This window comes from Bacillus sp. JJ634 (assembly GCF_036962285.1).
GTDB classification, from domain to species: domain Bacteria; phylum Bacillota; class Bacilli; order Bacillales; family DSM-1321; genus Peribacillus; species Peribacillus asahii_A.
In genome coordinates this window covers 1-48,810 of record NZ_JBALMU010000110.1, presented here as the reverse complement: position 1 = coordinate 48,810, position 48,810 = coordinate 1, and the positions used below count along the sequence as shown (strand labels likewise).

Sequence of the window (48,810 nt, the reverse complement as noted above, 5' to 3'; positions counted from 1 at the left end):
GCTCATGTTGCACTTTTTATAGTGTGTGTTCACTTTAAAAATTAACGTTGGCGCTTTGTTTTGTTCAGTTTTCAAAGAGCAATCATATCGTTTTTAGCGACTTTATCATCTTACCAAAACCAATCGTCGGTGTCAATATCTTTTTAATTTTTTTCTTAAAAAGCACTTTGCTGTAACAGCGACTTTTATAATATACCAGCCTGAAAATAATTCGTCAATGGTTTCTTTTTAAAAAATTATATTTCTTTATTACCTTTCTTTTTATTCATTGGCGTACTTCTCGTATATATCAGACATTCATGTTCTGAAGCAAATCGCTTAAATAAATTAAATAGGATTTTATATCGCTCATTCATTGCCCGCTTCACTAAATAATCGAGTCTGTCATCTTGTAAATCAAATAAAATTTCATCAAGCTCTCTTTTAATGACATATTCTAATTCTTTTTGTTCCATCTCATTTATCATTAATCCAATCATACCCTCACCTCACCTTTATCAAAGCATCTTATCCTATTTGTCAGGATTTTATAATCCAGCTGCAAGATAATTTGTGCATATCTCTTGAAACAACGAATAAGCTTGGAAGTAAGAGCTTGGGACGAGGTGATATCGATTGAAATTTTTTGTTGTATTAAATGCAAAGAACCTCAAACAATATTCTTTTATTCTAGTTATGGCCTTATGTTCAGCTTTATTTCTCTTTTTACAAAACAGCTTGCATACTCCTGTATTTTCTACTGAAGATGGACCAAAAGCGGTATATAAAGGGGAAAAAAATATTGCAATTACCTTTAATATCGGTTGGGGGGATGAAAAGGCGGGACCCATTCTTGAAACCCTAAAAGAAGAAAATATTCAATCTGCTACCTTTTTTCTCTCGGGGTCATGGGCAGAACGTCATCCAGATTTAGTAACCCAAATTGTAAAAGAAGGATATGAAATCGGATTGCTTGGTTACAATTATAAAGATTACTCCGATTTAGAGGACGAAGAAATTATACGTGACATTTCTAAAGCACAAGAAGTATTTACAAAAATGAATGTCAAAAATATCGAACTGCTTCGTGCACCTACTGGTCATTTTGATAAACGCCTATTAAAAATTAGCGAGCGATTCGGATTAACGGTTGTCCATTGGAGCGTAGACTCAAAAGACTGGACAAATCCTGGAGTTGACCAAATCGTGAAAAACGTCACGAAGAAAGCACATAAAGGAGATATTATTCTTCTTCATGCTTCTGATGCTGCAAAACAGACGAACAAAGCCCTTCCTATCATTTTGGATGAGCTGCGCCAGCGCAATTTAACCCTTGTCACGGTATCTGAAATGATTTCTAACTCTTCCGCTCAAAGTGAGGAAATTCAATGACGTGAGACTCATGAAGTGAACGTTTTCCTCCCGTTAATACACATCAAACAAAGGGTCAAAGTCTGTTGCTAACTTTGACCCTTTACTACATTTTTCATTTTTTTATCTACTTTTACCACGGTTCGCTTACTAGCCAACTCCTGCTGTGAACGATTAATTAGTCTATTTAAAATCAATAATTGATACGCATTGCAAAATAATAAAGGAAATAGCATGAAATAGAGCCAAGCCTCATCATTCCCCTTCAAAACAGGCGTCCATTCAATAATCGTTGCGACCACCATAAAGAATAAAGCTGGAATAAAGGCTTGTTTATTCGTTTGTTTCATTTTGAAATAAGCAACGATTAAGCCCGCTCCTAATAAAAATAGGGCTAATAATATGTATGGAGCTACTCCTTCACCTGATTCAAAATTCGTATAGCGTAAATAAATAAAATCTCCTAATACAAAGAGAAGTAATAAAATCTGCACCGCATTCCATAAGGAAACACTTTTAAAAATCCCCAGACCAAATCGATGAATCGTCAAATAAGCAAAGAAACCCGCTTGACTAATGACACTAAAAATTAAACCGACCCCAAACAACCAGATAAAGGTCGAAAAAATGGAGACTATTTGAAAAGAAGTAAAATAGCTTTGAAATTCATTCCATCGAACAATAAATCCAGCAAGTGCACCTGTAAAACCGCCAACAAGCAACGTTGTCATAAATAAGCGAACTACATTACGACTGTTCATAACAAACCTCCAATTTTTACTATTTTTTCTATTTAATTGTATCAATTCATTTTCTGAAAATCTAATATAATGGCGACTGTGCATAAAATTGATTGATTTAATCATATTAAAAGTAAGAAAACTGAAAGGGGCACTGCCGATGAAAAATGGAGTCGCTTTTTTGTTGATTTCGCTTTTCATCATTTGTACAGGCTGTAATCAAGAAGGTACGAATGAAAAAGTCGACTATGAAGAAACGAAGAAAATGGTTGTCGATATTTTAAAAACGGATGACGGAAAAAAGGCGTTACAGGAAGTACTCAAAGACGAAAGCATGAAAAATGAACTCATTATGAATGATGACACCGTAAAAACAACGATTGAAAGTACTCTCACTTCTGATAAAGGAAAAGAATTTTGGAAAAAAGCATTTGAAGATAATGAATTTACAAAGGCTTATGCTAAAGCTTTACGGTCTGAACATAAGAAAGTCTTAAAAGAACTTGCCAAGGATCCAGCCTATCGCACATTGATAGCCGATACGATGAAGGAACCTGATATTCAAAAAGAAATCACCAATATCCTCAAGGGAAATGAGATGCGGAAAATTTATAAACAACTCATTGTTGAAACAGGGGAAAGCCCGCTCGTGAAAGCAAAAGTTGAAGAAGCCATTAAGAAAGCTGCTACAGAAGCCGTCGAAAAACAGAAAAAAGAAGAAGGCGGCGAAGAAGGTGGCGGCGGTGGCGAAGAAGGCGGCGGCGAAGGATCATAATAAAAAAAGGGCTTGTCCTATAAGTCATTTAGTGACTATTAGGACAGCCCTTCTTTATTGTACTTAGAAAAGTCTAACTGCGCTGTAAAAACTCATCTGTTCCTTATTTCAATTTATTAATAACTTTCGTTGCGATATCTTCAAAAATCTTTCCGATTCGATGATCCGCTGCATAAATCGATGGAGCAAAATCTTCTTCATTCCAATCAGGCTGCTGTAGAGGTAACTGGCCCAGCACTTCTGTACGAAGCTCTTCTGCTAGTTTCTCTCCGCCGCCTTTTCCGAAAACATATTCTCTCTCTCCTGTCACTTTACTTTCAAAGAACGACATGTTTTCAATAACACCAATTACTTCATGTTCCGTTTTAATCGCCATGGCCCCTGCACGCGCTGCAACGAATGCAGCTGTTGGGTGTGGAGTTGTGACAATAATTTCTTTACAAGCTGGAAGCATCGTATGAACATCTAGAGCAACGTCCCCTGTGCCTGGCGGTAAATCTAATACTAAATAGTCTAAATTATCCCACTCTACTTCTTGGAAGAAGCTATTTAGCATTTTTCCAAGCATCGGTCCTCTCCAAATAATCGGAGCATTATCTTCTACAAAGAAGCCCATAGAGATAACTTGTACACCAAAGCGTTCCACAGGAATAATTTTTTCCCCGCGTACAACTGGTCGTTTTGTAATACCCATCATATCCGGTACACTAAACCCATAAATATCTGCATCGACTAACCCTACTTTTTTCCCTAAACGCGCTAACGCTGTCGCAAAGTTCACCGAAATAGTTGATTTACCAACGCCGCCTTTTCCACTCGCAATGGCAATAAATTTCGTCTTACTATTTGGAGATAATAAGCCAAGATCTTCTTCCGGCATACTTTCACGGTGTTTCGCTAGCTCTTCTTCAGAAAGTTCAGTGAATCGAATACCTACAGATGCTGCTCCAGCCTCTTTCAATAGCTCAACCACTTGCATTTGTAATTGCATTTGCTCAGATGTACCTGTTTTCGCAATAGCCAACTTCACACTTACATGATTTTTTTCAGGCTTTATTTTAATTTCTAATACACCATTTGTTTCTACTAAGCTTTTATGAAGAAAAGGGTCGTTTAACCCCTTTAATATATCCAGTACTTTCTCTTCTGTTAACAAGTTCGAGCACCCCTTCGTAAGTTGTTTTCTTTTACCAATAGTAGTATAACATACTACAGAATAAATACTTAATTGCCAAAACTCAAAACAAGAAAAAGAGCCTTTTTGCACCTTAAGGCTCTTCTTTTTCCGTTATCTTTTCCTCAGTTAAATAACGTAGTACTCCTTTATAAATCGAAGCTGCAATTTGCTCCTGATACTCCTCTTTCACTAAGCGTTCCCTCTCTTCAGCATTTGACAAAAAGCCAATCTCAACAAGTGCTCCTGGCTTCTTAGCGTAGTCCATTAAATATACTCGATTAATCGTTTTGGCATAACGGGATGTGTTCTCCAAGTTTCGAATAATTTCTGCCTGAATGAATTTTGCCAACTGTTCATTTTCTTCATAACGCTTAGTGTAAAAAGTTTGTGCCCCTTTCGAGCTTTTTGAGGGGAAAGCATTTAAATGAATACTGAGAAATAAGTCCGCTTCCGATTCATTAATTAACTCGACTCGCTTGCGTAAATCCTCACTTTTACGAAGATAAATCCCTTTCGTGTCTTTCGCTGCTAAATCCGAGTCATCTTCCCTTGTCAAAATGACTAATGCACCTTGTTCTTGCAAATAATCTCGTAGTTTTAACGTTACGTTTAGGGCAATATCCTTTTCCATTACATTGCCTATATTCGCTCCCCCGTCCATACCGCCATGACCTGCATCTAGCACGATAACTTTTCCAGATAAGGGTAAATTCCAAGCATTCCATGAATCATCTTCCACAAACTTCACTGTTACAATTAGAAAAAGAATGACTATACCTAACGCAAATCCTCCATACTTTAGCTTCCTTGTCATTTGCTCTCCTTCCATTTGCCCCTATACATTAAAAATATGGGACGAACTACGGAATTAGAACAAATTCTAGCTTCAGTGCAGTTTCATTTTATGACGCTTTTCCCCTGTTTTAAATCCATCCTTCCACCAGGCCTCTACATATCCTTCACAGCGATAATAGAGCCCTTCTTCAAAATTCTCATTTGAGCCAATCTTGCCCCAATAGCGAATAAAATGAAACAACGTATCAACCAAATACTTCTCCTCTTGAAAGCATCGTGCCCTTACCTCTTCTTCAGACTCTCCATAATAACCAAATTTGCTATAATGCGCTCCCAGTAAAAAGGCTTCTATGGCGATATCTAAGCACCCTTCCTCCACCACATCTATGTAGCCTTTATCAAAGTACTGTACAAAACGCGTTTTGACCTGTTCAAGCGATAGCTCTCGAAGGATTCTCCGCTCATACTTAATCTGCTTCTCCCTCTGCCGCTCCTGTAAATCCATAATTACATTCACAATTGTCACCCCCATTTCCCGAGATTCGGGATAAGAATAGTTTTTACTTCCGCTTCAGACACATGCTTATCAATAGTTGGCAAAGTAGCTAAAATCGTCCCACCCCTCTCTCGTTAAGGATTCAACATGTCATCCATCGCTCGAATAGCTATTTCAATAGGCAAAATAAAAAGGAAAGAAGCTAAACCTCTCCCTTTTTTTATCCTCTATCCATTCCAGTTCTCTCAATCCCTGTACAATCACTTTAAATAACTTACATAAACGGCTCTCTGTAAAAACACGACCTCTTTTTCTAGAGCGCTGGTTGTTCTTAGCAATGATTTCATTTCTCTTTTCAATGTATTGATTTCATTTTGCATATCTTTTATCAGTTTGTCTTGCTCAATTTGCTGTTGTTTGACTCGTTCTTCTTCAAATATAGCATGTTCTATTTCAATCGCTACCCCAGCGGCAGATATAAGATCCCCAATAGTGACAAGTATCGCACCTATTAAAGCAAAGGCAAAGGCAAGATCTAATTCTGATTCGGAATTGCCAGTAGTTCCTGAATTGCCGTTAGTTTTTGTATTATTAGTTCTTGAATTACTATTAGCTGCGGACCTTCTTTGGACTCCTTGATTTAATATTTCTCCATCTTCACCTAGCTCTTCTTCTACTTCTTCTACTCCTTCTAGTCCTAACATAATGCCAGTAACCGTAATAATATTCCCCAATGAAACAATCATTGCACCAAACAGGTCGAGCTTATCACCGAACTGAGGAGGAAGGGCATCAAAGAATTCTTCTTGTTTCCACTCGCTCAACGTTTAACCACCTTCTTTAGCGAAAAGAAATGGTAACACACCTCTTAATTACAATCGCAATACAAACTATTTGTTCTAAATCGATAACCTAAATCACCTTTCCCCACTATAAGGTATGAATGCCCATAAGAAACGTTCATACATTTTAACATAATTAAATTCTATGAGATAAAATAAGGTGGTACTCAACCTATAAGGCTGGTACCACCTATTTTTATCAGTGAGGTGAATAAGACTCCACAAAACGTGAAAGACCACCCGCTTTTTTTTAAATCTCAAGTCTTTCTTCAGGCTTTGTTTTCCCCCATTCCTTGTGAGCTTCTTTTGCTGTTTCAAACGCTTTATGAAGTTGATCTAAACTTGCTAAACTAAACGTTGTAATAAGCGATCAATCATATGGACCCCTATCTTCAATCGTTCTACCGGTCTTCCTTTCTGTCCATTCTCCATCTATAAAACTTTTATTAAATTGTTCAAACTTTTCCAAATGCCCACTTCCTTTGTGAATCAATTAATTTGTCATACAAGCGTAGGTTTTTCATTCCCGTTATTGAACATACATTTAAAATATCTTTTATACGTTTCTTATCAAGAACTCCTCATCCCCTGATTTCTATATAACTAGTAACAAAATGGAACATCAACGTATTACACCAACACAAAAAGGACTACCAATTTGGCAGTCCTTCAATCATCGATTACATTCCCTCAAACCTTATATACCCTACCTTACTAGTTAAGGTAATAAATATATGTCACAGTTTGGAGGCTCTTCTAGTTTTGAAGTTTTCAAACGACCTTCCTCTACAAATTCCTGCAATGCATGTTCAACTTCAACCGTAGAAATACCAAATAAATCGGCCACTTTTACAGGGGAAATAGACATATATTTTGGTTGATGCGTCGATGAAACGATCATAGATCGAACATGCTGATATAAATTTTCCTTTTCCAAAATAAGGCCCCCTTTCTATTCCGGCTTGACAAAAAAGTTCCAGAGTCTTTAATAAATTTCCCATCATGGTAAATATTAATACATGTACCAAATTGGAGGTATAGACGTGGGATTTCTAAAACCGAACTATATAGCAAAAATAGCTATGGAAGCCGGAACGAAAAAAGCAAATCTCCCTTTAAAAAATATGCTTATATTAGGATTTCTAGGGGGAGCGTTTATTTCACTAGGATATCTTTTAGATATTCGTGTAACAGCTAATCTTCCGGAAAGCTGGGGAACATTTGGTTCTTTTTTAGGTGCGGCAGTGTTCCCTCTAGGACTCATTCTAATCCTGTTAGCAGGAGGAGAGCTATTAACAGGCAATATGATGGCAGTCTCCATGGCATGTATTGCAAGAAAAGTATCAGTAGGTAAGCTCATTTATAACTGGTTTTGGATTACCATTAGCAATTTTGTAGGAGCTGTTTTTATCGCTTACGTTTTTGGCCACTTAGCAGGTCTTATAAGTGAAGGACCTTTTCTCATTAAAACCGTTGCATTTGCCGAAGGGAAATTAAGCGAAGGATTTTGGCAATCCTTTTATTCAGCAATCGGTTGTAATTGGTTAGTAGGTCTCGCTGTCTGGTTATCCTATGGTTCGGAAGAAATGAGCGGAAAAATTCTAGCAATTTGGTTTCCGATTATGGCATTTGTCGCTATTGGATTTCAGCACGTAGTAGCCAATATGTTTATTATTCCAGCTGCTATATTTGCGGGTCACTTTAGCTGGATGGACTTTCTAATAAACTTTATTCCGGTCTTTTTAGGAAATGCTGTGGGAGGAAGTATCTTTGTATCCCTTGCCTACTGGATAGCTTATAACGATGATCTAAAAGATGAAACGCTAAGTAAAACCTAAACAGTAGATACATAGCTGAAAAAGGAGGCAACAACTTGGAAGAGTCAACTTTCTCAATAGAAATTAACGGAAAAACACTCCAAGTAAAACCAGGTCAGTCTATTTTAGATGTAGCTAAAGAACAAGATGTGTTTATACCAAGCATTTGTTATCACCCAAGCTTGGGGACCATTCAAACATGTGATACATGTTATGTAAATGTTGATGGAGAACTCGTTCGTTCTTGTACAACAAAAGCAGTAGATGGAATGGTAGTGGATAGCCTTTCACCATTAGTACAGGAGGCACAACATGAAGCGATAGACCGTATCTTAAAAAATCATGAACTATACTGCACAGTTTGTGATAACAATAACGGAAATTGTACGATCCATAATACAGTGGAACTTATGGAAGTGGAACATCAAAAATATCCGTTTAAAGCAAAGCCCTATCCTCCAGATAATTCTCATCCATTTTATCGCTATGAGCCAGATCAATGTATTTTGTGCGGCCGATGTGTTGAAGCTTGTCAAGATTTACAAGTAAATGAAACGCTAACGATTGATTGGAGCAGAGAAGCCCCTCGTGTCATTTGGGATAACGATGTCCCGATTGACCAATCCTCCTGCGTATCATGCGGGCATTGTGTCAGCGTATGTCCTTGTAATGCCCTCATGGAAAAGTCAATGTTAGGCAACGCAGGCTATTTAACCAATATTCCGCCTAAAATTTTAGCGCCGATGATTGATTTAACAAAAGAAGTAGAGCCAGGCTATAGAGAGATTTTTGCTGTATCAGAAGTAGAATCTGCTATGAGAAAAGCAAGAATCAAACGCACCAAAACCGTTTGTACCTATTGCGGTGTCGGCTGCAGCTTCGAGGTTTGGACAAAGGACCGTGAAATTTTAAAAATTCAAACCCATGCTGAAGCCCCAGTTAATGGTGTTTCCACCTGCGTAAAAGGAAAATGGGGCTGGGATTTCGTCAATAGCGAAGAACGCCTCACAAAACCTCTTATTAGAAAAGGAGATGAGTTTGTTGAATCAACATGGGAAGAAGCGCTTAATCTAGTAGCTGAGAAGCTAGGAACTATTAAAGAAACATACGGTTCTGATTCAATTGGATATATTGCGTCTTCCAAATGCTCTAACGAGGAAAATTACTTATTCCAAAAATTTGCCCGGGCAGTAATGGGAACAAATAACGTGGATAATTGTTCAAGATATTGTCAATCTCCAGCCACGACTGGACTAATGAGAACAGTTGGTTTAGGCGGAGACTCAGGAACAATTGAAGATCTTATGGCCTCTGAGCTCATTATTGTAGTTGGGGCCAACCCAGCAGAATCTCACCCTGTGTTAGCTACTCGTATCAAACGTGCTCATAAATTGCATGGACAGAAATTAATTGTCGCAGACTTAAGGGAGCATGAATTAGCGCAGAGAGCTGATTTCCTTGTTCATCCAAAACCAAGCACGGATTTAATTTGGCTTTCTGCAGTGACGAAGTACATTCTTGATCAAGGCTGGGAAGATAAAGAATTTTTGAAAAATCGGGTGAACGGTTTTGATTCATACGTTGCAAGTCTTGAAAAATATACGTTACCTTACGCCGCAGAGAAAACAGGATTAACAGAGGATGAATTAATTAAACTAGCTACGATGATTCATGAAGCGAAATCCGCTTGCATTCTATGGGCAATGGGTGTCACACAGCATAAAGGTGCTACAGATACAAGCACAGCGATCTCTAATTTACTCCTGATTACAGGAAACTATGGCCGTACTGGTACGGGTGCCTATCCATTAAGAGGACATAACAATGTACAAGGAGCATGTGATTTTGGAACGATGCCAGCTTGGATGCCTGGTTATGAACCTGTTCAAGATAAAGAAGTACGAGAGCGTTATGAAAAGGCTTGGGGTGTGAAGCTTCCTGAAGAACCAGGTATGGATAATCACCATATGGTAGAGGGAATGGATAAAGGAAAACTCAAAGCCCTTTACTTATTTGGTGAAGATATGTCTCTTGTTGATGCAAATTCCAATCATGTTAATGCAGCATTTGAACGATTAGAGTTTTTTGTTGTACAAGATGTTTTCTTTAGCAAAACAGCCCAGTTTGCTGATGTAGTATTACCTGCAGCACCAAGTCTTGAAAAAGACGGAACGTTTACTAACACCGAGCGAAGAATTCAGCGCTTTCATAAAGTCTTTGAGCCGCTAGGTGATTCAAAGTCCGACTGGGAAATCTTCCAGGAAGTAGCCAACCGTCTTGGAGCCAACTGGAATTATAAACACCCTAGCGAAATAATGGCTGAGGCAGCAAGTCTTGCCCCATTGTTTGCTGGTGTCAGCTATGAACGTTTGGAAGAATGGAATAGTCAAGTTTGGCCAGTATTAAAAGATGGAACAAGCACTCCACTTTTATATAAAAGCCGCTTCGCACTACCTGATGGCAAAGCAAGATTAGTACCTGTTGAGTGGACGCCGCCATTTGTAGCAGGAGAAGAATTTGATCTACATTTAAACAACGGCCGTTTATTAGAACATTTCCATGAAGGAAACATGACCTATCGATCTGAAGGCTTAACACATAAGGTTCCACATCCTTGGTTAGAGGTTTCATTAGAACTCGCAAAAGAACGGAACTTAGAAGATGGCGCTTTAGTTGAACTCACTTCTCCATATGGACAAGTTCAAGTAAGAGTGATCGTCACAGATCGAGTAAAAGGAAACGAACTTTACTTGACTATGAATACGAGGGAAGATACAGAAGCAGTAAACAGACTGACAAGCAGTTATCACGATACAATCACCCATACTCCTGCCTATAAAGAAGCAGGTGTAAAAATGGAAGTGATTGAACCAAAAGGCGAATCTCCATTGCCGAGACATAATCATCGCTTTGGAAATAGAGTACCACAGCTAAGCGTCAGAGTAGAAGATAAATGGAGACGTTCAGATTTCACTTCAATCCCAGAACTCATTCAATTAAGGGGGGACGAATATGGCGAAAGCAATCACGCAAATTAAAAAAGAGGTACCCAATCAAGAATTCGAGCAATCACAGGCGGTTTCTGAAATCATTCAGGAACTGGCCGCTAATAAAGAAGCCATTTTACAAACCATTAGCATCATAAAAGGTCTGCATGAGACGAAGGTTTTGGAAGCTGTCACTTCTATGATTGAGCAGAGAACAGAAATCGGGGCCATTGCTATTCAACAAATTAACCAGCCTTCTATGCACAATGTTATCAAAAACGGAATGAGCGCTTTTTCCTTTTTAGGGTCATTGCAGCCAGAACAGCTGAACACTCTTCTAGATGGATTGGGCCACGGGGTCAAGAATCTTTCTAACACTGAACAAGACGCTGAAAAACAAAGTCTTTGGAAATTAAGAAAGAGACTTGGAAGTCCAGAGCTACGTATAGCTATGACAACGATGTTTGATTTTATGGATGGAATGGGAGAAGCGCTTTTACGGAACAAGCAAGGCAATTCATAAAGGAAGGATGATTATCTTGGAAACCAGTATTGTAACAGTTCAAAACATGGTTAACCAGCAAGATGCCGATAAGGTTCTTCAAGCTATCGAGGATGTATGGGGAATAAGTAAGGCTGAAATCAAACTTTCTAAGAAACAAGCCATCTTCACATATGACGAGAGGATGGCCTCACAACAAGATTTTGAACAAGCCATTAAGGATTTAGGGTTTGACATCACTCATTAACGTTTTCTTAATAAGGAGGAGCAGCTATGAAAATGTGTGAAGTATGCGGTTCAAAAGAAGAAATCGAGAATAAGGAAGAGATAGCAATGGAGTCCGTTAGCCTTCATGTCTGTGAAAGTTGTCGAGAAGACCGGAAATGGCATACATTCGACAACTTTTCATAATATCGCTTCTTACATTCAATCTCCTAACTGAGAATGAAGAGATATTGAAACCGAATAAAACAGTTTACTAAAAGCCTGATTTATCAGGCTTTCTTTCTGTTTAATAAAAATTTGATAATATACTCTTATATATGTTGGGTGGATTGGATATATGTGTCGGGGTGTATCAAACTGTATCTTACACCAGCTTGAGCTGTAAGGTGCAACACCGCATCAGGATCAAATTGTGCAAAATGACTTTCGAGTAATTCAAGGTTCTCCATTGAGCCTTTGATAAATGTAAAATGCGGATATTTGGTCAGGATTTTTAAACGGTCTTCCTTTAAGCTTTGATTGTAGTAGTTATTTAGGTTATCAATCCCCAGAACTCTAAACCCAGCGTTTAACGAATGCTTTGCCAGGTGAAAACCTATGAAGCCTGTACATCCGATGATAAATACTTTTCTTGAGGTACTTTGCATATCCTTTTCATTTTAAAATTCATAAGATTATACATTCTTGACCCACATGTCGGGTGTGTCATGTAGAATTTATATAATTATATATTTCTTTTTTGGTATGGGTATTTATATCCTTTGGCAGCTGATCAATTGGAAAAAATTGAACATCACTTCCTTCTATACCATCTGGTTTTAAGGTTCCTTCGATAATATCCTTTGTTGTATAAAAGGCGTTAACAGAATAGAATTGATCTCCATTTGGCAGGTGAATAAAATAGTCCACTCCTGACTGAATCTTTAGAAGCTGTAATCGACCAATAGTTAAACCTGTCTCTTCCCGTACCTCACGCCGTGCAGTTTCCTCTAATGATTCTCCTAGCTCCATTAGTCCCCCTGGTAATCCCCATACTTTTAAATCTGTTCGATATTGTAATAAAATATGTCCAAGTGGATTAAATACTAATACTTTTGCACCTGTTAAAATGATTGGACTTTTTCCCACAAGTTTGCGTAATTCTTCAATATAGCCCATTCAAACCTCCTTTCCATTATAATGACGGCTACTGCATGTCATATAATTAACATATTATTAAGATAAAAATCCAATCTGATTTACATTTCAGGCAGATAAGGGGTTTCACTTCCCCTTACTTCCCCGACTTATTTTTTTATACTTATTTTTTCTATACTTGGTTTTTATTCTTTAATTATCTATTAGAGAATATAATCTTTGTTGCTCAATAATTTGTTTATTGACATCAAAATTTCTTTCAATGACTTTCCGTGCTCTTCGCGTATAGTCATTCCAAACCTCTGGGTGCTCTAAGAAGAATTGTATACCTTTCGCTAACTCCATATCATTATTTTCAGGAGCAAGGTATCCTGTTATTTGGTGTTCAATCAATTCTGGTATCCCTGCATGTTGAGTGGAAACAACAGGTAGACCGCTAGCCATCGCTTCTTTTAAAGCATTTGGAATGCCTTCTATATCCCCATTTTTAGCTGTCTGACTGGCAAGGCAAAAGATATGAGCTTCTCTTAATTCGTTCGAAATTTGTTTTGAATCCATTGCTCCTTTAAGAAACACAACATTTTCAAGGTTACATTCTGTAATGAAAGATTGGATTTTTTGCTCATCTTCACCTGCCCCAATAATATGCAGTCTAGCATTTGGGTATTGTTTATGAATTCGTTTAAATGCTTTTATAAGGGTAACAAATCCCTTTTTCTCTACTAGCCTCCCTACAGATAAAACTCTTATTTCGCCTTCTTTAGGTAGAGTACGTTGAGAATAGGGGAAAAGATCTAATTCGATTCCACCATATAACACATGTATTTTTTCAGGCGGAAATCCTAACGTTTTTAATCCTTCAGCAAGATGTTGACAAACAGGTAAATAGAGTGCACCGTGTTTCAATAATGATGAATATCTTTTAACGTGTTTTTTGAAAATCGCTTGTCTAGCAGAACCATCACGTCCTCTAATACTAACAATCAAAGGGATATTATATTTAATACATACAGGCAGTATATCTATTGCGTGTTTTCCGTGATGAGCATGAATAGCTATGACATTTTGTTTTTCAAAGAAGCTTTTTAGATCGTCAATTTTGTTTAGATTATAGTAATTTTCAAAGGGAAATTCAGCATGATTTGTATGGTCGAATGGTCCAATTACTATTGAGCGATACTGACCTATTTTTATAATTTGATTATATATAAAACGTTGATGTGTTTTAATGTTTTCACGAACAAAATGAGCAATGGTTTTCATGCCAACCCACTTCCTTTTATAAGAAATTCATATTTGTTTTTTTCACGTTCTGCTAATTGAACTAATTTTTCTTCATAATTAGCTAATTTTTTTATTTTTTCTTGGTCTATAATCTGTTTCACTTGCTTGTGAAATTCATGTGGGAACATTGAATCGGTTTTATAAATATCTTTGTATGGTAGGTCTTCAGAACAAACTTTAAAGTAATTTTCAAACAGAGGATTTAACTTGGATAGAGGATCATTTTTGGCATTACGTGTTTGTGACATCATGAGAAAACGAAAGTCTTCTAATGGTGGACCAAAGTATGCTCGATCAAAATCAATAATAAGAAAGTTTTTGTTTTCCGTTGTGAAAGCATTGCGGGTATTAAAGTCCCCATGACAAATGCTATAACGTTTAGATGTTTGCTGAAGATATCCTTCTATATCATAAGTTTGTATAAGATGATAGACATCCGTTCCTGTTTGATTTATCTCATTCATTATGTCTTTTAAGTTTGAAGAACGAACGGAAGACGCCCACTTTTTTATTTCATCAAGTTTATTTGTATAACTTTTTAAAAAATTTTCCTTGCTTGGAAAACGAACTTTTTCTTTAAAGTTCATAAGTTCTGCAAATTTAGCACATGAATGAAACCCCGCTAATGCCTCAACACGTTGCTGTTCATTTATTTCTTCTAGATTATTGATGTATTCGGATACATAATAAAATCTTTTCTGTTTTTGAACATATACTTGACCCTTTGTCGTTTTAAATACTTTTGGGACAGCAAATCCAATTTCAGATAATTGATGATGAAGAAGTATCGGAAAAAGAGTCTTGTTAATATTTAAGCATTTTAATACAAGCCATCGCTCATTTTTCGTATCACGTATGACCCAGACCTTATTTTCTTTTGGTTCGCTAATAAAAACAACATCTTTTATTGACAAATTATACTCCCCAAGAACTTCAAGTGGGGCCTTCCTATTTTTGGGATTCAAATTATTTCACCCTTTCCATTTTTCTAATATTCTTTTAATCACATGTTTTTCAACTTCATATAGGCCGAGTATACTTTTTTATATTTTTCATAAACTCTTACCAACTGACCTGATTCAGCCGTCTCTTTTCCAAAAATAACTTTATCAGGAAACAATATAGAAAATGGTTCATTTCCAACAAATTTTTCCCCTAAGAGGATAGCATCACCAACCTCTTTTGCATATGGTTGTCGAGTATATTGGATATGAATATTGGGAGTCTTGATTTTTTAATAAAGCATTTTTTGTTTTTTCAAGAAATGCTTCAAGTTCAAGTGACCAATCAAAATAGTCTGCAATCAAATTTTTTAATCGTGAAATAACAATTAATATCTCATAAATTCCTTACGCCATTACATAATGAATGGCAGGCTTAACACCAATGGGGAATAATTCTTTTGGAACAACCTTTGTAATCGGTAAACTCCTTGTCCCATATCCAGCCGCAGGAATAATTGCTTTTTTATCCTCTCTAGACACCTCCTCTACTACTTTTTGTTTAGTGTGGGAATCGTCTAGTAATGTAAAGCTATTTTCATGGAGCAATAATCCTCATTTTAATAAATGCACTGATGCTCTTTTTTTCTTGTACTATAGTTTATTTGTAAACCTATTTTTAAGAATTTTTGTATTTACTCACTTTCAGTTACATCTAGTGGGCATAAAATCAAGCGTTCATTATCATTTTTATTGTATTTGTAATAAGCAAATCGTATTGCATCGCGATTTTTGCTTTTACATGAATGAGTTCAAGAGTATTAACATGCTCTTGCTTTCCAACTCTTTCAATGATAAAAATAACCAGACAATACTACCAAAAAGTGATTAACGAAATCTTTGAGGAAATATCATCAGTAAATGATATTAAAATTCAAGCAAATCAAGTATTTAGATACACTGTTAAAATGGACATTTTAACGAAAAATCCAACGGAGCATATAAGTATTACCGAAGCAGCAAAAAGAATTACTACAAGAGGAAAATGAAGCGGTTGAGCAGAACTACTGGAGGAAGGATGAGATAATACAATTCCTTACAATAACAAAGCGAGAGCTGTCATTCCGCGATCATATTTTATTTCACCTTTTGATTTACACTGGAGCACGTAAAGGTGAAGTATTGGACCTTACATGGGATGATATCAACTTTGAAGCTGGATCTATCCGCTTTGCAAAAACGCTTTTTCACACAGAAGGGCAATTCCTTATCCAGACTCCTAAAACAAAGGAATCTAGACGTTTAATTAGTTTAGATACCAAAAATCCTACCCTTGCTCAAAAAACGGCGTATAAAGTAAATAGAAGCGAATTTAGCTAATATAAGTACAGCAGATGATAATAAATGGTTGTCACACGAAACGACGGTTCTCCGCTCCGCTTAGCTTATCCAAATGAAAAGCTGAATAATGTTATGAACAAGCACAAACTGCATAGGATAACGGTACATAGCTTACGTCATACCCACGTCACCGACCACATTAAAGAACAAACAGCAGAGAAATTTCAAAGATACATTGAGCTATGATAGGTGGTCAGATGTGGTCAAAAGCACTTTTCAGGCATAAAAAAGACCCCCAACCAAATTGGTTGAGAGCCTTGAAACGTAAAATTAACGTTTTGAGAACTGAGGAGCACGACGTGCACCTTTAAGACCGTATTTTTTACGTTCTTTCATACGTGGGTCACGTGTTAATAATCCAGCAGATTTAAGAGCTGGACGGAATTCTGGATCTACTTGAAGCAATGCACGAGCGATACCGTGACGGATTGCGCCAGCTTGACCAGTGTATCCTCCACCACTAACGTTTACAAGAACGTCGTAGCTTCCAGTAGTTTCAGTAGCAACTAGTGGTTGGTTAACAACTAAACGTAGTGCTGCGAATGGGATGTATTCATTAATGTCACGACCGTTGATTACGATGCGACCTTCGCCTGGTACTAAACGTACACGAGCAACTGAGCTCTTACGGCGACCAGTACCATAATATTGAACTTGTGCCAAGATAGTAACCTCCTTAATAATTATCCGCGTAATTCATATACTTCTGGTTGTTGAGCAGCATGTTTGTGCTCTGGACCAGCGTATACGTGTAATTTTTTGAATTGTTGACGACCAAGAGAATTCTTTGGAAGCATACCTTTGATTGCTAATTCAAGCATTTTCTCTGGGTAGTTTGTACGCATCTCAAGAGCAGTTCTTGTTTTAAGACCGCCTGGGTGCATACTGTGACGGTAATAAATTTTGTCAGTTAATTTTTTACCAGTCAATTCGATTTTTTCTACATTGATTAAAATTACATGATCACCAGTATCAACGTTTGGTGTAAATGTTGGTTTGTGTTTACCACGTAGAATGGAAGCTACTTCTGCAGCTAGACGACCTAAAGTTTGACCTTCAGCATCGATCACATACCATTTACGTTCCACTTCGTTAGCTTTCGCCATAAATGTCGTACGCATGGTTATCCTCCTAAAAACAGTTAAATTTTTAATATTTATCTTCATCACAATAAACTTCCGGGGCTTATCGCGGGATTAAAATACATACCATATTATATTAAACTCTTCCAGAGGCCTTGTCAAGCGAATGTTACACCAGGGCTAGTTGTCTTGGTGAATAACAAATCCCTTTATGAAGCCATTTCTAGAAGAGATCATCAAAATTAGTAAAAAAAATTAATTTTCGGGATAATATACTTCCCATAAATATAGCCCATGACCTGGTGCTGTCTTCCCAGCAGCCTGACGATCACACTTGGCTAAAATATACGGCAAATTAGTCGCCTTCTTCTTGCCGCTTCCGACCTCAAGCAATGTGCCAACAAGAATTCGAACCATATTATATAAAAATCCCGTGCCGAAAAAGCGAAACACCAGCGAATCGCCTTGCTCCTTCACTTCAATCTCATGAATCGTTCGAACTTTATCGACAACACTCGTATTCGAGGCACAAAAACTCGTAAAATCATGTGTGCCTATTAGATATGAAGCAGCTTCTCTCATTGCCTCCAAATCCAATGGATATGGATAATGATACGCATAGTGACGTTGAAATGGATCACGCAGCGGACTGCGTTCAATCCTATAACGGTATTCCTTACCGATTGGATTAAATCGTGCATGAAAGTCATCGGCGACCTGCTCAACCGCTAATACGACAATATCGTCCGGTAATAAGGCATTGAGCGCCTTCTGCCAGTTTTCAGCAGGCAAAGCATTCGTAGAGTCAAAATGAATAACCTGTCCCTTGGCGTGCACCCCAGCATCTGTTCTGCCCGATGCCGTTACTTTTACATGCGTACCCTTATGCATTTTTCCAAGTGCAGCCTCAAGCTCACTTTGAACCGTTCGTTTTTCCGGCTGCACCTGATAGCCTGCAAACGCTGTACCATCATACGAAATAATACATTTATATCTTGGCATTATTTTTCCCTCTTATGAACGTAATAGAACTAATACACCCGTTAAAATGACAAGCCCGGCCATACACAAACTATCTATCATACCCCAGTGAAGCTGGCGATATTTCGTTCGCCCTTCTCCGCCTTGGTAGCCGCGTGCTTCCATCGCTGTTGCCAATTCCTCTGCCCGCTTAAAGGCACTAACAAACAAGGGTACTAACAGGGGAACAATCGCTTTAATACGATTCTTAATCGGCCCAGAAGAAAAATCGACTCCCCTAGCAATTTGTGCTTTCATAATTTTATCCGTTTCTTCCATCAAAGTTGGAATAAAGCGGAGAGCGATGGACATCATTAGCGCCAACTCATGCACAGGTACCTTCCACTTTTTCAATGGATTTAACAATTCCTCCATTCCATCTGTAATCGAAATAGGAGTAGTCGTTAACGTTAATAAAGACGTTACCAAAATCAAAAATGTAAAACGCAAAGAGATAAATATCCCTTGTCGCAAGCCGCCTTCGTAAATTTCCAGCCAGCCTAGTTGATACAGCACTTCGCCTTCCTTTGTAAACAAGATATGAACAAAGAACGTAAAGATAATTAACAACAAAACTGGCTTTAGTCCATTAATTAAGAAACGAATCTTAATTTTTGAGAGTAAGATAATCCCTAGCGTGACTAAACCAAGAAGGCTATATGTTACTAGATTATTAGCCAAAAAAACGATACATACAAAAAAGAAAACGAGCAAGAGCTTTGCACGCGGGTCCATTCTATGCATCACAGAGTTCGCTGGAACATAACGCCCAAAAATCATTTTATCCAGCATTAGCGGTTCCCTCTTTTCATTGCTTTATCTATTTCAATCGCTAAATCATCAATATTTAAACAAGGCTTATCAAAACGAACACCAAGCTCTTTTTGCAGCTTCAATTGGAAGCGCACCGTATCAGGTACATCTAAGCCTAATTCAAGCAATTGCACAGGATCTGAAAAAATTTCTTGCGGGGAGCCTTTTTTAAAGACAGACCCTTGATGCATAATCACGATTTCATCGGCATACCTCGCCGCATCTTCCATACTATGTGTTACAAGTATCGTCGAAATGCCTCGCTTTTTATGCAAATCATAAAACATGTCCATAATTTCTTTACGACCACGCGGATCTAGCCCTGCCGTTGGCTCATCTAAAACGAGTACATCCGGTTCCATCGCAAGCACACCTGCAATAGCCACCCGTCTCATTTGTCCTCCTGATAAATCAAACGGTGACTTCTCTAAAATATCCTCTGCTAAGCCTACGTGCTGAATCGCTTTTCGGGCAAGTACTTTGGCATCCGCTTCCGACACACCAAAATTCATCGGTCCAAAACAAATATCCTTTTCCACCGTTTCATCAAACAATTGATGCTCAGGAAATTGAAACACAATCCCTACTTTTTGACGAATCGAACGTAATTGCTTCTCTTTACGCCCCGCTTCAATTGTTCGATCTCCAATGATAATCCGTCCTTTAGTAGGCTTTAATAGCGCATTCAAATGCTGAAGAAGCGTCGATTTTCCGGAACCAGTATGTCCAATAATAGCCGTATATGAGCCGGAATCAATAGAAAGATTCACATCATACAAAGCAAGATGCTCAAACGGAGTATTCGCTTGGTAGCGATATTCTACATCTTCGAGTGTAATTCGCATAAATCCTTCACCAACTCTTCCTCTGTCAAATGCCCATAGTCAATCGCTACACCATTCTTTTGTAAAGCTTTGCTTAGTTTAATAGAAAACGGAATATCGAGGCCTAGCTCAATAAGCTCTTTTTCCATTTTAAAAATATCACGTGGCGTGCCTTCTCGATATAATTGTCCTTTATTCATGACAATTATACGATCCGCTTTCGCAGCTTCCTCTAGATCATGCGTAATAGAAATAACAGTAAGTGCCTTCTCCTGCATCAGTTCCCTCACTGTCTCCAATACTTCTTCACGTCCTCTTGGATCAAGCATCGAAGTCGCTTCATCCAAAATAATAATATTTGGCTGCAGTGCTACCACTCCTGCAATCGCGATTCTTTGCTTCTGTCCGCCAGAAAGATGGTGCGGCTCTTGATTGAGAAATTTACTCATTTTCACCTTCGATAACGCGTTTTGTACACGTTCCACCATCACTTCTTGGGGGACACCGACATTTTCTAAACCAAAAGCCACATCATCTTGAACAGTGGTACCTACAAACTGATTATCAGGATTTTGAAACACCATGCCGATTTGTCGACGCACATCCCACACTGTTTCTTCTGCTAACACTTTATCATTCACTGTAATTGTCCCAGTCTGTGCAAATTGAAGGCCGTTTAATAATTTTGCTAATGTTGACTTTCCGGATCCGTTATGACCAACAATCGCCAACCATTCGCCCTCATATATATCAAACGATACATCATTTAAAGCAAAGTTCTTTTGTCCCTCATATTTGAACTTAATATTCTCTAAGGAAACCAGCTTCTTTCTCATTGTGGCCCTCCTTCCCCTCAAACTACGTCTACACTTAGCTCAACCCAATTGCAAATAAAAAGTATTAATTTTGAATATAAAAAAACGCTGCACCCCTTCCACCGAAATATCTTTCGGTAAATTAAGAGCAGCTTGGTTTTACAATCTATTTCGACAAATAGATTAATCTTATATACACTTTATTGATTAAAGTGGGAAGGGGTACTTGAGCTAGACGAGAAGGCTCCTATAAAGCAGGTACACCAGCCATCGTAACACTCAATGCGTATTTCATATATAAAGCAACATTGCATCATTCAACTCGTAAAGAAAATACACAATATCCCCATGATCTTTACGGAACCTAAACGCAAGTATGAATCAAAAAGAACTTAAATTTTCATATATAAAAAGAAAAAGGGCAAAGAACAAGTGAGTTTATTCATCATCTGTCCTGCCCTTTTTCATCGAAAGTTATTAAACTAATTCAATAACCACGACTGGTGCACCGTCACCGCGGCGTGGACCCATTTTTAAAATACGAGTGTAGCCACCTTGGCGTTCTTCATAACGTGGAGCGATGTCTGCGAATAATTTTTGAACAGCATCTTGTCCTTTTTCAGCATCAGCTACTTCATTACGAATAAATGCTGAAGCTTGACGACGTGCATGTAAGTCACCACGTTTACCAAGAGTGATCATTTTTTCTACAACAGAACGTAATTCTTTTGCACGTGCTTCTGTAGTTTCAATGCGCTCATGGATGATAAGATCCGTAGCTAAATCACGAAGTAATGCTTTACGTTGTGCGCTAGTGCGCCCTAACTTTCTGTAACCCATTAGAGATTCCCTCCTTTGTTGAAATTCTATATTATGTCATGTAATAGATATTAGTCGTCTTTACGAAGACCTAAACCTAATTCTTCTAGTTTCGCTTTCACTTCTTCAAGTGATTTACGACCCAAGTTACGAACCTTCATCATATCTTCTTCCGTTTTATGAGCAAGCTCTTGAACGGTATTGATTCCAGCACGTTTTAAACAGTTGTAAGAACGAACAGAAAGATCTAATTCCTCGATTGTCATCTCCAGAACTTTTTCTTTTTGATCTTCTTCCTTTTCAACCATAATTTCAGCATTTTGTGCTTCGTCTGTCAAACCAACAAAGATATTTAAATGCTCCGTTAAAATTTTTGCTCCAAGGGCAATCGCTTCCTGAGGTCCTGTACTGCCATCTGTCCAAACATCCAACGTTAGTTTATCAAAATTAGATAATTGTCCAACGCGTGTGTTTTCTACTTGATAAGAAACACGGGAAACAGGAGTGTAGATTGAATCAATTGGAATTACACCAATTGGTTGATCTTCTCTCTTATTTTGAACAGCCGGAGTATAACCACGACCACGTTTCGCTGTTAGGCGCATACGCATATGACCGTTTTTACCGATTGTTGCGATATATAAATCCGGGTTAAGAATTTCTACATCACTATCATGGGTAATATCAGCCGCTGTAATGACACCTTCACCTTGAACATCAATTTCAAGCGTCTTTTCTTCATCGGAGTAAATCTTTAGAGCAAGCTTTTTCACATTTAGAATGATAGAAGTCACATCTTCTACGACGCCTTCAATTGTTGAGAACTCATGCAAAACTCCATCAATTTGTATAGCTGTGACAGCAGCACCTGGGAGTGAGGATAATAGAATACGACGTAAGGAGTTACCCAAAGTTGTACCATACCCGCGCTCTAGTGGCTCTACGACGAATTTACCGTATTTGGTATCGTCGTTGATTTCAACCGTTTCGATTTTTGGTTTTTCTATTTCGATCATTAATAAACCCTCCTTCAAAACGTCAAAACCCCGGCTAGTGGGATTAATCACTATAACCGAAATTCCCCATGTATACGTTCCCGCTGTGCGCAACAACTGAAAAATTAATAATTCTGTAAGAACGCAAACCTAGTATTATATCCCATTATAGACAGGAATACAAAATCTATACAGAAAGATTAAACACGGCGACGTTTTGGTGGACGGCATCCGTTATGTGGAACTGGAGTTACGTCTTTGATAGCTGTTACTTCTAGACCAGCAGCTTGAAGTGCACGAATAGCAGCTTCACGTCCAGCACCAGGTCCTTTAACAGTAACCTCTAGAGTTTTCATACCATGTTCGATTGATGTTTTAGCAGCTGTTTCAGCAGCCATTTGTGCAGCGAATGGAGTAGATTTACGTGAACCACGGAATCCTAAAGCTCCTGCACTTGACCAAGAAATAGCGTTACCATGAGAATCTGTAATCGTAACGATAGTGTTGTTAAAAGTAGAGCGAATATGTGCAATACCAGTTTCTATATTCTTTTTCACACGACGTTTACGTGTATTAGTTTTACGTGCCATGAAAAGTAACCTCCTTTTCTAATTATTTTTTCTTGTTAGCTACTGTACGACGAGGTCCTTTACGCGTACGAGCATTATTTTTAGTGTTTTGTCCACGAACAGGAAGTCCACGACGGTGGCGAAGACCACGGTACGCGCCGATTTCCATTAGACGCTTGATGTTAAGAGAGATTTCACGACGAAGATCGCCTTCTACTTTTAACTTGTCAATGATGTCACGAATTTTGTTTAATTCGTCTTCTGTTAAGTCACGAACGCGAGTATCTTCAGAAACACCTGCTTCTGCAAGAACTTTGATCGCAGTTTGTTTACCAATACCATAAATATATGTTAATGAGATAACAATACGTTTGTCACGGGGAATATCTACTCCAGCAATACGTGCCATGCTTGAGTGCACCTCCTTCTAATTAGCCTTGTTTTTGTTTATGTTTAGGGTTTTCGCAAATAACCATTACTTTACCTTTTCTGCGGATAACTTTACATTTCTCACAGATTGGCTTGACTGATGGTCTAACTTTCATTGCTATCTAACCTCCTTATACAGATCGGAGCGTAACCAGATTTATTTAAATCGGTATGTGATTCTGCCGCGAGTTAGATCATACGGGGAAAGCTCAACCGTAACTTTATCTCCAGGCAAAATACGAATAAAGTGCATACGAATTTTACCGGATACATGAGCTAAAACAGTATGACCATTTTCTAATTCTACCTTAAACATTGCATTTGGCAAAGTCTCTTGTACTGTGCCTTCTACTTCAATTACATCGTCTTTCGCCATTAAAGTGATTCTCCCTTCTCTATGGGTGAACTCTAAAAGAGTACACATCTTTCCGTCAACCGTTACTACAGTCCAATCATCCTCTAAAGTCAGTGCATATCTGCATATAGTATTCACCTTATCAACAACAGCGTTTACCAAACCAGGCTTTAACTGAGGACCTTTATCAGGTGGACCGAAATGAGGAATTTATGGGTCCTCATGTAAGTCTTGACCGATTCCGTGAGAGCCATACTCTCTAAATAAAAGAGAAATAGTGAACCACGACATAGGTTTGAATAACATGGGAGATATTTGAAAGACGCACGCCTGGCAAGCTTCTTTCAACCCTCTATATAATGACTCTTTAAATCCTTTAGAGTCGCTCTAGTTTCTTCAGTAATTTTGTAGATTTTGAAAAAATCAAAAGCTAGATATTTTGAAGTACTGCGTTGACGCCCGCGAAATTCATTATACCTTTTATCGAAAAAAATTGCATACTTTTTCGCAAATTCCACAAGATTTGTAGAATTAGATGGCTAATCCTTCAAGAAGTGCATCAACATCTTCAAATACCTTATTAATATCTTGCTGCCCGTTAATGTTTTGCAAATACCCTTTTTCTCCGTAGAAATCAAGAAGTGGCTGCGTTTGTTTCAAATTCACATCTAAGCGATTTTGAACCGTTTCTGCATTATCGTCAGCACGTTGGTAAAGTTCTCCGCCACAGCGATCGCATGTGTCTTCTTTTGCTGGAGGATTAAAAACAAGGTGATATGTCGAACCACAAGATTTACAAATGCGGCGACCTGTTAATCTTTCCATCAAAATCTCTTTATCCACGTCAATATTAATAACAAAATTGATTTGACGATCTAAATCTGTAAGAATATTTTCTAATGCTTCAGCTTGAGCCACAGTACGTGGAAAACCATCAAGCAAGAAACCTTTCTTACAATCATCTTTACTTAATCTTTCACGGACAATCCCGATTGTAACTTCATCTGGTACAAGCGCACCTTGATCCATGAATGATTTTGCTTGTATACCAAGCTCTGTTCCATCTTTGATAGCTGTTCGGAACATATCTCCAGTAGAGATATGAGGGATGTTATATTTTTCTACAATCTTTTCAGCTTGAGTACCTTTACCAGCACCTGGAAGTCCCATTAATACTAGATTCATTTGTATTCCCCCTCAAACTCTATAATGGGCATTGGGAACAATCCGTTCCCAAAACTCATTACTTTATAAAACCTTTATAATGGCGTTTCACTAATTGCGCTTCAAGTTGTTTCATCGTATCAAGGGCTACCCCAACCACGATAAGAAGACTTGTTCCACCAATCTGTGCAGATTGAGGAAGATCAGCAATTTTAATGAAGAATACCGGTAAAACGGCAATGACTGCTAAAAATATAGAGCCAACAAACGTTAAACGATATAATACGCTCGTTAAATAATCTTGTGTATTCTGACCAGGACGAATCCCAGGTACATATCCACCTTGCTTTTTCAAATTATCAGCCATTTGTTCAGGATTAACCTGAATAAAGGCATAAAAATAAGCAAAAGCAATAATAAGAGCCACATAAATAATCATACCGATTGGTTCCGTATAATTAAATGACTTTTGAATCCATTCTGTTACACTATTCTGTTCAAAGAATGTAACAATGGTTGTAGGTGTAATAAGAAATGCCATTGCAAAGATTACCGGAATAACCCCTGCAGCATTCACCTTTAATGGTAGGTGAGTAGATTGCCCACCCATTTGTGTACGACCTGCCGCAGCGCGCTTCGCATATTGGATCGGAATTTTACGTAGTGCTTGTTGAATAAAGATAACAGCCACTATGATTGCTAATACTGCTAAAGCTATAAGAACCATGGTTACGATTCGTAAGAAAAGTTGTTCTCCAGCATCTTCAAACTGCTGAGCATAAATTTGATTAATTGTCGTAGGAAAACTAGCAACAATCCCAGCAAAGATAATGATAGAAATACCGTTACCTACACCTTTAGACGTGATCAGCTCTCCTAACCACAAAAGAAAAGCCGTACCCGCGGTTAAAACAGTCGCAATAAGCAAATACGTTCCAATGCTAGGGTCTTCTACTAAACCACTATACATACTATTGAATCCATAAGACATTCCTAATGCCTGAATAAATCCAAGAATAATGGTAAAGTAACGAGTGAATTGAGCTAGTTTACGACGACCAGCTTCCCCTTGCTTAGACCATTCAGTAAACTTTGGAACAACGTCCATTTGAAGCAACTGAACAATAATAGATGCCGTAATATACGGCATAATACCCATCGCTAAGATGGAGAAATTTTGCAAGGCACCGCCGCCAAAGGTATTTAATAAACCAATGACGCCTAACTCTTCCTGCGCTGTGAAAACATCGGCATTCACATTCGGTACAGGAATAAATGTACCGATGCGATAGACGATTAGCATTAGCAGGGTAAAGAAAATTTTATTTCTTATTTCACCCACACGCATAAAATTGGAGATCGTACGAAACATCAGATCACCTCTGCAGTACCGCCAGCAGCTTCGATCGCTTCTTTAGCAGCTGAAGAGAATTTGTTAGCTTTAACAGTAAGCTTTTTCTCGATGTTCCCTTTTGCAAGAATTTTGATTCCTGCTTTTTCTTTACTTACAATACCTGTCTCGATTAATAGAGCAGGTGTTACTTCTGTACCGTCTTCGAAACGATTTAACGTATCAAGATTCACGATAGCATAGTCTTTACGGTTGATGTTTGTAAATCCACGTTTTGGTAAACGTCTGAATAATGGTGTTTGACCACCTTCAAATCCAAGACGAACGCCACCGCCTGAACGAGCGTTTTGTCCTTTATGACCTTTACCAGCAGTTTTACCGTTACCAGATCCGATACCGCGACCTTTACGTTTACGTTCTTTACGAGCACCTTCTGCAGGTTTTAACTCATGAAGTTTCATTGTTGGCACCTCCTTGTTATGAGTTATGTTTTTATTGTTCCTTTACAGTAACAAGATGAGCAACTTTGGTAATCATACCGCGAATCGCAGGGTTATCATCATGAACAACTGTTTGATGCATTTTACGTAAACCCAGTGTGTTAACTGTAACGCGTTGATCTTCAGGGCGACCAATCAAGCTACGAGTAAGGGTAATTTCTAATTTAGCCATTTGAATTCCCCCCTTATCCTAACAGTTCTTCTACTGATTTACCACGTAACTTAGCTACGTCCTCAGCACGTTTCAATTGCTTTAATCCTTCGATTGTTGCACGAACCATGTTAATTGGTGTACTTGTACCTAGAGATTTAGAAAGAATATCTTGGATACCACCTAATTCTAAGACTGCACGAACTGGTCCACCAGCGATAACTCCAGTACCGGCAGAAGCAGGTTTTAATAATACGTGACCTGCACCGAAACGTCCGTTAACAAGGTGCGGAATAGTTGTTCCAACCATTGGTAACGTAATTAAGTTTTTCTTAGCATCCTCGATAGCTTTGCGGATCGCATCTGGAACTTCTTGAGCTTTACCAGTACCGAATCCAACGTGACCGTTTTTATCACCAACAACTACAAGTGCAGTGAAACGGAAACGACGTCCGCCTTTTACAACTTTAGCTACACGGTTAACGGTAACTACGCGTTCTTCAAGTTCTAATTTATTAGGATCAATACGACGCATCTGTTTTGTCCCTCCTTATCCATTAAAATTCTAAGCCGTTTTCACGAGCAGCGTCAGCTAATGCTTTTACGCGGCCATGGAAAAGGTAACCTCCGCGGTCAAATACCACAGTTGTATAACCTTTTTCTACAGCACGTTTCGCAATAAGTTCGCCAACTTTTTGAGCTGCTTCAGCATTGCTAGTAGCTTCTGTACCGATCTCTTTATCAAGAGTAGAAGCACTTGCTAGAGTTACGCCTTTTACATCGTCAACTAATTGTGCGTAAATGTGTTTGTTTGAACGGAACACATTTAAACGAGGACGAGCTTCCGTACCAGAAAGTTTCGCACGGACACGCGCGTGTCTTTTCTGACGAGTAGCGTTTTTATCAAGCTTCGTAATCATTTACGTCACTCCTTTCGTTTACTTATGCGACATTACTTACCAGTTTTACCTTCTTTACGACGAACATATTCACCTTCGTAACGGATACCTTTACCTTTATAAGGCTCTGGTGGGCGAACATCACGGATATCAGCTGCAAGAGCGCCTACACGTTCTTTGCTAATACCTTTAACAATGATCTTTGTATTTGAAGGAACTTCAACTTCAAGTCCTTGTTCAGCTTCAAATTCAACAGGGTGAGAGTACCCTACATTAAGAACTAGCTTGTTACCTTGCTTTTGAGCACGGTAACCAACCCCGATAAGTTCTAATGATTTTTCGAATCCTTTAGAAACACCTTCAACCATGTTTGAAAGTACAGCACGAGTTGTACCATGGATAGTACGGTGCTCTTTTGAATCAGAAGGACGTGTTACTGTAACTACGTTCTCTTCTTGAGCGATTGTAAGATCCGCATGAAATGATCTAGATAATTCACCTTTAGGACCTTTTACAGTTACATCACTACCGTTGATTGTAACTGTAACGCCAGCAGGAATTTCAATAGGTTTTTTACCTACACGTGACATTTAGTGCACCTCCATTCTTGTAACAATGTATTACCAAACGTATGCTAATACTTCTCCGCCTACTTGTTTAGCGCGAGCTTCTTTATCAGTGAAAACTCCTTGAGAAGTTGAAACAATTGCGATACCTAATCCATTAAGAACGCGTGGTACTTCACCAGTTTTTGCGTATACACGTAAACCAGGTTTACTAATACGTTTTAATCCAGTAATTACACGTTCGTTATTTCCACCGTATTTTAAGAAGATACGGATGATACCTTGTTTATTGTCTTCGATAAACTCAACGTCACGTACGAAGCCCTCTTTTTTCAAGATCTCAGCAATATCTCTTTTGATCTTAGAAGCAGGAACTTCTAATTTTTCGTGACGTACCATGTTCGCATTACGGATGCGAGTAAGCATATCTGCAATAGGATCTGTCATGACCATTTTATTTTACCTCCTTCCCAAACTCGGGTTTTACCAGCTAGCTTTTTTCACGCCAGGAATTTGTCCTTTATATGCAAGTTCGCGGAAACAAATACGGCAAAGTTTAAATTTACGGTATACAGAATGTGGACGTCCGCAACGTTCGCAACGTGTATATTCTTGTACTTTAAACTTAGGTCCGCGCTTTTGTTTTACGACCATAGACTTTTTAGCCACGTTATAGCCTCCCTTTTTTGATTACTTTTGGAACGGCATTCCGATTTGAGTAAGTAGTTCACGAGCTTCTTCATCTGTATTAGCAGTCGTTACAATAACGATGTCCATACCACGAACTTTGCTCACTTTATCGTAGTCAATCTCAGGGAAGATCAGCTGTTCTTTTACACCTAATGTGTAGTTTCCACGACCATCAAATGATTTTTTTGAAACGCCGCGGAAGTCACGTACACGTGGTAAAGAAACAGAAACTAGCTTATCAAGGAATTGATACATACGCTCTCCACGTAGTGTAACCTTCGCACCGATAGGCATACCTTCACGTAAACGGAAGCCTGCGATTGATTTTTTTGCTTTTGTTACTACAGGTTTTTGACCAGCGATTTGTTGTAATTCTTCAACAGCAACATCTAGTGCTTTTGAGTTAGCAACAGCATCACCCACACCCATATTAATAACAACCTTTTCGATCTTTGGTACTTGCATTACTGATTGATAGTTGAATTTACCCATTAAAGATGGAGTAATTTCGCTTTGGTATTTTTCTCTAAGGCGGCTCATTATTTAGTTACCTCCCTTCATTTATGACTTATTTATCTAAAGTTTCACCTGATATTTTAGCTACGCGTACTTTTTTGCCGTTTTCAATCTTGTATCCAACACGAGTTGGTTTACCTGATTTTGGATCAAGCGGCATAACATTAGAAACGTGAATAGCAGCTTCTAGACTAATAATTCCACCTTGTGGATTAGCTTGTGATGGCTTAGAATGCTTTTTCACGATGTTTACTCCCTCAACAAGCACACGATTTTTCTTTGGGTATGCTGCAAGGATTGTACCTTGTTTGCCTTTGTCCTTACCAGAGATAACTACGACTTTGTCACCTTTTTTAACATGCATTAGCTTCGCACCTCCTTGAAAGGCTTTTACGATATTTATCAATTATAGAACTTCTGGAGCAAGAGAAACGATCTTCATGAAATTGTTGTCACGTAATTCACGAGCAACTGGTCCAAAGATACGTGTTCCACGCGGGCTCTTATCGTCACGGATAATTACACAAGCATTCTCATCGAATTTAATGTAAGATCCATCAGGACGACGTACACCGCTCTTTGTACGTACGACAACTGCTCTAACTACATCACCTTTTTTAACAACGCCACCTGGTGTTGCTTGTTTAACTGTAACAACGATGATATCACCGATATTTGCAGTTTTACGACCAGAACCACCAAGAACTTTAATTGTTAAAACCTCACGAGCACCAGAGTTGTCTGCTACTTTTAAACGAGATTCTTGTTGAATCATGTACGGTACCTCCCTTCGGAATTAGCTTAATCCGAACATAGATTAAATAATAACTGCTTTTTCTACTACTTCTAATAAACGGAAGCGTTTTGTCGCTGAAAGTGGACGAGTTTCCATAATACGTACTACATCGCCAATTTTCGCTTCATTCAGCTCGTCATGAGCTTTGAATTTCTTCGAGTACTTTACGCGCTTACCGTATAAAGAATGCTTTTTATACGTTTCTACAAGGACTGTTACTGTTTTATCCATTTTGTCGGATACAACGCGGCCAGTGTAGACTTTACGTTGGTTGCGTTCGCTCATTCTGCAAACCTCCATTCAATTATCGATTATTGACACCGATCTCTCTTTCACGAACAACTGTTTTCATACGAGCGATCGATTTGCGCACTTCACGGATACGAGCTGTATTTTCAAGTTGTCCAGTAGCTAACTGGAAACGAAGATTAAATAGTTCTTCTTTAAGAGATTTCACTTTTTGTTCAATTTCGGCAGTGGTTAATTCTTTGATTTCATTAGCTTTCACTTGATTCACCACCAATTTCTTCTCGTTTTACAAACTTACATTTAACTGGAAGTTTGTGCATTGCAAGACGTAATGCTTCACGTGCAATCTCTTCAGATACACCAGAGATTTCAAACATTACTTTACCTGGTTTAACAACTGCAACCCATCCTTCAGGAGCCCCTTTACCAGAACCCATTCGGACTTCAAGTGGTTTAGCAGTGTAAGGTTTGCTTGGGAAAATTTTAATCCAAACTTTACCGCCACGTTTCATGTAACGTGTCATTGCAATACGTGCAGCCTCGATTTGACGGTTTGTGATCCAAGAAGCTTCAAGTGCTTGAAGGCCATATTCTCCGAAATGTACTTCAGTACCACCTTTAGCATTCCCTCTCATTTTACCGCGGTGTTCACGACGATATTTTACGCGTTTTGGCAATAACATATTATTTTCCTCCTTCCTCAGATTTCTTCTTAGTAGGAAGAACTTCTCCACGGTAGATCCAAACTTTTACACCTAATTTACCGTAAGTAGTGTCTGCTTCTGCATGAGCATAATCAATGTCAGCACGAAGTGTGTGAAGAGGAACTGTTCCTTCACTATAGTGTTCAGCACGAGCGATATCAGCACCGCCAAGACGACCAGAAACTTGTGTTTTGATTCCTTGAGCACCAGCGCGCATAGTACGTTGAATAGCTTGCTTTTGAGCACGACGGAATGAAACACGATTTTCTAATTGACGAGCAATGTTTTCTGCAACTAATTTTGCATCAAGATCTGCTCTTTTGATTTCGATGATGTTGATATGAACTCTTTTACCTGTTAATTGGTTTAATGCTTTACGAAGCGCTTCAACTTCTGTACCACCTTTACCAATAACCATACCTGGCTTAGCTGTGTGTACAGAAATGTTAATGCGGTTAGCAGCACGTTCGATTTCAACTTTTGATACAGAAGCATCGCTTAAACGTTTCGTGATATATTCACGAACTTTAAGGTCTTCATGTAAAAGTTCTGCATAGTCTTTATCAGCGTACCACTTGGACTCCCAATCTCGGATGATCCCAATACGCATACCGATTGGATTTACCTTTTGACCCACAGATTATCCCTCCTTCTTTTCTGATACAACGATTGTAATATGACTAGTACGTTTGTTAATCGCACTCGCACGCCCTTGAGCGCGAGGACGGAAACGTTTTAAAGTTGGTCCTTCATTAACGTATGCTTCTGAAACAACTAGGTTGTTGATATCCATTTCGTAGTTATGTTCTGCGTTTGCGATAGCAGACTTAAGAACTTTTTCTACAACTGGAGATGCAGCTTTTGGAGTTAAACGAAGAATCGCAACTGCCTCACCTACTTGTTTTCCTCGAATTAAATCCGCAACTAAACGGACTTTACGAGCTGCAATACGAACTGTTTTAGCGACAGCTTTTGCTTGCATGAGATGCCCTCCTCTCATTAACGTCTTGTTTTCTTATCGTCACTTGCATGACCTTTATAAGTTCGTGTTGGCGCGAATTCGCCTAGTTTGTGACCTACCATATCTTCAGTTACATAAACCGGCACATGTTTACGACCATCATAAACTGCGATTGTGTGCCCGATGAATTGTGGGAAGATTGTTGAACGACGAGACCAAGTTTTTACAACTTGCTTCTTATCTGTTTCATTTAACTTTTCAATTTTAACGATTAAATGATCATCAACAAAAGGCCCCTTTTTTAAGCTACGACCCATGCGAGTACCTCCCTTCGTGATCGTTCTACGGTTCTTTGAATGAACCGTAGTTCAATCCCGTTATTTTTTACGACGACGTACGATAAATTTATCGGATTTGTTCTTTTTCTTACGTGTTTTGTATCCAAGAGTTGGTTTACCCCATGGAGACATTGGTGATTTACGTCCGATTGGTGAACGACCTTCACCACCACCGTGTGGGTGATCATTCGGGTTCATTACAGATCCACGAACTGTTGGGCGTTTACCTAACCAACGTGAACGACCTGCTTTACCGATGTGGATAAGTTCATGTTGTTCGTTACCTACTTGACCGATTGAAGCACGGCATGTAGCAAGAATCATACGAACTTCACCAGAGTTTAAACGTACAAGTACATAACGACCTTCTTTACCAAGTACTTGAGCAGATGTACCTGCTGAACGGACTAATTGTCCACCTTTTCCTGGTTTAAGTTCGATGTTATGGATTACTGTACCAACTGGGATGTTGATTAATGGAAGAGCGTTACCTACTTTAATATCAGCTTCAGGACCTGACATAATCTCCATACCTACTTCTAGGTTTTTAGGAGCTAGGATATAACGTTTTTCTCCATCTACATAGTTAATTAATGCAATGTTTGCAGAACGATTTGGATCGTACTCAATTGTAGCAACGCGTCCTGGTATACCATCTTTATTTCGTTTGAAATCGATGATACGGTATTGACGCTTGTGACCGCCACCTTGATGACGAACTGTTAACTTACCTTGGTTGTTACGGCCGCCTTTACTATGAAGGGGAGCAAGTAATGATTTTTCTGGTTTGTCTGTAGTAATCTCAGCAAAATCAGAAGTTGTCATGTTGCGTCGACCGTTAGAGGTAGGTTTATACTTTTTAATCGCCATTGTATTTCCCTCCTTCTCTTATGAATTAAGCTTCAAATAGCTCGATTTCTTTGCTATCAGCAGTTAGTTTAACAATAGCTTTACGGCGCTTGTTAGTGTAGCCTGCATGTTTACCCATGCGTTTGAATTTCCCTTTGTAGTTCATGATGTTTACTTTCTCAACTTGTACGCCAAAGATTTCTTGAACAGCATCTTTAACTTGAGTTTTGTTAGCTTTCACATCAACTTCAAAAGTGTACTTCTTCTCAGCCATTGCGTCTGAAGAAGCTTCAGTAATTACGGGGCGCTTAATGATATCGCGTGCGTCCATTATGCAAGCACCTCCTCTACTTTTTCGACAGCTGATTTAGTCAAGATCAATTTGTTGTGTGATACAACATCAAGAACATTAAGACCCTCAGCTTCCACTACAGTAACACCTGGGATGTTACGTGCAGAAAGAGCAACTTTCTCGTCTACTCCATTAGTAACGACTAATGCTTTAGTATCAACAGAAAGGTTATTTAGAACTGCTGCAAACTCTTTCGTTTTTGGAGCTTCGAAAGATAAGCTTTCAAGAACTAAGATGTTCTCTTCTAATGCTTTAGCAGATAATGCAGATTTAATCGCTAAACGACGTACCTTTTTCGGTAATTTGTAAGCGTAAGATCTTGGAGTTGGTCCAAATACAGTACCACCACCACGCCATTGTGGTGAACGGATAGAACCTTGACGTGCGCGTCCAGTTCCTTTTTGTTTCCAAGGTTTACGTCCGCCGCCTGCAACTTCAGAACGGTTTTTTACTTTGTGATTCCCTTGACGTAGGGAAGCTCGTTGCATAATGATTGCTTCAAATAATACGTGATTATTAGGCTCAATACCAAATATAGAATCATTAAGTTCGATATCTCCAACTTGTGATCCAGTTTGGTTGAACAATGTAACTTTTGGCATTCTAATGCTCCTCCTTTCTTAAATATTACTTCGCTTTAACAGCGCTAGTTACTTTGATTAAGGCTTTTCTCGCACCTGGTACGTTACCTTTAACCAATAGTAAATTACGTTCAACATCAACTTTAACGATAGCTAAGTTTTGAACAGTGATTTTTTCTCCGCCCATGCGTCCTGGTAATAATTTACCTTTGAATACGCGGTTTGGAGCAACAGGACCCATTGAACCTGGGCGACGGTGGTAACGAGAACCGTGTGCCATTGGTCCGCGAGATTGTCCGTGGCGCTTGATAGAACCTTGGAAACCTTTACCTTTTGAAATTCCTGTTACATCAACTATTTCGCCTTCAGCGAAAATATCAACTTTGACTTCCTGACCGATCTCGTATTCACCAAGATTAGCTCCGCGGAATTCACGGATGAAGCGCTTAGGAGCAGTGTTTGCTTTTTCAACATGCCCTTTTTCAGGTTTGTTTGAAAGCTTTTCACGCTTTGTTTCGAAACCGATTTGAATTGCTTCATAACCGTCTGTTTCAACCGTTTTCTTTTGTAGAACAACGTTTTCCGCAGCTTCGATAACTGTTACTGGAATAAGCTCACCGTTTTCAGCAAAAACTTGAGTCATACCGATTTTTCTTCCTAAGATTCCTTTGGTCATTAGTCACACCTCCTAGAGTAATTGTTCATTTTTTATATGAATTATAATTTAATTTCAATATCAACGCCTGATGGTAAATCTAAACGCATCAATGAATCAACTGTTTGTGGAGTTGGATTAACGATGTCGATTAGACGTTTATGCGTACGCATTTCGAATTGTTCACGAGAATCTTTGTATTTATGAACCGCACGAAGGATTGTATAAACAGATCTTTCAGTCGGCAATGGGATCGGACCAGATACAGCCGCACCAGAGCGTTTTGCAGTTTCAACAATTTTCTCAGCAGATTGATCAAGGATTCTGTGATCATATGCTTTTAAACGGATACGAATTTTTTGTTTTGCCATTATTTTCCCTCCTTTTCGCCTATTTTAAAATAGACCTTCTCAATGGAAATTTCCCACTCACCCGCCATGGCAAAGCGGCCGGGTGTGTCAGCAACCTTCCATATCATCGCAGTCAAAGACCAACATTGTCTATTATACACAAAGCACAAAGAATAAGCAAGAAAAACTTGCAACAAACTTTGTGTAACACACTTTTACTATTATACATAGATATAGCCCTCTTATCAAGTATTAGTTCACAACAACTTCGAAACTAGTTTCTTCTATATAATAAACAAAACTTTTTATGCAAAGTTATTTATATAGATATAAAGAAAAAGAAGACACATATAAGAAAAGAGGAACTAGAAGGGGAAGTTACTCTTTACCTTTATCTATTGAACAGAGTATAAATCGACGAGCTGGGCTGCACACAATACAGCCGCACTTCATTTTAACTCATAGCTTCTAAGTACTTATACTGTTTCCTATACAATAAAAAAGCCAGACAGCGTCCTGTCTGGCCCTTTCAGAAGGCGTCCCTTCCTATTTATAAACCGTCAGTTATAATTACTCAGTGATTGTAGCAACTACGCCAGCGCCTACAGTACGTCCACCCTCACGGATAGAGAATTTAGTACCTTCTTCGATAGCGATTGGAGCGATCAATTCAACAGTCATTTCGATGTTATCACCAGGCATAACCATTTCTACGCCTTCAGGTAGGTTACAAATACCAGTTACGTCAGTTGTACGGAAGTAGAACTGAGGACGGTAGTTAGAGAAGAATGGAGTGTGACGTCCACCTTCTTCTTTTGAAAGAACATAAACTTCAGCTTTAAATTTAGTGTGTGGAGTGATTGAACCTGGTTTAGCAAGTACTTGTCCACGTTGGATATCTTCACGAGCTACACCACGAAGAAGTGCACCGATGTTGTCACCAGCTTCAGCATAGTCAAGAAGTTTACGGAACATTTCAACACCTGTTACAGTAGTTGATTTTGGCTCTTCAGAAAGACCGATGATTTCGATTACGTCACCGACTTTAATTTGTCCACGCTCAACACGTCCAGTAGCAACTGTTCCACGTCCAGTGATTGAGAATACGTCCTCAACTGGCATCATGAAGTCTTTATCAGTATCACGAGTTGGTGTTGGGATGTACTCATCAACAGCGTTCATTAATTCGTGAATTTTTTCTTCCCAAGCAGCGTCTCCTTCAAGAGCTTTAAGAGCAGAACCTTTGATAACTGGGATATCATCACCAGGGAAATCGTATTCAGAAAGAAGATCACGAATCTCCATTTCTACTAATTCAAGAAGTTCTTCATCGTCTACCATATCACATTTGTTCATGAATACAACAAGGTAAGGTACACCTACTTGACGAGAAAGAAGGATGTGCTCACGAGTTTGTGGCATTGGGCCATCAGCAGCAGATACTACTAAGATACCACCGTCCATTTGAGCAGCACCAGTGATCATGTTTTTAACATAGTCAGCGTGTCCTGGGCAGTCAACGTGTGCGTAGTGACGGTTAGCAGTTTCGTACTCAACGTGTGCAGTAGAGATTGTGATACCACGTTCTCTTTCTTCTGGAGCACCATCAATTTGGTCATAAGCGCGTGCTTCTGCACCACCTGATTTTGCAAGTACAGTTGTGATAGCAGCTGTTAAAGTAGTTTTACCATGGTCAACGTGACCAATTGTTCCAACGTTAACGTGGGGTTTTGAACGATCAAATTTTTCTTTAGCCATTAGGGAATTCCTCCTTAAATTTACGAATAATATTAAGTATATAGTTCTGTGACAGAAGAAAAATTCTTCCATCACAGCTTACATAAGTAGTTATACTTTAATAAAGTATGAAAATCAATTATTCACCTTTATTTTTTTTGATAATTTCTTCAGAAATGCTCTTTGGTACTTCTTCATAGTGATCGAAGTGCATAGAGAATGTTCCGCGTCCTTGTGTATTAGAACGTAGAGATGTTGCATATCCGAACATTTCAGATAGTGGAACCATCGCTTTAACAACTTGCGTGTTACCGCGAGCTTCCATACCTTCTACACGGCCACGACGTGATGTAACATCACCCATGATATCTCCCATGTATTCTTCCGGAATAACAACTTCTACTTTCATAATCGGTTCAAGGATAACCGGTTGACATTTAGATACTGCATTTTTAAGTGCCATAGATGCAGCGATTTTAAACGCCATTTCGTTGGAGTCAACATCATGGTATGATCCGTCGAAAAGTTTTGCTTTAATATCGATAAGAGGGTATCCAGCAAGTACACCGCGATCAAGAGAGTCTTCTAGACCAGCTTGAACTGCAGGGATGTATTCACGTGGTACAACACCACCGACGATAGCATTTTCAAATTCGAAGCCTTTTCCTTCTTCGTTAGGAGAAAACTCGATCCATACGTGACCGAATTGTCCACGACCACCAGATTGACGTACGAATTTACCTTCAACTTGTGCCGATGCACGGAATGTTTCACGGTAAGCTACTTGAGGAGCACCTACGTTCGCTTCTACCTTAAATTCACGACGCATACGATCTACAAGAATATCTAAGTGAAGTTCACCCATACCAGCGATAATTGTTTGACCTGTTTCTTGGTCAGTGTGCGCACGGAATGTTGGATCTTCATCTTGTAGTTTTTGTAAAGCTTGAGACATTTTGTCTTGGTCAGCTTTTGATTTTGGTTCAACAGAAAGCGAGATAACTGGCTCTGGGAAGACCATAGACTCAAGAATAACTTGGTTTTTGTCATCACATAGAGTGTCACCTGTTGTAGTATCTTTCAAACCTACTGCAGCTGCGATATCTCCTGCGTATACTTCAGAAATTTCTTCACGGCTGTTTGCATGCATTTGAAGGATACGTCCAACACGCTCACGTTTACCTTTTGTAGAGTTTATTACGTAAGAACCAGATTGCAACGTACCAGAGTATACACGGAAGAATGTAAGTTTCCCTACATATGGATCCGTCATTACTTTAAATGCAAGTGCTGAGAATGGCTCTTCGTCGCTTGAGTGACGTTCAACTTCTTCTTCGCTATCAGGTAGAGTACCTTTAATAGAAGGTACATCAATCGGAGCTGGAAGATAGTCGATAACCGCATCTAGCATTGGTTGTACACCTTTATGCTTGAAGGCAGTACCACAGATTACTGGATAGAATTCAACAGCGATTGTCGCTTTACGGATTGCCGCTTTAAGCTCTTCAACTGAAATTTCTTCTCCACCTAGGTATTTTTCCATTAAATCTTCATCAACTTCAGCAACACCTTCGATTAATTTCTCGCGGTATTCTTGAGCTAATTCAAGATGTTCTGCAGGAATTTCACCTTCTGTGATATCAGTACCTTGGTCATTACCGTAGAAAGTTGCTTTCATTTCTACTAAGTCAATGATTGCTGAGAAGTTATCTTCAGCACCAATTGGTAATTGGATTGGGTGAGCGTTCGCTTGAAGGCGATCGTGTAGAGTTCCTACAGAATATAAGAAGTCTGCACCCATTTTATCCATTTTGTTTACGAATACAATACGTGGTACTCCGTAAGTTGTTGCTTGACGCCAAACTGTTTCAGTTTGAGGCTCAACACCTGATTGCGCGTCAAGAACAGCTACAGCTCCATCAAGAACACGTAGAGAACGCTCAACTTCAACAGTGAAGTCAACGTGACCTGGAGTATCGATAATGTTGATACGGTTACCGTTCCATTGTGCAGTTGTTGCAGCAGATGTAATTGTAATTCCGCGTTCTTGCTCTTGTTCCATCCAGTCCATTTGGGAAGCACCTTCATGCGTTTCACCAATTTTATGGATTTTACCAGTGTAATAAAGAATACGTTCTGTAGTTGTCGTTTTACCAGCATCAATGTGAGCCATGATCCCGATATTACGAGTATTAGCTAAGGAGAACTCTCTTGCCATTTGTCTTTCTCCTTCCTTCTATGAATTTAATTTTATAGTATTTAATTTTACCAACGGTAGTGAGCGAATGCTTTGTTCGCTTCTGCCATTTTGTGTGTATCTTCACGTTTCTTAACTGATGCACCAGTGTTGTTAGCTGCATCCATGATTTCAGAAGCTAAACGCTCTTCCATCGTTTTTTCTCCACGAAGACGAGAGTAGTTTACTAACCAACGAAGACCTAGAGTTGAACGGCGGTCTGGACGCACCTCAACTGGTACTTGGTAGTTAGCACCACCTACACGGCGTGCTCTAACTTCTAATACAGGCATGATGTTTTTAAGTGCTTGTTCAAACACTTCGATTGGTTCATTGCCAGTACGTTCTTTAATAAGATCGAATGCAGAGTAAAGAATTTTTTGTGATTTACCTCTTTGTCCATCAACCATCATTTTGTTGATTAAACGAGTCACAAGTTTTGAATTATAAATTGGATCTGGTAATACATCTCTTTTTGAAACAGGTCCTTTACGAGGCATTAATTTTTCCTCCTTTCAAAGAAAATCATATTTTAAGTTTTAGATTATTTTTTTGCAGCTTTTGGACGCTTCGTACCGTATTTAGAACGGCCTTGCATACGATTGTTAACACCAGCAGTGTCAAGTGCACCACGAACGATGTGATAACGTACCCCTGGTAAATCTTTTACACGACCACCGCGGATAAGTACCACGCTGTGTTCTTGTAAGTTGTGACCGATACCTGGGATATAAGCTGTTACCTCGATACCGTTTGTTAAACGTACACGCGCATATTTACGTAACGCAGAGTTTGGTTTTTTCGGTGTCATTGTACCAACACGCGTACAAACACCACGTTTTTGCGGAGATGATACGTTAGTTTGTGCTTTCTTGAAGCTGTTGTAGCCTTTGTTTAGCGCTGGTGATTTTGAATTAATTTCTTTTGATTCGCGACCTTTGCGCACTAATTGGTTAATAGTAGGCATTCTATTTTTCCTCCCTTCACTTTTTCATTCCTAGTACCACACATCCAGGTGGTTCATAAATGGGTAAAAACAAAGTTCTTGCAATTGTTATGCAAAAACGAGTTTACTTTTTTAGGGCAACAGTTGCTGCTCCGACATCTATACCGCATGCTTTTCCAAGCATTTTCATCGAATCAACATATGTGATCGGAACATTCAACTCAGTAGCAGTTTCAACAACGCGCGCTGTCAAGTAAATATCCGCATCTCGAGCAATGATAATCTCTTGAATCAAATTGTGTTTCAGAGCTCTCACTGTTTGTTTCGTTCCTATAACCACAGACTTTGCCTGCATTACTTTTTCATAAGACATGGTCTATATCCTCCAGAGTTACAAGGTAACGTAGGAGCACCTTTGCTATATTATCACCTTTTAACAATTGGTGTCAACTTCTTTTGAAAAGTTTTTTAGCAAATGTTTTCCTTATTTTAAAGACTATGCTATATGACTCTTCATTTTCAACCTATTTGAACTATCATTCCATGAAATACTCACGTTTGACATAACCTTTAAAAAGCTGACTCAATAAAGTCTGCTAAGTCATTCTACTTTATTTTAAAGTGAATGATCTTGCCTTCCTTTATTGAGCCAACCTCAATAGTTATTAGTCTACTGTAACTGTTTCTTCATCCTCAGCAACTACAGGCTGTGCTTTGCGGTAACGAAGCATACCTGTACCCGCAGGGATTAGCTTACCAATAATAACATTTTCTTTCAAGCCTAATAATTCATCGCGTTTCCCTTTAATTGCAGCGTCTGTTAAGACTCTTGTTGTTTCTTGGAACGATGCTGCAGACAAGAAAGAATCTGTTTCAAGAGATGCCTTTGTAATACCTAACAGAATTGGACGTCCCGTTGCTGGTAATTTACCGTTCATTAACGCTTCTGTATTGGCAAGCGTAAATTGATGTACATCTAGTAATGTTCCTGGAAGAACCTCTGTTTCACCCGCATCTAAGACACGAACTTTGCGAAGCATCTGTCTAACCATTACTTCGATATGTTTGTCGCCAATTTCTACCCCTTGCATACGATATACTTTTTGTACTTCATGCAACAGATATTCTTGAACAGTTAACACATCTGTGACTTTCAACAATTCTTTTGGATCGATGGAACCTTCTGTTAACTCTTCGCCTCGACGTACATGTGAATCCACTTTCACTCTTAGACGTGCTGTATATGGTGCAGTATACGTACGAGACTCGACAGCCCCTTGAATCACAATTTCCTGTTGTTTATCACGAATCTCATTGATTGAAACAACTGTACCTTCAATCTCAGAAATAATCGCTTGACCTTTTGGATTTCTCGCTTCAAAAATCTCCTGAATACGAGGTAAACCTTGAGTAATATCGTCTCCGGCAACTCCACCTGTATGGAATGTACGCATCGTTAACTGAGTACCTGGTTCACCAATTGATTGTGCGGCAATTGTACCAACTGCCTCTCCGACTTCAACCGCTTGACCCGTTGCCAAGTTACGACCATAACATTTTTTACATACACCATGGCTTGTGTTACACGTAAAGGCAGAACGAATCCATACCGTTTCAATACCTAGAGATTCAATATAGTTAGCTAGGTCTTCTGTGATTAAACCATTCTCTGGGACAATAACTTCATCCGTTTCTGGGTGTTTAATCGCTTTTCTTGCATAACGTCCAACTAAACGCTCTTCAAGTGCTTCAATAATTTCTGTTCCTTCTCTTAAAGCAGAAATTTTCAAGCCGCGATCTGTACCACAATCGTCATCACGAATGATAACATCTTGCGCTACGTCTACTAAACGACGAGTTAAGTAACCAGAATCGGCAGTTTTTAGTGCTGTATCGGCAAGACCTTTACGCGCACCGTGAGTAGAGATGAAGTACTCTAATACCGTCAAACCTTCACGGAAACTTGACTTAATCGGTAACTCAATAATTCGACCAGCCGGGTTGGCCATCAATCCACGCATACCCGCAAGCTGCGTAAAGTTAGAGGCGTTACCACGGGCACCGGAATCACTCATCATAAAGATTGGGTTACGACGGTCTAAGGAATCCATCAGTTTAGATTGGATTGTATCTTTTGCCGCACTCCAAATCGCAATAACGCGATCATAACGCTCATCTTCTGTGATTAAACCACGTCTGAATTGTTTTAATACGTTATCCACTTTTTGTTGTGCTTCATCAATAATTCCTTGTTTTTCACCTAATACAACGATATCTGCTACACCAACCGTAATACCGGCTTTTGTAGAATATTTGAATCCAAGATCTTTCATGCGATCAAGCATTTTCGATGTTTCTGTAATTTTGAAACGTTTAAATACTTCCGCAATGATATTTCCAAGATATTTTTTCTTAAATGGATCAATCACTGGCTGTGCATTAATCAATTCTTGAATATTAGCACCTTTGTCCACAAAATATTTTTCCGGTGTTTTCGTTTCTAAGTTATAACGAGTTGGCTCGTTAATGTATGGGAACGAATTCGGTAAAATTTCATTGAACACTAATTTCCCAACTGTTGTTAATAACAGCTGATTATTTTGCTCTTCTGTAAACGTTTGGTTGTTTAAAGAAGAAGCTTGCACTGCACAACGAGAATGCAGGTGGACGTAACCATTTTGGTAAGCAAGTAATGCCTCATTTGTATCTTTAAAGACCATTCCCTCACCGATTGCACCTTCTCGTTCTAATGTTAGGTAGTAGTTCCCTAATACCATATCCTGAGATGGCGTTACGACTGGTTTTCCGTCTTTTGGATTCAAGATGTTTTGAGCAGCTAACATTAGCATACGTGCTTCTGCTTGCGCTTCTGAAGACAATGGTACGTGAACAGCCATTTGGTCGCCATCAAAATCGGCATTGTATGCTGTACATACAAGTGGATGCAGGCGAATCGCACGTCCTTCTACTAGCGTTGGTTCAAACGCTTGAATACCAAGTCTGTGCAGCGTTGGGGCACGGTTCAGCAATACAGGATGTTCTCTGATTACTTCTTCTAATACGTCCCAAATTTCAGGAGAGAAACGTTCAATCTTACGTTTAGCTGATTTAATATTATGTGCTAAACCTTTTTGAACAAGCTCCTTCATAACGAATGGCTTGAATAATTCAATCGCCATTTCTTTCGGTAAACCACATTGATACATTTTCAAGTTAGGCCCTACAACGATAACTGAACGACCAGAGTAGTCCACACGTTTACCAAGAAGGTTTTGACGGAATCGTCCTTGTTTACCTTTTAACATGTGAGATAATGATTTCAATGGACGATTACCTGGTCCTGTTACTGGACGACCACGACGGCCATTATCAATCAATGCATCAACAGCTTCTTGCAGCATACGTTTTTCGTTTTGAACGATAATGCTTGGTGCTCCAAGATCTAATAATCGTTTCAAACGATTATTTCGGTTAATTACACGACGATATAAATCATTTAAATCAGATGTCGCGAAACGACCACCGTCTAGTTGAACCATCGGGCGAAGCTCTGGCGGAATAACCGGCAGAACATCTAAAATCATCCATGAAGGTTCATTTCCAGAATTACGGAACGCTTCTAACACTTCTAATCGTTTAATCGCACGAGTTCTACGTTGTCCTTGAGCCGTTTTTAACTCTTCCTTCAACGCCTCTACTTCTTTTTCCGTATCAATATCTTGAAGAAGCTTCTTAATAGCTTCGGCACCCATAGCAGCTTGGAATTTCTTTCCGTACTTCTCACGGTATGCACGATACTCTTTTTCAGAAAGCAGTTGTTTCTTTTCTAAAGTTGTATCGCCTGTTTCTGTTACAACATAAGAAGCAAAGTAAATAACTTCTTCTAGTGCACGAGGAGACATATCTAATACAAGTCCCATACGGCTTGGAATACCTTTAAAATACCAAATATGTGATACAGGAGCAGCTAGTTCAATATGACCCATACGTTCACGACGAACTTTTGATCGAGTCACTTCTACGCCACAACGATCACAGACTACACCTTTATAACGAACACGTTTGTACTTACCACAGTGACATTCCCAGTCTTTCTGTGGACCAAAGATTCTTTCGCAGAATAAACCATCTTTTTCTGGCTTTAATGTACGATAGTTAATTGTTTCAGGTTTTTTCACTTCTCCATGTGACCAAGAACGAATCTTGTCCGGTGAAGAAAGACCAATCTTCATATACTCAAAATTATTAACGTCTAGCAAGGGGCCTACCTCCCTTTTAATCTCCAGGTTTTACCCTTATTGCTTATCTACATAAACAATTATAACGCAAGATTTCTCTCACGATCATCAACCATTATATGAATGAGGCTTTAACAGGCAGCACGATATGGCTACCTGTTAAAGTCATTATCTGTTCATTAATCTGTAGTAACTGAGCTAGATTGTGCTCCTACTTCAGAAGCAACCATCTCTTTTGTATCAGATTCCATGTTTAATACGTCTGATTGATTAGCGTCATCCTCATCCTCTAAATCTCGCATCTCAATTTCTCGATCTTCAGAGTTCATGATTTTAACATCTAATCCTAAGCTTTGAAGTTCCTTAATCAATACTTTGAACGATTCAGGTACACCTGGTTCCGGAACATTCTCGCCTTTAACAATTGCTTCGTATGTTTTCACACGACCAACCACATCATCCGATTTAACAGTAAGAATTTCTTGAAGTGTATACGCGGCACCATATGCTTCAAGTGCCCAAACCTCCATCTCACCGAAACGCTGTCCACCGAATTGTGCTTTACCACCAAGCGGTTGCTGCGTAACAAGAGAGTATGGTCCAGTTGAACGAGCATGAAGCTTATCGTCAACCATGTGCGCAAGTTTAATCATATACATGACACCTACGGATACACGATTGTCAAATGGTTCTCCTGAACGTCCGTCATATAATACGGTTTTCGCATCACGAGCCATACCAGCTTCTTCAATTGTTTCCCAAACATCATCTTCAGTTGCGCCATCGAATACAGGAGAAGCAACGTGAATATTAAGAGCACGAGCGGCCATACCTAGGTGTAACTCAAGTACTTGACCAATGTTCATACGTGAAGGTACGCCCAGTGGATTTAACATGATGTCAACTGGTGTGCCATCCGGTAAATACGGCATATCTTCTTCAGGAAGGATTCGGGAGATAACCCCTTTATTACCATGGCGACCGGCCATTTTATCCCCTTCATGAATTTTACGTTTTTGTACGATATACACACGCGCTAGTTGGTTTACACCTGGTGGAAGTTCGTCACCGTCTTCTCTGTTAAATACTTTAACATCCAAGACGATTCCGCCGCCGCCGTGAGGCACACGAAGAGATGTATCTCGAACTTCACGAGCTTTTTCACCAAAAATTGCATGAAGTAAACGTTCTTCTGCTGTTAGTTCTGTAACCCCTTTAGGTGTTACTTTCCCTACTAGTAGATCTCCGTCTTTTACTTCTGCACCAACACGGATAATTCCACGCTCATCAAGGTTACGAAGGGCATCTTCCCCAACGTTCGGAATATCACGTGTAATTTCTTCCGGTCCTAATTTTGTATCACGAGACTCTGATTCATACTCTTCAATATGAATCGATGTATACACATCATCTTTTACTAAACGTTCACTCATGATGATGGCATCCTCATAGTTATATCCATCCCATGTCATGAAGGCAACAAGTACGTTGCGTCCAAGCGCTAACTCACCTTTTTCCATTGAAGGACCATCGGCAAGGATTTCACCTTTTACAACTTTGTCTCCTATGCTAACAATTGGGCGTTGGTTATAACACGTTCCTTGGTTAGAACGAATAAATTTCAATAAACGGTATTTATCAAGGTTCCCCTTCACTTCTTGACCGTCTACTTCTGATACACGTCGAACCCAAATTTCGCGAGCTTCTACGTGTTCAACGATACCAGGGTGTTTACAAATAACAGCTGCACCAGAGTCTTTAGCTGATACGTACTCCATACCTGTACCTACGCGCGGCGCTTCAGGCTGCATTAATGGAACCGCTTGACGTTGCATGTTCGCTCCCATTAAAGCACGGTTGGAGTCATCGTTTTCTAAGAACGGAATACATGCTGTCGCAGCTGATACAACTTGCTTAGGAGATACGTCCATGTAATCGACACGATCGCGCGGAACTACAGTGTTTTCACCACGGAAACGAGCTACAATGCCTTCATCAAGGAATGACCCATCATCAGATAGACGTACATTCGCTTGAGCGACTACATAGTTATCTTCTTCATCTGCTGTTAAGTAATCAATTTGATTTGTGATTTTCCCTGTTTCTGGATCCACTCGGCGATATGGCGTTTCAATGAAACCATATGGATTCACTTTCGCATAACTAGACAATGAGTTAATCAACCCAATGTTTGGACCCTCAGGCGTTTCAATTGGACACATACGACCATAGTGAGAGTAGTGAACGTCACGCACTTCAAAACCAGCGCGTTCACGTGTCAAACCACCAGGTCCTAGTGCAGAAAGACGACGTTTGTGTGTCAATTCAGCAAGAGGATTCGTTTGGTCCATGAATTGAGAAAGCTGAGAACTACCAAAGAATTCTTTAATTGACGCAATAACTGGACGAATATTAATTAGCTGCTGTGGTGTAATCGTGTTTGTATCTTGAATAGACATTCTCTCACGAACAACGCGCTCCATACGAGATAATCCAATTCTAAATTGGTTCTGTAGAAGTTCACCAACAGAGCGTAAACGACGATTTCCTAAGTGGTCAATATCATCTGTAATCCCTACACCATGTAATAAGTTAAAGAAATAACTAATAGAAGAAAGAATATCAGCAGGTGTAATATGCTTCACTTCTTCCGTTACATAGGCATTACCAATTACATTAATAACTTTTTCACCATCAGGATCATTTGGTGCGTATATTTTAATTGGTTGAAGCAATGTTTCATCTTCTACTACGCCACCAGTTGGGTGATATGTTTTAAAACCAATGCCATTTTCAAGATGAGGCAAGATTTTATCTAAAATACGTCGATCTAACATCGTGCCTTTTTCAACAATAATTTCTCCTGTTTCCGGATCAATTAACGTTTCGGCAATACGTTGTCCGAATAGACGATTTTTAATGTGCAGCTTTTTGTTTATTTTATAACGACCTACGTTCGCTAAATCATATCGTTTTGGGTCAAAGAAGCGAGAAATCAACAGACTTTTAGCATTTTCGACTGTCGGCGGTTCACCTGGACGAAGACGCTCATAAATCTCAAGCAAAGCTTTTTCTACACTTTCTGTATTGTCCTTCTCAAGCGTGTTGCGTAAATATTCATTGTCACCGATTAAATCAATAATTTCTTGATCAGTACCAAAGCCTAGCGCACGCATCAATACCGTAACTGGTAATTTTCGCGTACGATCGATTCTTACATACACAACATCTTTTGCATCTGTTTCATATTCAAGCCATGCACCACGGTTTGGAATAACCGTTGCTGTAAAGCCGCGCTTCCCGTTTTTATCCATTTTCCCACTGTAATACACACTTGGAGAGCGTACTAACTGAGAAACGATAACACGTTCAGCACCATTAATAATGAATGTTCCTGTTTCTGTCATCAATGGGAAGTCACCCATGAAAACATCTTGGTCTTTTACTTCACCTGTATCTTTATTAACAAGGCGTACCTTTACACGAAGAGGTGCTGAATACGTAACATCACGCTCTTTTGATTCTTCTACTGGATACTTAGGTTCAGCCAAGCTGTAATCAATAAATTCAAGTGATAAGTTACCTGTAAAGTCCTCGATTGGAGAAATATCTTGAAACATTTCTCGAAGTCCTTCATCTAGAAACCATTGGTAAGAAGCTGTTTGAATCTCAATAAGATTTGGAAGCTCTAAAACTTCACTGATTCTTGCATAACTTCTACGTTGGCGGTGTCGTCCATACTGAACTAGTTGACCTGTCAACTGATTCACCCCTTAAATCAAGCGTTATAA

Annotated in this window: 62 protein-coding genes and 2 pseudogenes; 9 read left to right on the top strand and 55 right to left on the bottom strand. The window is 39.1% G+C overall.

What is annotated here, in order from left to right:
• Positions 1–236 precede the first annotated feature (236 nt).
• Positions 237–479, bottom strand: coding sequence for a hypothetical protein (locus V7068_RS16275; RefSeq protein WP_499713664.1), 243 nt, complete (start codon positions 477–479; stop codon positions 237–239).
• A 136-nt stretch (positions 480–615) separates the two neighbouring features.
• Here V7068_RS16275 and pdaB point away from each other — a divergent pair, with 136 nt between their 5' ends.
• The gene (pdaB, locus tag V7068_RS16270; RefSeq protein WP_499713663.1) at positions 616–1,371 is read left to right on the top strand and encodes a polysaccharide deacetylase family sporulation protein PdaB; all 756 of its coding nucleotides are present in this window, start codon (positions 616–618) and stop codon (positions 1,369–1,371) included.
• A 68-nt stretch (positions 1,372–1,439) separates the two neighbouring features.
• Here the strand turns inward: pdaB and V7068_RS16265 are convergent, their stop codons facing one another.
• Positions 1,440–2,111 carry a KinB-signaling pathway activation protein gene (locus V7068_RS16265; RefSeq protein ID WP_499713662.1) on the bottom strand — a complete coding sequence of 224 codons (672 nt, stop codon included), beginning with the start codon at positions 2,109–2,111 and terminating at the stop codon, positions 1,440–1,442.
• A gap of 139 nt (positions 2,112–2,250) precedes the next feature.
• On the opposite strand from V7068_RS16265, the gene gerD reads away from it, so the two are divergent.
• On the top strand, positions 2,251–2,865 hold the full coding sequence (gene gerD / locus V7068_RS16260; protein ID WP_499713661.1) for a spore germination lipoprotein GerD: 615 nt from the start codon (positions 2,251–2,253) through the stop codon (positions 2,863–2,865).
• 103 nt (positions 2,866–2,968) lie between these two features.
• Here gerD and salA read toward each other — a convergent pair whose 3' ends face one another.
• The 5 genes from salA to V7068_RS16235 form a co-directional block, all read right to left on the bottom strand.
• Positions 2,969–4,021, bottom strand: coding sequence for an iron-sulfur carrier protein/transcriptional regulator SalA (gene salA, locus V7068_RS16255; RefSeq protein ID WP_499713660.1), 1,053 nt, complete (start codon positions 4,019–4,021; stop codon positions 2,969–2,971).
• 112 nt (positions 4,022–4,133) lie between these two features.
• Positions 4,134–4,856 carry an N-acetylmuramoyl-L-alanine amidase CwlD gene (gene cwlD, locus V7068_RS16250; RefSeq protein ID WP_127758686.1) on the bottom strand — a complete coding sequence of 241 codons (723 nt, stop codon included), beginning with the start codon at positions 4,854–4,856 and terminating at the stop codon, positions 4,134–4,136.
• A gap of 72 nt (positions 4,857–4,928) precedes the next feature.
• Entirely contained in the window at positions 4,929–5,354 is a 426-nt protein-coding gene (locus V7068_RS16245) for a DUF2521 family protein (protein ID WP_252292562.1), read from the bottom strand.
• A 239-nt stretch (positions 5,355–5,593) separates the two neighbouring features.
• On the bottom strand, positions 5,594–6,157 hold the full coding sequence (locus V7068_RS16240; RefSeq protein ID WP_499713659.1) for a hypothetical protein: 564 nt from the start codon (positions 6,155–6,157) through the stop codon (positions 5,594–5,596).
• Positions 6,158–6,893: 736 nt separating this feature from the next.
• Positions 6,894–7,112: a PCI domain-containing protein gene (locus tag V7068_RS16235; protein ID WP_252288281.1), complete on the bottom strand. Its 219-nt coding sequence runs from the start codon at positions 7,110–7,112 to the stop codon at positions 6,894–6,896.
• 106 nt (positions 7,113–7,218) lie between these two features.
• Between V7068_RS16235 and V7068_RS16230 the strand changes: the two genes are divergently transcribed.
• The 5 genes from V7068_RS16230 to V7068_RS16210 are packed head-to-tail and all read left to right on the top strand — an operon-like array spanning position 7,219 to position 11,892.
• Entirely contained in the window at positions 7,219–8,013 is a 795-nt protein-coding gene (locus V7068_RS16230) for a formate/nitrite transporter family protein (RefSeq protein WP_499713658.1), read from the top strand.
• 35 nt (positions 8,014–8,048) lie between these two features.
• Positions 8,049–11,030: a formate dehydrogenase subunit alpha gene (fdhF, locus tag V7068_RS16225; RefSeq protein WP_499713657.1), complete on the top strand. Its 2,982-nt coding sequence runs from the start codon at positions 8,049–8,051 to the stop codon at positions 11,028–11,030.
• Entirely contained in the window at positions 11,005–11,502 is a 498-nt protein-coding gene (locus V7068_RS16220; RefSeq protein ID WP_499713656.1) for a helical membrane plugin domain-containing protein, read from the top strand. Before fdhF ends, V7068_RS16220 begins: the two co-directional genes overlap by 26 nt.
• 16 nt (positions 11,503–11,518) lie before the next feature.
• Positions 11,519–11,728 carry a heavy-metal-associated domain-containing protein gene (locus tag V7068_RS16215; RefSeq protein WP_499713655.1) on the top strand — a complete coding sequence of 70 codons (210 nt, stop codon included), beginning with the start codon at positions 11,519–11,521 and terminating at the stop codon, positions 11,726–11,728.
• Positions 11,729–11,754: 26 nt separating this feature from the next.
• Positions 11,755–11,892, top strand: a complete 138-nt coding sequence (locus V7068_RS16210) for a hypothetical protein (RefSeq protein ID WP_375351120.1) — start codon at positions 11,755–11,757, stop codon at positions 11,890–11,892.
• 125 nt (positions 11,893–12,017) lie between these two features.
• Here V7068_RS16210 and V7068_RS16205 read toward each other — a convergent pair whose 3' ends face one another.
• The 5 genes from V7068_RS16205 to V7068_RS16185 all read right to left on the bottom strand — a co-directional run bounded on the left by V7068_RS16205 (position 12,018) and on the right by V7068_RS16185 (position 15,677).
• Positions 12,018–12,353 (bottom strand): GDP-mannose 4,6-dehydratase, encoded by a 336-nt coding sequence (locus V7068_RS16205; protein ID WP_499713654.1) that lies wholly within the window; start codon positions 12,351–12,353, stop codon positions 12,018–12,020.
• A 58-nt stretch (positions 12,354–12,411) separates the two neighbouring features.
• Complete coding sequence (locus V7068_RS16200; RefSeq protein ID WP_499713653.1) at positions 12,412–12,864, bottom strand: NUDIX hydrolase; 453 nt, start codon at positions 12,862–12,864, stop codon at positions 12,412–12,414.
• Positions 12,865–13,035: 171 nt separating this feature from the next.
• Positions 13,036–14,106 (bottom strand): glycosyltransferase, encoded by a 1,071-nt coding sequence (locus tag V7068_RS16195; protein WP_499713652.1) that lies wholly within the window; start codon positions 14,104–14,106, stop codon positions 13,036–13,038.
• The gene (locus V7068_RS16190; protein ID WP_499713651.1) at positions 14,103–15,041 is read right to left on the bottom strand and encodes a phosphotransferase; all 939 of its coding nucleotides are present in this window, start codon (positions 15,039–15,041) and stop codon (positions 14,103–14,105) included. The genes V7068_RS16195 and V7068_RS16190 overlap by 4 nt, the downstream gene beginning before the upstream one ends.
• Positions 15,042–15,476: 435 nt before the next feature.
• Complete coding sequence (locus tag V7068_RS16185) at positions 15,477–15,677, bottom strand: sugar phosphate nucleotidyltransferase (RefSeq protein WP_499713650.1); 201 nt, start codon at positions 15,675–15,677, stop codon at positions 15,477–15,479.
• 474 nt (positions 15,678–16,151) lie between these two features.
• Between V7068_RS16185 and V7068_RS16180 the strand changes: the two are divergent.
• Positions 16,152–16,241 (top strand): annotated as a pseudogene (locus V7068_RS16180) (hypothetical protein); the annotation flags it as partial.
• 9 nt (positions 16,242–16,250) lie between these two features.
• Complete coding sequence (locus tag V7068_RS16175) at positions 16,251–16,448, top strand: hypothetical protein (RefSeq protein ID WP_499713649.1); 198 nt, start codon at positions 16,251–16,253, stop codon at positions 16,446–16,448.
• 291 nt (positions 16,449–16,739) lie between these two features.
• Here V7068_RS16175 and rpsI read toward each other — a convergent pair whose 3' ends face one another.
• The 43 genes and pseudogenes from rpsI to rpoB form a co-directional block, all read right to left on the bottom strand.
• Positions 16,740–17,132 carry a 30S ribosomal protein S9 gene (gene rpsI, locus V7068_RS16170; protein ID WP_119118237.1) on the bottom strand — a complete coding sequence of 131 codons (393 nt, stop codon included), beginning with the start codon at positions 17,130–17,132 and terminating at the stop codon, positions 16,740–16,742.
• Positions 17,133–17,152: 20 nt separating this feature from the next.
• On the bottom strand, positions 17,153–17,590 hold the full coding sequence (gene rplM, locus V7068_RS16165; protein ID WP_252292558.1) for a 50S ribosomal protein L13: 438 nt from the start codon (positions 17,588–17,590) through the stop codon (positions 17,153–17,155).
• A 216-nt stretch (positions 17,591–17,806) separates the two neighbouring features.
• Entirely contained in the window at positions 17,807–18,553 is a 747-nt protein-coding gene (truA, locus tag V7068_RS16160; protein WP_499713648.1) for a tRNA pseudouridine(38-40) synthase TruA, read from the bottom strand.
• Positions 18,554–18,565: 12 nt separating this feature from the next.
• A complete protein-coding gene (locus V7068_RS16155) occupies positions 18,566–19,363 on the bottom strand; it encodes an energy-coupling factor transporter transmembrane component T family protein (RefSeq protein ID WP_499713647.1) in 798 nt (265 codons plus the stop codon).
• On the bottom strand, positions 19,363–20,229 hold the full coding sequence (locus V7068_RS16150; protein WP_499713646.1) for an energy-coupling factor ABC transporter ATP-binding protein: 867 nt from the start codon (positions 20,227–20,229) through the stop codon (positions 19,363–19,365). The genes V7068_RS16155 and V7068_RS16150 overlap by 1 nt, the downstream gene beginning before the upstream one ends.
• Positions 20,205–21,044 carry an energy-coupling factor ABC transporter ATP-binding protein gene (locus tag V7068_RS16145; protein ID WP_499713645.1) on the bottom strand — a complete coding sequence of 280 codons (840 nt, stop codon included), beginning with the start codon at positions 21,042–21,044 and terminating at the stop codon, positions 20,205–20,207. The genes V7068_RS16150 and V7068_RS16145 overlap by 25 nt, the downstream gene beginning before the upstream one ends.
• 456 nt (positions 21,045–21,500) lie before the next feature.
• Positions 21,501–21,863, bottom strand: a complete 363-nt coding sequence (gene rplQ, locus V7068_RS16140; protein ID WP_127758677.1) for a 50S ribosomal protein L17 — start codon at positions 21,861–21,863, stop codon at positions 21,501–21,503.
• Positions 21,864–21,913: 50 nt separating this feature from the next.
• Positions 21,914–22,858 carry a DNA-directed RNA polymerase subunit alpha gene (locus V7068_RS16135; RefSeq protein ID WP_119118230.1) on the bottom strand — a complete coding sequence of 315 codons (945 nt, stop codon included), beginning with the start codon at positions 22,856–22,858 and terminating at the stop codon, positions 21,914–21,916.
• Positions 22,859–23,037: 179 nt separating this feature from the next.
• Complete coding sequence (gene rpsK / locus V7068_RS16130; RefSeq protein ID WP_028390438.1) at positions 23,038–23,427, bottom strand: 30S ribosomal protein S11; 390 nt, start codon at positions 23,425–23,427, stop codon at positions 23,038–23,040.
• 22 nt (positions 23,428–23,449) lie between these two features.
• Entirely contained in the window at positions 23,450–23,815 is a 366-nt protein-coding gene (rpsM, locus tag V7068_RS16125) for a 30S ribosomal protein S13 (protein ID WP_127758676.1), read from the bottom strand.
• A gap of 22 nt (positions 23,816–23,837) precedes the next feature.
• A complete protein-coding gene (rpmJ, locus tag V7068_RS16120; RefSeq protein WP_003156543.1) occupies positions 23,838–23,951 on the bottom strand; it encodes a 50S ribosomal protein L36 in 114 nt (37 codons plus the stop codon).
• 41 nt (positions 23,952–23,992) lie between these two features.
• On the bottom strand, positions 23,993–24,211 hold the full coding sequence (gene infA / locus V7068_RS16115) for a translation initiation factor IF-1 (protein WP_028390440.1): 219 nt from the start codon (positions 24,209–24,211) through the stop codon (positions 23,993–23,995).
• Between the two features lie 24 nt (positions 24,212–24,235).
• A pseudogene (locus tag V7068_RS16110) lies at positions 24,236–24,559 on the bottom strand (M24 family metallopeptidase); the annotation flags it as partial.
• Positions 24,560–24,721: 162 nt separating this feature from the next.
• On the bottom strand, positions 24,722–25,375 hold the full coding sequence (locus V7068_RS16105; RefSeq protein WP_127758675.1) for an adenylate kinase: 654 nt from the start codon (positions 25,373–25,375) through the stop codon (positions 24,722–24,724).
• A gap of 58 nt (positions 25,376–25,433) precedes the next feature.
• Positions 25,434–26,726 (bottom strand): preprotein translocase subunit SecY, encoded by a 1,293-nt coding sequence (gene secY, locus V7068_RS16100; RefSeq protein ID WP_127758674.1) that lies wholly within the window; start codon positions 26,724–26,726, stop codon positions 25,434–25,436.
• Positions 26,726–27,166: a 50S ribosomal protein L15 gene (gene rplO / locus V7068_RS16095; RefSeq protein WP_119118226.1), complete on the bottom strand. Its 441-nt coding sequence runs from the start codon at positions 27,164–27,166 to the stop codon at positions 26,726–26,728. Before rplO ends, secY begins: the two co-directional genes overlap by 1 nt.
• 31 nt (positions 27,167–27,197) lie before the next feature.
• Positions 27,198–27,377 (bottom strand): 50S ribosomal protein L30, encoded by a 180-nt coding sequence (gene rpmD, locus V7068_RS16090; protein WP_119118225.1) that lies wholly within the window; start codon positions 27,375–27,377, stop codon positions 27,198–27,200.
• Positions 27,378–27,390: 13 nt separating this feature from the next.
• A complete protein-coding gene (gene rpsE / locus V7068_RS16085) occupies positions 27,391–27,891 on the bottom strand; it encodes a 30S ribosomal protein S5 (RefSeq protein ID WP_119118224.1) in 501 nt (166 codons plus the stop codon).
• A gap of 22 nt (positions 27,892–27,913) precedes the next feature.
• On the bottom strand, positions 27,914–28,276 hold the full coding sequence (gene rplR, locus V7068_RS16080; RefSeq protein WP_499713644.1) for a 50S ribosomal protein L18: 363 nt from the start codon (positions 28,274–28,276) through the stop codon (positions 27,914–27,916).
• 32 nt (positions 28,277–28,308) lie between these two features.
• On the bottom strand, positions 28,309–28,845 hold the full coding sequence (gene rplF / locus V7068_RS16075; protein ID WP_499713643.1) for a 50S ribosomal protein L6: 537 nt from the start codon (positions 28,843–28,845) through the stop codon (positions 28,309–28,311).
• A 30-nt stretch (positions 28,846–28,875) separates the two neighbouring features.
• Positions 28,876–29,274: a 30S ribosomal protein S8 gene (gene rpsH / locus V7068_RS16070; protein WP_127758672.1), complete on the bottom strand. Its 399-nt coding sequence runs from the start codon at positions 29,272–29,274 to the stop codon at positions 28,876–28,878.
• A gap of 30 nt (positions 29,275–29,304) precedes the next feature.
• Entirely contained in the window at positions 29,305–29,490 is a 186-nt protein-coding gene (locus tag V7068_RS16065) for a type Z 30S ribosomal protein S14 (protein WP_050613643.1), read from the bottom strand.
• 21 nt (positions 29,491–29,511) lie between these two features.
• Complete coding sequence (rplE, locus tag V7068_RS16060) at positions 29,512–30,051, bottom strand: 50S ribosomal protein L5 (RefSeq protein WP_127758671.1); 540 nt, start codon at positions 30,049–30,051, stop codon at positions 29,512–29,514.
• Between the two features lie 28 nt (positions 30,052–30,079).
• The gene (rplX, locus tag V7068_RS16055) at positions 30,080–30,391 is read right to left on the bottom strand and encodes a 50S ribosomal protein L24 (RefSeq protein ID WP_127758670.1); all 312 of its coding nucleotides are present in this window, start codon (positions 30,389–30,391) and stop codon (positions 30,080–30,082) included.
• A 42-nt stretch (positions 30,392–30,433) separates the two neighbouring features.
• On the bottom strand, positions 30,434–30,802 hold the full coding sequence (rplN, locus tag V7068_RS16050) for a 50S ribosomal protein L14 (RefSeq protein ID WP_119118219.1): 369 nt from the start codon (positions 30,800–30,802) through the stop codon (positions 30,434–30,436).
• Positions 30,803–30,844: 42 nt separating this feature from the next.
• The gene (gene rpsQ, locus V7068_RS16045) at positions 30,845–31,108 is read right to left on the bottom strand and encodes a 30S ribosomal protein S17 (protein ID WP_127758669.1); all 264 of its coding nucleotides are present in this window, start codon (positions 31,106–31,108) and stop codon (positions 30,845–30,847) included.
• Between the two features lie 19 nt (positions 31,109–31,127).
• Positions 31,128–31,331, bottom strand: coding sequence for a 50S ribosomal protein L29 (rpmC, locus tag V7068_RS16040; protein ID WP_028390454.1), 204 nt, complete (start codon positions 31,329–31,331; stop codon positions 31,128–31,130).
• The gene (gene rplP, locus V7068_RS16035; protein ID WP_252292547.1) at positions 31,321–31,755 is read right to left on the bottom strand and encodes a 50S ribosomal protein L16; all 435 of its coding nucleotides are present in this window, start codon (positions 31,753–31,755) and stop codon (positions 31,321–31,323) included. The genes rpmC and rplP overlap by 11 nt, the downstream gene beginning before the upstream one ends.
• Position 31,756: 1 nt before the next feature.
• Positions 31,757–32,413: a 30S ribosomal protein S3 gene (gene rpsC / locus V7068_RS16030; RefSeq protein WP_119118217.1), complete on the bottom strand. Its 657-nt coding sequence runs from the start codon at positions 32,411–32,413 to the stop codon at positions 31,757–31,759.
• A gap of 3 nt (positions 32,414–32,416) precedes the next feature.
• Entirely contained in the window at positions 32,417–32,758 is a 342-nt protein-coding gene (gene rplV / locus V7068_RS16025; protein ID WP_252292545.1) for a 50S ribosomal protein L22, read from the bottom strand.
• 17 nt (positions 32,759–32,775) lie between these two features.
• A complete protein-coding gene (gene rpsS / locus V7068_RS16020; protein ID WP_127758667.1) occupies positions 32,776–33,054 on the bottom strand; it encodes a 30S ribosomal protein S19 in 279 nt (92 codons plus the stop codon).
• Positions 33,055–33,114: 60 nt separating this feature from the next.
• On the bottom strand, positions 33,115–33,945 hold the full coding sequence (gene rplB / locus V7068_RS16015) for a 50S ribosomal protein L2 (RefSeq protein WP_127758666.1): 831 nt from the start codon (positions 33,943–33,945) through the stop codon (positions 33,115–33,117).
• A gap of 25 nt (positions 33,946–33,970) precedes the next feature.
• Positions 33,971–34,258, bottom strand: coding sequence for a 50S ribosomal protein L23 (rplW, locus tag V7068_RS16010; RefSeq protein ID WP_499713665.1), 288 nt, complete (start codon positions 34,256–34,258; stop codon positions 33,971–33,973).
• Complete coding sequence (gene rplD, locus V7068_RS16005) at positions 34,255–34,878, bottom strand: 50S ribosomal protein L4 (RefSeq protein WP_499713642.1); 624 nt, start codon at positions 34,876–34,878, stop codon at positions 34,255–34,257. The genes rplW and rplD overlap by 4 nt, the downstream gene beginning before the upstream one ends.
• A 25-nt stretch (positions 34,879–34,903) precedes the next feature.
• Positions 34,904–35,533 (bottom strand): 50S ribosomal protein L3, encoded by a 630-nt coding sequence (rplC, locus tag V7068_RS16000; protein ID WP_403153518.1) that lies wholly within the window; start codon positions 35,531–35,533, stop codon positions 34,904–34,906.
• 41 nt (positions 35,534–35,574) lie between these two features.
• Positions 35,575–35,883: a 30S ribosomal protein S10 gene (gene rpsJ, locus V7068_RS15995; protein WP_019244375.1), complete on the bottom strand. Its 309-nt coding sequence runs from the start codon at positions 35,881–35,883 to the stop codon at positions 35,575–35,577.
• Positions 35,884–36,432: 549 nt separating this feature from the next.
• A complete protein-coding gene (gene tuf / locus V7068_RS15990) occupies positions 36,433–37,620 on the bottom strand; it encodes an elongation factor Tu (RefSeq protein WP_127758662.1) in 1,188 nt (395 codons plus the stop codon).
• Positions 37,621–37,738: 118 nt separating this feature from the next.
• A complete protein-coding gene (gene fusA / locus V7068_RS15985; RefSeq protein ID WP_499713641.1) occupies positions 37,739–39,817 on the bottom strand; it encodes an elongation factor G in 2,079 nt (692 codons plus the stop codon).
• 47 nt (positions 39,818–39,864) lie between these two features.
• Positions 39,865–40,335, bottom strand: a complete 471-nt coding sequence (gene rpsG, locus V7068_RS15980) for a 30S ribosomal protein S7 (protein ID WP_127758660.1) — start codon at positions 40,333–40,335, stop codon at positions 39,865–39,867.
• 44 nt (positions 40,336–40,379) lie between these two features.
• The gene (gene rpsL / locus V7068_RS15975; protein WP_127758659.1) at positions 40,380–40,802 is read right to left on the bottom strand and encodes a 30S ribosomal protein S12; all 423 of its coding nucleotides are present in this window, start codon (positions 40,800–40,802) and stop codon (positions 40,380–40,382) included.
• 103 nt (positions 40,803–40,905) lie between these two features.
• The gene (locus tag V7068_RS15970) at positions 40,906–41,154 is read right to left on the bottom strand and encodes a 50S ribosomal protein L7ae-like protein (protein ID WP_499713640.1); all 249 of its coding nucleotides are present in this window, start codon (positions 41,152–41,154) and stop codon (positions 40,906–40,908) included.
• A 292-nt stretch (positions 41,155–41,446) separates the two neighbouring features.
• Positions 41,447–45,040, bottom strand: coding sequence for a DNA-directed RNA polymerase subunit beta' (gene rpoC / locus V7068_RS15965; RefSeq protein WP_499713639.1), 3,594 nt, complete (start codon positions 45,038–45,040; stop codon positions 41,447–41,449).
• A 158-nt stretch (positions 45,041–45,198) separates the two neighbouring features.
• Positions 45,199–48,780, bottom strand: coding sequence for a DNA-directed RNA polymerase subunit beta (gene rpoB, locus V7068_RS15960; protein WP_127758656.1), 3,582 nt, complete (start codon positions 48,778–48,780; stop codon positions 45,199–45,201).
• Positions 48,781–48,810 lie beyond the last annotated feature (30 nt).

Coding starts and splice junctions, on each gene's coding strand:
- cwlD (WP_127758686.1), bottom strand. CDS start 4,856: ATGACAAGGAAGCTAAAGTATGGAGGATTTGCGTTAGGTATAGTCATT.
- rplN (WP_119118219.1), bottom strand. CDS start 30,802: ATGATTCAACAAGAATCTCGTTTAAAAGTAGCAGACAACTCTGGTGCT.
- rpsS (WP_127758667.1), bottom strand. CDS start 33,054: ATGGGTCGTAGCTTAAAAAAGGGGCCTTTTGTTGATGATCATTTAATC.
- truA (WP_499713648.1), bottom strand. CDS start 18,553: ATGCCAAGATATAAATGTATTATTTCGTATGATGGTACAGCGTTTGCA.
- rpsG (WP_127758660.1), bottom strand. CDS start 40,335: ATGCCTCGTAAAGGACCTGTTTCAAAAAGAGATGTATTACCAGATCCA.
- infA (WP_028390440.1), bottom strand. CDS start 24,211: ATGGCGAAAGACGATGTAATTGAAGTAGAAGGCACAGTACAAGAGACT.
- rpmD (WP_119118225.1), bottom strand. CDS start 27,377: ATGGCTAAATTAGAAATTACCCTTACTCGTAGCTTGATTGGTCGCCCT.
- V7068_RS16135 (WP_119118230.1), bottom strand. CDS start 22,858: ATGATCGAAATAGAAAAACCAAAAATCGAAACGGTTGAAATCAACGAC.
- rplQ (WP_127758677.1), bottom strand. CDS start 21,863: ATGGGTTACAGAAAGTTAGGGCGCACTAGCGCACAACGTAAAGCATTA.
- rplD (WP_499713642.1), bottom strand. CDS start 34,878: ATGCCAAAAGTTACATTGTTCAACCAAACTGGATCACAAGTTGGAGAT.
- rplO (WP_119118226.1), bottom strand. CDS start 27,166: ATGAAACTTCATGAGTTAAAACCTGCAGAAGGTGCTCGTAAAGAACGT.
- V7068_RS16205 (WP_499713654.1), bottom strand. CDS start 12,353: ATGCAAAGTACCTCAAGAAAAGTATTTATCATCGGATGTACAGGCTTC.
- V7068_RS16210 (WP_375351120.1), top strand. CDS start 11,755: ATGAAAATGTGTGAAGTATGCGGTTCAAAAGAAGAAATCGAGAATAAG.
- rpmJ (WP_003156543.1), bottom strand. CDS start 23,951: ATGAAAGTTAGACCATCAGTCAAGCCAATCTGTGAGAAATGTAAAGTT.
- rplP (WP_252292547.1), bottom strand. CDS start 31,755: ATGTTATTGCCAAAACGCGTAAAATATCGTCGTGAACACCGCGGTAAA.
- rplR (WP_499713644.1), bottom strand. CDS start 28,276: ATGATTACGAAGCTTGATAAAAACGCTACTCGTCAGAAAAGACACGCG.
- V7068_RS16145 (WP_499713645.1), bottom strand. CDS start 21,044: ATGAGAAAGAAGCTGGTTTCCTTAGAGAATATTAAGTTCAAATATGAG.
- rplX (WP_127758670.1), bottom strand. CDS start 30,391: ATGCATGTTAAAAAAGGTGACAAAGTCGTAGTTATCTCTGGTAAGGAC.
- tuf (WP_127758662.1), bottom strand. CDS start 37,620: ATGGCTAAAGAAAAATTTGATCGTTCAAAACCCCACGTTAACGTTGGA.
- rpsK (WP_028390438.1), bottom strand. CDS start 23,427: ATGGCACGTAAAACTAATACACGTAAACGTCGTGTGAAAAAGAATATA.
- rplB (WP_127758666.1), bottom strand. CDS start 33,945: ATGGCGATTAAAAAGTATAAACCTACCTCTAACGGTCGACGCAACATG.
- rplV (WP_252292545.1), bottom strand. CDS start 32,758: ATGCAAGCAAAAGCTGTCGCTAAAACAGTTCGTATTGCAGCTCGTAAA.
- V7068_RS16200 (WP_499713653.1), bottom strand. CDS start 12,864: ATGGGCTATATTGAAGAATTACGCAAACTTGTGGGAAAAAGTCCAATC.
- V7068_RS16275 (WP_499713664.1), bottom strand. CDS start 479: ATGATTGGATTAATGATAAATGAGATGGAACAAAAAGAATTAGAATAT.
- fusA (WP_499713641.1), bottom strand. CDS start 39,817: ATGGCAAGAGAGTTCTCCTTAGCTAATACTCGTAATATCGGGATCATG.
- rpsQ (WP_127758669.1), bottom strand. CDS start 31,108: ATGAGCGAACGCAACCAACGTAAAGTCTACACTGGCCGCGTTGTATCC.
- V7068_RS16195 (WP_499713652.1), bottom strand. CDS start 14,106: ATGAAAACCATTGCTCATTTTGTTCGTGAAAACATTAAAACACATCAA.
- rpsE (WP_119118224.1), bottom strand. CDS start 27,891: ATGCGTCGTATTGATCCTAATAAATTAGAACTTGAAGAACGCGTAGTT.
- V7068_RS16265 (WP_499713662.1), bottom strand. CDS start 2,111: ATGAACAGTCGTAATGTAGTTCGCTTATTTATGACAACGTTGCTTGTT.
- rplM (WP_252292558.1), bottom strand. CDS start 17,590: ATGCGTACGACATTTATGGCGAAAGCTAACGAAGTGGAACGTAAATGG.
- V7068_RS16155 (WP_499713647.1), bottom strand. CDS start 19,363: ATGCTGGATAAAATGATTTTTGGGCGTTATGTTCCAGCGAACTCTGTG.
- rpsM (WP_127758676.1), bottom strand. CDS start 23,815: ATGGCACGTATTGCTGGAGTAGATATTCCCCGTGACAAACGTATTGTT.
- rpsH (WP_127758672.1), bottom strand. CDS start 29,274: ATGGTCATGACAGATCCTATTGCAGATATGCTTACTCGCATCCGTAAT.
- gerD (WP_499713661.1), top strand. CDS start 2,251: ATGAAAAATGGAGTCGCTTTTTTGTTGATTTCGCTTTTCATCATTTGT.
- rplF (WP_499713643.1), bottom strand. CDS start 28,845: ATGTCACGTGTAGGTAAAAAACCTATTGAAATTCCTGCTGGCGTTACA.
- rplE (WP_127758671.1), bottom strand. CDS start 30,051: ATGAGCCGCCTTAGAGAAAAATACCAAAGCGAAATTACTCCATCTTTA.
- V7068_RS16150 (WP_499713646.1), bottom strand. CDS start 20,229: ATGCGAATTACACTCGAAGATGTAGAATATCGCTACCAAGCGAATACT.
- rpsL (WP_127758659.1), bottom strand. CDS start 40,802: ATGCCTACTATTAACCAATTAGTGCGCAAAGGTCGCGAATCAAAAGAA.
- rplC (WP_403153518.1), bottom strand. CDS start 35,533: ATGACCAAAGGAATCTTAGGAAGAAAAATCGGTATGACTCAAGTTTTT.
- V7068_RS15970 (WP_499713640.1), bottom strand. CDS start 41,154: ATGTCTTATGAAAAAGTAATGCAGGCAAAGTCTGTGGTTATAGGAACG.
- V7068_RS16220 (WP_499713656.1), top strand. CDS start 11,005: ATGGCGAAAGCAATCACGCAAATTAAAAAAGAGGTACCCAATCAAGAA.
- V7068_RS16105 (WP_127758675.1), bottom strand. CDS start 25,375: ATGAATCTAGTATTAATGGGACTTCCAGGTGCTGGTAAAGGTACTCAA.
- rpsJ (WP_019244375.1), bottom strand. CDS start 35,883: ATGGCAAAACAAAAAATTCGTATCCGTTTAAAAGCATATGATCACAGA.
- secY (WP_127758674.1), bottom strand. CDS start 26,726: ATGTTTCGTACGATCTCCAATTTTATGCGTGTGGGTGAAATAAGAAAT.